Annotated in this window: 45 protein-coding genes; 25 read left to right on the forward strand and 20 right to left on the reverse strand. The window is 67.9% G+C overall.

Features of this window, described 5'->3' with window-relative positions; translation table 11 throughout:
* Positions 1-334: 334 nt before the first annotated feature.
* Together ACIA49_RS14545 and ACIA49_RS14550 are read right to left on the reverse strand one after the other, a co-directional pair.
* On the reverse strand, positions 335-2233 hold the full coding sequence (locus ACIA49_RS14545; RefSeq protein WP_396377631.1) for a right-handed parallel beta-helix repeat-containing protein: 1899 nt from the start codon (positions 2231-2233) through the stop codon (positions 335-337).
* Positions 2234-2421: 188 nt separating this feature from the next.
* Positions 2422-4122, reverse strand: a complete 1701-nt coding sequence (locus tag ACIA49_RS14550; protein ID WP_396377632.1) for a right-handed parallel beta-helix repeat-containing protein — start codon at positions 4120-4122, stop codon at positions 2422-2424.
* A gap of 88 nt (positions 4123-4210) precedes the next feature.
* Between ACIA49_RS14550 and ACIA49_RS14555 the strand changes: the two genes are divergently transcribed.
* The 6 genes from ACIA49_RS14555 (at position 4211) to nadA (ending at position 10313) form a co-directional block, all read left to right on the forward strand.
* Entirely contained in the window at positions 4211-5413 is a 1203-nt protein-coding gene (locus ACIA49_RS14555) for a glycosyltransferase family 4 protein (protein ID WP_396377846.1), read from the forward strand.
* Positions 5414-5495: 82 nt separating this feature from the next.
* Complete coding sequence (locus ACIA49_RS14560; protein ID WP_396377633.1) at positions 5496-5906, forward strand: adenylyltransferase/cytidyltransferase family protein; 411 nt, start codon at positions 5496-5498, stop codon at positions 5904-5906.
* Positions 5903-6637, forward strand: coding sequence for a CDP-alcohol phosphatidyltransferase family protein (locus ACIA49_RS14565; RefSeq protein WP_396377634.1), 735 nt, complete (start codon positions 5903-5905; stop codon positions 6635-6637). Before ACIA49_RS14560 ends, ACIA49_RS14565 begins: the two co-directional genes overlap by 4 nt.
* Entirely contained in the window at positions 6637-7053 is a 417-nt protein-coding gene (locus ACIA49_RS14570) for an adenylyltransferase/cytidyltransferase family protein (protein ID WP_391548264.1), read from the forward strand. Before ACIA49_RS14565 ends, ACIA49_RS14570 begins: the two co-directional genes overlap by 1 nt.
* Complete coding sequence (locus tag ACIA49_RS14575; RefSeq protein ID WP_396377635.1) at positions 7053-8240, forward strand: glycosyltransferase family 4 protein; 1188 nt, start codon at positions 7053-7055, stop codon at positions 8238-8240. Before ACIA49_RS14570 ends, ACIA49_RS14575 begins: the two co-directional genes overlap by 1 nt.
* A gap of 882 nt (positions 8241-9122) precedes the next feature.
* The gene (nadA, locus tag ACIA49_RS14580; protein WP_396377636.1) at positions 9123-10313 is read left to right on the forward strand and encodes a quinolinate synthase NadA; all 1191 of its coding nucleotides are present in this window, start codon (positions 9123-9125) and stop codon (positions 10311-10313) included.
* Here nadA and nfi read toward each other — a convergent pair.
* Positions 10310-10951 (reverse strand): deoxyribonuclease V, encoded by a 642-nt coding sequence (nfi, locus tag ACIA49_RS14585; protein WP_396377637.1) that lies wholly within the window; start codon positions 10949-10951, stop codon positions 10310-10312. The two genes, nadA and nfi, sit on opposite strands and share 4 nt — an antisense overlap.
* 978 nt (positions 10952-11929) lie before the next feature.
* Here nfi and ACIA49_RS14590 point away from each other — a divergent pair.
* From ACIA49_RS14590 to ACIA49_RS14615, 6 genes are all read left to right on the forward strand, one after another.
* On the forward strand, positions 11930-13024 hold the full coding sequence (locus tag ACIA49_RS14590) for a glycerate kinase (protein WP_396377638.1): 1095 nt from the start codon (positions 11930-11932) through the stop codon (positions 13022-13024).
* 107 nt (positions 13025-13131) lie between these two features.
* Complete coding sequence (locus ACIA49_RS14595; protein WP_344150476.1) at positions 13132-13488, forward strand: iron-sulfur cluster assembly accessory protein; 357 nt, start codon at positions 13132-13134, stop codon at positions 13486-13488.
* 113 nt (positions 13489-13601) lie between these two features.
* Complete coding sequence (locus tag ACIA49_RS14600) at positions 13602-14243, forward strand: ABC transporter permease (RefSeq protein ID WP_396377639.1); 642 nt, start codon at positions 13602-13604, stop codon at positions 14241-14243.
* On the forward strand, positions 14236-15441 hold the full coding sequence (locus ACIA49_RS14605; protein ID WP_396377640.1) for an ABC transporter ATP-binding protein: 1206 nt from the start codon (positions 14236-14238) through the stop codon (positions 15439-15441). The genes ACIA49_RS14600 and ACIA49_RS14605 overlap by 8 nt, the downstream gene beginning before the upstream one ends.
* Positions 15442-15475: 34 nt before the next feature.
* Complete coding sequence (locus ACIA49_RS14610) at positions 15476-16297, forward strand: ABC transporter permease (RefSeq protein ID WP_396377641.1); 822 nt, start codon at positions 15476-15478, stop codon at positions 16295-16297.
* The gene (locus ACIA49_RS14615; protein WP_396377642.1) at positions 16294-17259 is read left to right on the forward strand and encodes a glycine betaine ABC transporter substrate-binding protein; all 966 of its coding nucleotides are present in this window, start codon (positions 16294-16296) and stop codon (positions 17257-17259) included. Before ACIA49_RS14610 ends, ACIA49_RS14615 begins: the two co-directional genes overlap by 4 nt.
* Here the strand turns inward: ACIA49_RS14615 and ACIA49_RS14620 are convergent.
* Positions 17246-18685 carry an MFS transporter gene (locus ACIA49_RS14620; protein ID WP_396377643.1) on the reverse strand — a complete coding sequence of 480 codons (1440 nt, stop codon included), beginning with the start codon at positions 18683-18685 and terminating at the stop codon, positions 17246-17248. The genes ACIA49_RS14615 and ACIA49_RS14620 overlap by 14 nt on opposite strands.
* 85 nt (positions 18686-18770) lie before the next feature.
* Between ACIA49_RS14620 and ACIA49_RS14625 the strand changes: the two genes are divergently transcribed.
* Together ACIA49_RS14625 and ACIA49_RS14630 are read left to right on the forward strand one after the other, a co-directional pair.
* Positions 18771-19481, forward strand: coding sequence for a TetR/AcrR family transcriptional regulator (locus tag ACIA49_RS14625; RefSeq protein WP_396377644.1), 711 nt, complete (start codon positions 18771-18773; stop codon positions 19479-19481).
* A gap of 82 nt (positions 19482-19563) precedes the next feature.
* On the forward strand, positions 19564-20922 hold the full coding sequence (locus tag ACIA49_RS14630; RefSeq protein WP_396377645.1) for an MFS transporter: 1359 nt from the start codon (positions 19564-19566) through the stop codon (positions 20920-20922).
* On the opposite strand, the gene ACIA49_RS14635 is transcribed toward ACIA49_RS14630, so the two are convergent.
* From ACIA49_RS14635 to ACIA49_RS14650, 4 genes are all read right to left on the reverse strand, one after another.
* Positions 20919-22655: a PEP/pyruvate-binding domain-containing protein gene (locus tag ACIA49_RS14635; protein ID WP_396377646.1), complete on the reverse strand. Its 1737-nt coding sequence runs from the start codon at positions 22653-22655 to the stop codon at positions 20919-20921. The two genes, ACIA49_RS14630 and ACIA49_RS14635, sit on opposite strands and share 4 nt — an antisense overlap.
* A complete protein-coding gene (locus ACIA49_RS14640; protein ID WP_396377647.1) occupies positions 22648-23838 on the reverse strand; it encodes a M20 family metallopeptidase in 1191 nt (396 codons plus the stop codon). Before ACIA49_RS14640 ends, ACIA49_RS14635 begins: the two co-directional genes overlap by 8 nt.
* 15 nt (positions 23839-23853) lie before the next feature.
* The gene (locus ACIA49_RS14645; RefSeq protein ID WP_396377648.1) at positions 23854-24048 is read right to left on the reverse strand and encodes a hypothetical protein; all 195 of its coding nucleotides are present in this window, start codon (positions 24046-24048) and stop codon (positions 23854-23856) included.
* Between the two features lie 114 nt (positions 24049-24162).
* Complete coding sequence (locus ACIA49_RS14650) at positions 24163-25533, reverse strand: serine hydrolase domain-containing protein (protein WP_396377649.1); 1371 nt, start codon at positions 25531-25533, stop codon at positions 24163-24165.
* Between the two features lie 36 nt (positions 25534-25569).
* On the opposite strand from ACIA49_RS14650, the gene ACIA49_RS14655 reads away from it, so the two are divergent.
* Both ACIA49_RS14655 and ACIA49_RS14660 read left to right on the forward strand, forming a co-directional pair.
* Complete coding sequence (locus ACIA49_RS14655; protein ID WP_396377650.1) at positions 25570-26472, forward strand: diacylglycerol/lipid kinase family protein; 903 nt, start codon at positions 25570-25572, stop codon at positions 26470-26472.
* Between the two features lie 2 nt (positions 26473-26474).
* A complete protein-coding gene (locus tag ACIA49_RS14660) occupies positions 26475-27437 on the forward strand; it encodes a serine hydrolase domain-containing protein (RefSeq protein WP_396377651.1) in 963 nt (320 codons plus the stop codon).
* Here the strand turns inward: ACIA49_RS14660 and pulA are convergent, their stop codons facing one another.
* Complete coding sequence (gene pulA, locus ACIA49_RS14665; RefSeq protein WP_396377652.1) at positions 27438-33080, reverse strand: pullulanase-type alpha-1,6-glucosidase; 5643 nt, start codon at positions 33078-33080, stop codon at positions 27438-27440.
* 165 nt (positions 33081-33245) lie between these two features.
* Between pulA and ACIA49_RS14670 the strand changes: the two genes are divergently transcribed.
* Both ACIA49_RS14670 and ACIA49_RS14675 read left to right on the forward strand, forming a co-directional pair.
* Positions 33246-36797 carry a glycoside hydrolase domain-containing protein gene (locus ACIA49_RS14670; RefSeq protein WP_396377653.1) on the forward strand — a complete coding sequence of 1184 codons (3552 nt, stop codon included), beginning with the start codon at positions 33246-33248 and terminating at the stop codon, positions 36795-36797.
* A complete protein-coding gene (locus ACIA49_RS14675) occupies positions 36794-39538 on the forward strand; it encodes a beta-N-acetylglucosaminidase domain-containing protein (protein ID WP_396377654.1) in 2745 nt (914 codons plus the stop codon). Before ACIA49_RS14670 ends, ACIA49_RS14675 begins: the two co-directional genes overlap by 4 nt.
* On the opposite strand, the gene ACIA49_RS14680 is transcribed toward ACIA49_RS14675, so the two are convergent.
* The 4 genes from ACIA49_RS14680 to ACIA49_RS14695 are packed head-to-tail and all read right to left on the reverse strand — an operon-like array spanning position 39522 to position 42126.
* Entirely contained in the window at positions 39522-40238 is a 717-nt protein-coding gene (locus ACIA49_RS14680) for an SIR2 family NAD-dependent protein deacylase (protein WP_396377655.1), read from the reverse strand. The genes ACIA49_RS14675 and ACIA49_RS14680 overlap by 17 nt on opposite strands.
* Positions 40235-40789, reverse strand: a complete 555-nt coding sequence (locus ACIA49_RS14685) for a GNAT family N-acetyltransferase (protein WP_396377656.1) — start codon at positions 40787-40789, stop codon at positions 40235-40237. Before ACIA49_RS14685 ends, ACIA49_RS14680 begins: the two co-directional genes overlap by 4 nt.
* A gap of 12 nt (positions 40790-40801) precedes the next feature.
* A complete protein-coding gene (locus ACIA49_RS14690) occupies positions 40802-41014 on the reverse strand; it encodes a sulfurtransferase TusA family protein (RefSeq protein WP_396377657.1) in 213 nt (70 codons plus the stop codon).
* Positions 41011-42126, reverse strand: a complete 1116-nt coding sequence (locus tag ACIA49_RS14695) for a cysteine desulfurase family protein (protein WP_396377658.1) — start codon at positions 42124-42126, stop codon at positions 41011-41013. Before ACIA49_RS14695 ends, ACIA49_RS14690 begins: the two co-directional genes overlap by 4 nt.
* A gap of 94 nt (positions 42127-42220) precedes the next feature.
* Here ACIA49_RS14695 and coxB point away from each other — a divergent pair, with 94 nt between their 5' ends.
* The 4 genes from coxB (at position 42221) to ACIA49_RS14715 (ending at position 46656) form a co-directional block, all read left to right on the forward strand.
* A complete protein-coding gene (coxB, locus tag ACIA49_RS14700) occupies positions 42221-43114 on the forward strand; it encodes a cytochrome c oxidase subunit II (protein ID WP_396377659.1) in 894 nt (297 codons plus the stop codon).
* Positions 43111-44892, forward strand: coding sequence for a cytochrome c oxidase subunit I (gene ctaD, locus ACIA49_RS14705; protein ID WP_396377661.1), 1782 nt, complete (start codon positions 43111-43113; stop codon positions 44890-44892). Before coxB ends, ctaD begins: the two co-directional genes overlap by 4 nt.
* Complete coding sequence (locus ACIA49_RS14710; protein WP_396377662.1) at positions 44889-45284, forward strand: cytochrome c oxidase subunit 4; 396 nt, start codon at positions 44889-44891, stop codon at positions 45282-45284. The genes ctaD and ACIA49_RS14710 overlap by 4 nt, the downstream gene beginning before the upstream one ends.
* Positions 45285-45423: 139 nt before the next feature.
* Positions 45424-46656: an Ig-like domain-containing protein gene (locus ACIA49_RS14715; RefSeq protein WP_396377663.1), complete on the forward strand. Its 1233-nt coding sequence runs from the start codon at positions 45424-45426 to the stop codon at positions 46654-46656.
* Between the two features lie 18 nt (positions 46657-46674).
* Here ACIA49_RS14715 and ACIA49_RS14720 read toward each other — a convergent pair whose 3' ends face one another.
* The 6 genes from ACIA49_RS14720 to ACIA49_RS14745 form a co-directional block, all read right to left on the reverse strand.
* Positions 46675-47451 carry an FG-GAP repeat domain-containing protein gene (locus ACIA49_RS14720; protein WP_396377664.1) on the reverse strand — a complete coding sequence of 259 codons (777 nt, stop codon included), beginning with the start codon at positions 47449-47451 and terminating at the stop codon, positions 46675-46677.
* Entirely contained in the window at positions 47451-49877 is a 2427-nt protein-coding gene (locus ACIA49_RS14725) for a hypothetical protein (RefSeq protein ID WP_396377665.1), read from the reverse strand. The genes ACIA49_RS14720 and ACIA49_RS14725 overlap by 1 nt, the downstream gene beginning before the upstream one ends.
* Before the next feature lie 99 nt (positions 49878-49976).
* Complete coding sequence (locus ACIA49_RS14730; RefSeq protein ID WP_396377666.1) at positions 49977-51665, reverse strand: cytochrome bc complex cytochrome b subunit; 1689 nt, start codon at positions 51663-51665, stop codon at positions 49977-49979.
* Entirely contained in the window at positions 51662-52714 is a 1053-nt protein-coding gene (locus ACIA49_RS14735) for a Rieske 2Fe-2S domain-containing protein (protein WP_396377667.1), read from the reverse strand. Before ACIA49_RS14735 ends, ACIA49_RS14730 begins: the two co-directional genes overlap by 4 nt.
* Positions 52711-53607: a c-type cytochrome gene (locus tag ACIA49_RS14740; RefSeq protein ID WP_391548287.1), complete on the reverse strand. Its 897-nt coding sequence runs from the start codon at positions 53605-53607 to the stop codon at positions 52711-52713. The genes ACIA49_RS14735 and ACIA49_RS14740 overlap by 4 nt, the downstream gene beginning before the upstream one ends.
* A complete protein-coding gene (locus ACIA49_RS14745) occupies positions 53604-54266 on the reverse strand; it encodes a heme-copper oxidase subunit III (RefSeq protein WP_396377668.1) in 663 nt (220 codons plus the stop codon). Before ACIA49_RS14745 ends, ACIA49_RS14740 begins: the two co-directional genes overlap by 4 nt.
* Positions 54267-54346: 80 nt before the next feature.
* Here ACIA49_RS14745 and ACIA49_RS14750 point away from each other — a divergent pair, with 80 nt between their 5' ends.
* From ACIA49_RS14750 to trpD, 3 genes are read left to right on the forward strand one after another with little or no spacing between them, the layout of a single operon-like run.
* Positions 54347-55264, forward strand: coding sequence for a cytochrome c oxidase assembly protein (locus ACIA49_RS14750; RefSeq protein ID WP_391548289.1), 918 nt, complete (start codon positions 54347-54349; stop codon positions 55262-55264).
* 44 nt (positions 55265-55308) lie between these two features.
* Entirely contained in the window at positions 55309-55725 is a 417-nt protein-coding gene (locus ACIA49_RS14755) for a hypothetical protein (protein ID WP_396377669.1), read from the forward strand.
* Between the two features lie 8 nt (positions 55726-55733).
* On the forward strand, positions 55734-56777 hold the full coding sequence (gene trpD, locus ACIA49_RS14760) for an anthranilate phosphoribosyltransferase (protein WP_396377670.1): 1044 nt from the start codon (positions 55734-55736) through the stop codon (positions 56775-56777).
* A gap of 37 nt (positions 56778-56814) precedes the next feature.
* Here trpD and ACIA49_RS14765 read toward each other — a convergent pair whose 3' ends face one another.
* Positions 56815-57486: a hypothetical protein gene (locus ACIA49_RS14765; RefSeq protein ID WP_396377671.1), complete on the reverse strand. Its 672-nt coding sequence runs from the start codon at positions 57484-57486 to the stop codon at positions 56815-56817.
* Positions 57487-57671: the final 185 nt, after the last annotated feature.

The following is a 57671-nucleotide window of genomic DNA, read 5'->3' on the forward strand; positions in this document are numbered from 1 at the left end:
CGTGGTCGGCGTGCTTTCGGACGCTAAGGGTGCTGACCACGATCGGAACCCGGTTTGCGGTAGTTCGCTGCTGCCATTCGGCAGTACTCCGCTGATGCCCCGACATGCATGCCCCGGACTGCTCCGCCAACGTCCGAAGAACCGGAGGGCGCGTCTCCGATCGTTCGGACGTTAGGGCCGGACCGGCGTTAGCGTCCGAAGGAGCGGAGGGGGTGTGTGCGATCGTTCGGACGTTGGGGTGGGGCGGCGGTTTAGCGTCCGAAGGAGCGGAGGGGGTGTGTGCGGTTGTTCGGACGTTGGGCGGCTCGGTGGTGGTGGGGGACGCCGACGGTGGCTAGCCGGCCTTGCGGGGTGGGGGGAGGCGGTTTTGGGTGAAGGTGCTGGTGGTGTCTTGGCCTAGTTGCTGCCATTGGCGGGCGGTGTACCAGCGGCCGGTTTGCTGGAAGCGGGTGGAGGTGAGGCTGTCCAGGCGGTAGGTGTTCTTGTCGAGGGTCACCTCGCCGGTGGGGATGACGGCGCCGGAGTTCTGCACCATGCCGGTGGCGGTGGTGCCGCCGCGCATGGTGATCCGGTTGCCGGTGACGGTGATGTCGCGTAGCACGTTCACGCCCCAGGGGCCGGAGCCGCGGGTGCGGGACTGGATGGCGATGCCGTTGACGTTGTTCTCCACGATGTTGTCGCGGACGTCGACCTTCGACGACGTGTTCACGTTGATGCCGCCGCCGTCCCACAGCGAGCGGCCGGAACCGCGGCCGGTGCCGTAGCCGTTGCCGGTGATGAGGTTGTCCTCGATCACGCCGTTGCGGCCGATCTCGAACCGGATGCCGTCGGCGGCGTTGTCCACGATCGTGTTGTCGCTGAACGTCCGGCCGTCGTCGTACGCGTCGCTCCACAGGCCGACGCCGCGGTTCGCCTTGATCAGGTTGCCGCTGACGGTGCCGCCGTTCGACCAGGTGGTCTTGATGCCGCCGGCCTCCCAGTCGGCGATCCAGAAACCGTCGGTGTTGTTCGACTGAACGCTGTTACCGGTGATCGTGCCGTTGACGGTGCTGTACTGCCCGACGCCGAGTTGGCCGTTGTCGTGAATGCTGTTCTCGTCCAGGGTGGCGCCGTCCGCGTTCACCAGCATGACGCCGACCGCGTGGTTCCACCGGACCTCGTTGCCGGACGCTCGCCACTTCGGCCCGAGCACCAGTGCGCCGCCTTGTGGTGCGGTGGCGAAGTGTTCGATGGTCAGGTCCCGCACCGTCACGCCGACCGCATTGGAACCGATCGCGGTCGCGGTCTTCGACATCTCGACCGCGTGCTTGCGCGGGTCGTCGCCGAGATAGACCGCGTTCGCGGCGTAGTCGCCGAAGAAGGTGCCGGGGGCAACCTTGTCGCGGCTGGCGACGCGGGTCAGGTGTTTGCCATCCAGGAACACCTGCTCACGAAGGAAGCAGATGTTCGCCACGTTGTCCTCACACTGCCCGGTTTGCTCGTACGGCGTCGGCAGCACACCCGTGGTCACCCAGTCACCGTTGTTGGCCGTCCACCGCGTGAGGGGGACAGAGCCGGTCAGTACGGCGCCGGTCTCGCCGATCAGCACCTGGTTCGTCTTGGGCTGGATGGTCTCGCTGATCCGGTGCACACCCTTGGCGAAGCAGAACGTGGTCCCCGCCGGCGCTGCGGCAACGATCGCCGCCGCGTTCTGCTGCGGCGTGATCCGGGTGCCGGCACAGGCAGGCGCCGCGGGCGGGGTCGTCGGGTCCGGATCAGCCGGGGGAGTGGTCGGCACCGGCCCGGCGGTCGGCGTACTGGTGGGGTCGTCGGCCGGTCCGACGGTCAGCAAACCGTCACCAGGCTGAACATCTCCCGGCTCCTCACCGGTCTGGAATTCGCCCGCATCCTGGTCGGGCTCGAACTCCTGCTCGGACGGGAGGGAGGTGGGCTGGTCGTCTGGTGCGAGAGTCTGCGAGCCGTCGGCGGGCTGAACCTCGCCGCCGAGCTGGTCGTCCGGCGATCTCAGGCCGGGGCGGGCGCTGAGTTGGTCGTCCGGCGATTCCACGCCGGGGTGGGCGCTGAGTAGTTCCGCGGTGGGGCGCGAGTCCAGGGGAGCAGCGACGTCGGGAAGGCGGATGCCGACGGTGCTGTCCGGGGCGGAACCGGGGGCGCCCAGGGCCTGACTGGCCAGGGCGGTGGTGGCGACGATGCCGGTGGCAACGACTGCGAGAACTGCGAGCGGTGGTTTCACTGAGGAGCCTCCGGGGGGCAACGTAGTTCCTCGGCGCACCCCCCAAGGCGCGACTTCAAGTCAGCAGCGTACTACGTCGGGTAGTCATTGCAACCCTCATTCCGTTGCCAAATGCACCAAATGTGTTGACGTTGCATCAGGCATCGATCACACAGCGCGAATTCGGTCGCGAACAGTAATTGCCAGGCTCAGTTGGCGAGGAAGGTGCTGACGGCATCCAGTCCGGCGTCCTGCCAGCCGTCGGCGGTCAGCTTGGTACCGGCCTTGGCGAACCGCTTGGCGCCGAGCGCGTCCAGCACGTACCGGTTGCCCGAGAACACGACCTCGCCCGCCGGAACCGGTGACGCGGTGTTCTGCACGATTCCGGTCGCCTGGGTGCCACCCGTCATCGTCACGGTGTTCCCGGTGATCGCGATGTCGCGCAGCACGTAGGCGCCCCAGGGTCCCGCACCGCGGGTGCGCGACTGGACGGTGATCCCGTTGACGTTGCCGGACACGGAGTTGCCCCGGATCGTCACGCCGGTCGACGTGTTCACGTTGATCCCGCCGCCGTCCCACAGCGACGTACCGGAGCCGCGGCCGGTGCCGAAACCGTTGCCGGTGATCACGTTCTTCTCGATCACGCCGTTCCTGCTGATCTCGAACCGGATCCCGTCGGCCAGGTTCCCGGTGATCTTGTTGCCGCTGATCACCCGACCGTCGTCGGCGACGTCGGCCCACATCCCGACGCCGCGGTTGGCCTTGATCACGTTGTCGCTGACCGTGCCGGACGACCGGGTCGACTTGATGCCGCCGGACTCCCAGTCGGCCACCCAGAAGCCGTCGGTGTTGTTCTCGCTGACCACGTTGCGGGTGATGGTCGCGTCCGCCGAGCTGTACTGGCCGAGCCCGAGCTGGCCGTTGTGGTGGATCAGGTTCTTCGCGACCTGAGTCTTGTCCGCCTTGACCAGCATCACGCCGACAGCGTGGTTCCAGCGCACGTCGTTCGCGGTGACCTTCCACCCCGGTCCGGAGACCAGCGCACCGGCCTGCGGTGCCGAAGCGAAGTGCTCGATCGTCAACCCCCGTACGACGACTCCGGTCGCGCCGGACTCGATCGCGGTGGCCGTCTTGGACATCTCGACCGAGTGCCCGGCCGGGTTGCTCCCGACGTACAAGGCATCCGCGGCGTAGTCGGCGTAGAAGGTGCCCGGGGCAACCGAGGCCAGCTTCGACACCCGGGTCAGGTGCGCGCCATCGACGAAGAGCTGCTCACGCAGGTGGCAGATGTCCGCCACGTTGTCCTCACACTGCCCGGTCTTCCCGTACGCCGACGGCAGCGCGCCACGCACCACCCAGCGGTCACCGTCTCGCGTCCACCCGGTCAGCGGCACGGACCCAGTCAGTACGGCGCGATCCGCGCTGGCGAGGACCTGTCCGGCCTTCGGGCGAATCGTCGTACCGATGCGGTGTACGCCGGCCGCGAAGCAGAACGTCGTACCGGCTGCGGCCGCACTGACGACCTCGGCCGCGTCGTCACTCGGCTTGATCGAGACGCCGTGGCAGGGACCGGCGACTGTGGGGCCTGCGTCGCCCTGGTCGATCACGGGCACGGTTGGGACTGCCACTGGCGGGGCGGGGGTCGAGGGCTTGGCCGAAGGCGTCGCCGGGCCTTTCTTGGTGGTGCGCGCGGAGGGGGTGGCCTTCGCCGAAGGGCGACCAGCGCCGGGCTTGGTGGTGTGGTGCGTAGGCACCTTGCCGCGGGCCAGTGACGGGTCCGAAGTGATGCGTGACTTCACGGCACTTGTGGCGTTGTTCTCGTGTGCGATCACCGGGAGGGCGATCGTAACGACCGCGACGGCAGCAGCGATGAACGCTGCGAACCACGCCGTAGAGCGCTTACTGCTCAAGGAAACCCTCCGGGGATGCGGTTCGACACCGGCCTGGGAAACCAGGCGTAGCCACCGCGAGACTTAAGGTAGTGCCATGCGGGTCGCCATGTTGCACAACCGTTACCGGAGTGGTCAACCCAGTGGTGAGAACACCGTTGTCGCACAAACGGTTGATTTTCTGGGTAACTCAGGACATGAGGTCGACCTCTACGCCCGGAACAGCGACGATATCGCCGAGATGGGGCGAAAAGATCGCGCATTGTTACCGTTCCGCTCCGTATGGTCATTTTCGGCCGAACACGATTTAACGCAGCTATTGCAAGGAAATCGGCCCGATGTGGTGCATGTGCACAACACGTTCCCGCTCTTCAGCCCCTCGGTGCTGCGCGCGGCGTACCGGCTGGACCTGCCGGTGGTGGCGACGCTGCACAACTTCCGGCTGATGTGTGCGAACGCCGTACTGCAGCGTGACGGTGGTCCGTGTGACTCCTGCGTCGGCAAGCTTCCGTTGGCCGGCGTGCGGCACGGCTGCTACCGCGAGTCGCGCGTGCAGACGTTGCCGCTGGCGACGAGCATCGGTCTGCACAACACCTTGCACACCTGGCAGCGCTACGTCACCACGCTGATCGCGCCGTCGGAGTTCGTGAAGGAGCGGTACGTCGCTCATGGCTTCGACGCGGACCGCATCGTCGTGAAGCCGCATGCCGTCCCGCACGACGGTCAGATCCGGACTGGTCCAGGGGATGCGGTGGTGTTCCTCGGGCGACTGGTCGAGGACAAGGGTTTCGCGGATCTGTTGCGGGCTTGGGATTCCTCGCTCGGCCGGCTGATCGTGATCGGCGACGGGCCGTTGCGGGCCGAGGCAGAGCAGCGGGCCCGGGAAGACCTGTCGATTCAGGTGCTCGGTCAACTACCGTGGGCCGATTGCATGGAAGTGCTCCGGTCCGCGCGCGCCGTCGTCGTACCGGCGCGTTCGTATGAGACCTTCGGACTCGTGGTGGTGGAGGCGTTCGCACACGGCGTTCCGGTGGTCGCGACCCGGCTCGGCGCGCTGGCGGAGCTGGTGGACGACGGGGAGACCGGTGCACTGGCCGAGCCCGGCGATCCCGAAGGACTGCGCAAGGCGATCGGGCTGGTGACCGATCCGGCCACTTCGGTAGCCTTCGGCCAGCGGGCCCGGCAGGTCTACCTCGACCGTTTCACCCCGGAGCGCGACCTCGCGGCCACGGAGAGGATCTACACGGATGCGATCGCCGAGCACGGCCGCAGCCGGAGAGGACGCTGGGCACGTCGTGACGCAGGGGTATAGGGTCACCGCTGACGGTCAGGTCCCTCAACGGCCTGCCCGCGCAACAGAACGCTCCGTGGGGGAGCCGCAGGGGGAACACGTTTTGCCGCAGGATGGATTTCTCGCCGGGGTCTTCGACCTCTTTCATGTCGGGCACCTGGACGTGCTCGAGCGGGCACGCACGGCCTGTGACCGGCTCGTCGTCGGCGTGCTGACCGACGAGTGGGCGATGGACGCCTGGGGCGCGCGGCCGTTCGTGCCGCTGGTCGAGCGGGTCCAGATCCTCGAGCATCTGCGCGCGGTCGACGAAGTGGTCGTCATCGATGACGTCGACGCCGAGGTCCTGACCGGCAAGCTCGTGTTCGCCGCCGACCTCGACGGCATCCTCGGTGCGGACGACCTGACCGACGTACCGGCCGGATCGCTTCGGGTCCTTCCAGATGCCCGCCTGTCGCGCAGCACGATCCTGCGCGCGGCGATCGACCAGCGGCAGTCCCGCAGCTCGGTGGCATGACCGCCGGCTCCCTGGGCGAGGTCGTCGCCCGGCTCTCCCGGGCGCAGAAGCCGTCAGCCGGTACCCCGGCGTACTCGCGGTTCGTGAACCGGCGGATCGGGCGGGTCTTCGCGGCGACCGCGTTCCTGGCCGGCCGGACCCCGAACCAGGTCAGCATCACCAGCGGCCTGTGCTCGCTGGCCGGGATCGCCCTGATCGCGACCGTGCGGCCGTCGTTCGGGCTGGCGCTCGCGGTGACCGCGCTGCTCGTCCTCGGGTACGGTCTCGACTCGGCCGACGGGCAGCTGGCCCGGCTGCGCGGTGGCGGTTCGCCGCTCGGCGAGTGGCTCGACCACATGATCGACTCGGTCAAGATCGTGCTGCTGCACAGCGCCGTACTGGTCTCGTTCTTCCGCTTCGATGCCTTCAGCAACAAGTTGGTCCTGCTGATCCCGCTGGCCTACGTGTGTCTGTCGTCGGTGCTGTTCTTCGGGCTGATCCTGATCGACCAGCTGCGGCACCGGCACGGCGACGTCCAGAAGCCCAACCAGCGCGGCGATTCGGTGCTGAAGTCGTTGCTGATCGCACCGACCGACTACGGCGTCCTGTGCCTGGTCTTCCTTGCCTTCGGCAACCCGTCGCTGTTCGTCGTCCTGTACGGCGCTCTGCTCGCGATCAACCTGTTGTTCCTGGTCGCGGCCGTGGTCAAGTGGTACCGAGAGATGGCCGCACTGCAGCCGGTGCGCGGCTGATGGGTGTCGTCGGCTACGCGCCGGGTGTCTACGACATGTTCCACATCGGGCACCTGAACATCCTGCGCCGGGCCCGCGAGCACTGCGACCACCTGATCGCCGGCGTCGTCGAGGACGACGTGGTGACCCGGATCAAGGGCCGGCCGCCGGTGGTTCCGCACGACGAGCGGATGGAGGTCGTCCGGGCCCTCGGCCTGGTCGACGAGGTGGTCAGCGACTGGTCCAGCGACAAGTTCGAGATGTGGAAACAACTCCGGTACGACGTCCTGTTCAAGGGCGACGACTGGAAGGGCACCGAGAAGGGGACCCGGCTCGAGCGACTGCTCGGCGAGGTCGGGGCGCAGGTGCACTACTTCCCCTACACGGCGTCCACCTCGAGTACCGATCTGCGCCGCCTGCTGGAGGGATTGAACTGATGCCGAGCCGGCCCAAGGTCCTGATCAGCGCCTACGCCTGCCGGCCGCAGGGCGGGTCGGAGCCCGGCGCCGGCTGGGCCTGGAGCAAGGCCGCCGCGCGCGATCACGACGTCTGGCTCCTGACCCGGGGCAAGTTCGCGCACGAGATCGCCGAGGAGCTCGCGGCCCGGCCTGTCCCCGGACTGACCGTCGTACCGCTGGAGCTGCCGAAGTGGGTGCTGAAGCTGCGCCGGCGGCCCGCGGACGTGTACTGGTACTACCCGCTGTGGCAGCGGTTGGCCGCGCGGACCGCGGACCGGATGCACGCCGAACACTCCTTCGACGTCATCCACCACCTGACGTTCGCCGTCGACTGGATGGCGGCCGGGGTGGTCCAGCCCTCGTCGGCCAAGGTGATCTGGGGGCCGGTCGGCGGGTCGACGACCGCCCCGCTGTCGATGGCGCATTGGCTCGGCCCGCGTGGTGTGGTCGGTGAGCTGGTTCGCCGCGCCTACACCGGCGTCCGCCGCCGCCTGACCGGCCGCAAGGCGGCCCGGACCGCCGACCTGATGGTTGCCCAGAACAACGATGTCGCCGAGGTCTTCCGCCCGTACGCACGCGAGATCGTCGTCCAGCCGAACGTCGCGATCCGCCGCTTCACCGCCTCCGGCCCCTACGAGCCGTTCGGCGCGCCCGGCACCAAGACGGCCCTGTTCGTCGGCCGGCTGATTCCGTGGAAGGGCGTCCTGCTCGCGATCAGCGCGCTCGCCCGCCCCGAAGCCGCCGATTGGGAGCTCCGCATCATCGGCGACGGCCCCGACTGGGAACGCGCCGAACGGCTGGCGCTTCAACTGGACGTTCGCAACCGGGTCGAGTTCACCGGCCAACTACCGCGCGAGGCGGTCCTGGCCGCGATGTTCCGCGCCGACGCCGTCCTGGCACCGGCACTACGCGAAGCCGCCGGCTGGGCCGTCACCGAAGCCCTGGCTTCCGGCTGCCCGGTCGTCTGCCTCGACCGCGGCGGCCCCTCCGTGATCGTCGGCCCCGGCGAAGGCGTCGCCGTACCGTGGAGCGGCGACGTCGTAGGCGAGCTCGCCAAAGCCCTCGCCTCGCTCCAAGGCCGCATCACCCCAGTCGACCGCTGGGGCCCCGACCGCCTCCCAGACCTGCTAGGCACCTGGTACGCCGGAGCCCACGTCCCCCGGTGATTGCCCCCGCCCCTGTTCTTCCTGCTTAAGTCTATCCGCGCGCGCTGAGCTCCGGCTTGGGTTGTCCACAGGCGATGCTCGACGGGTGCGGGTGCGGGTGCGGGTGCGGGTGCAGGTGTAGGTGGTTGGGGCGGACCTGCGCCACTGTCTAACCCGCTCGTGGACTGTTCGCGCGGGGTGCGCTGAGCGTGAACCGGGTGGGCCGCGTGAGGTTAGACAGTGTTGGCGGTCCGCGATCTGGCTGATCCGTCGGCGCGGTGACGTCTGGACAGGAGGCGAGCGAGGTCATCTCGTGGTTCATGCGTGACGGGTGGTGTCCGGGGCGGTCAGTGACGTGGCACCTGCGGGTGTGGGTGGTTGGGGCGGATCTGCGCCACTGTCTAACCCGCTCGTGGACCGTCCGCGCGGGGTGCGCTGAGCGTGAACCGCGTGAACCGCGTGAGCCGCGTGAGGTTAGTAGGTGTTGGCGGTCCGCGATCTGGCTGATCCGTCGGCGCGGTGATGTCCGGACCGAAGGCGAGCGAGGTCATCTCGTGGTTCAAGCGTGACGGGTGGTGTCCGGGGCGGTCAGTGACGTGGCACCTGCGGGTGTGGGTGGTTGGGGCGGACCTGCGCCACTGTCTAACCCGCTCGTGGAACGTCCGCGCGGGGTGCGCTGAGCGCGAACCGGGTGGGCCGGGCGAGGTTAGACAGTGTTGGCGGTCCGCGATCTGGCTGATCCGTCGGCGCGGTGACGTCCGGACCGACGGCGAGCGAGGTCATCTCGTCGGCAACCCAAGCACGCGCCTCCTCGAACACCTCAGCGACTTCACGCGTGACGGGGTGTCCGGGAGGTGGGCAGTTACGTGGCGCGTGCGGGTGGGGAAGTGGGGACGTGGCACGATGATTGACGTGACGACGATCGCCGATGGGCCGAAGTCCCTGCCGCTGTTGTTCTTGGGTCAGAGCACCGATCCGCACTCGGAGCGAGGTGTCGAATGCCCGGGGGCGTTGCCGCCGGCATCCGATCCGGACCTGGTGGAGCGCGCGCTGAAGGCGAAGGCTGCGTTGGGTGACCAGGTGTTCGTGCTGGGTCACCACTACCAGCGCGACGAGGTGATCCAGTTCGCCGATGTCACCGGTGACTCGTTCAAGCTGGCGCGGGATGCGGCGAACCGGCCGGACGCGCCGTACATCGTGTTCTGTGGTGTGCACTTCATGGCCGAGTCCGCGGACATCCTGACCAACGAGAACCAGACGGTGATCCTGCCGGACCTGGCGGCGGGGTGCTCGATGGCCGACATGGCCCGGATCCAGCAGGTCGAGGCGGCCTGGGAGGCGCTTGCCGACGCGGGTGTCGCCGATGTGACCGTGCCGGTGACCTACATGAACTCCAGCGCCGACATCAAGGCGTTCTGCGGCCGCAACGGCGGCGCGGTCTGTACGTCGAGCAACGCGGACGTGGCGCTCGACTGGGCCTTCGCCCAGGGTGAGAAGGTGCTGTTCCTGCCGGACCAGCACCTCGGGCGGAACACCGCCGTACTGAAGATGGGCATCTCGCTCGACGAGTGCGTCGTCTACGACCCGCACAAGCCGGGTGGCGGGCTGACTCGTGAGCAGTTGGCTGCGGCCAAGATGATCCTGTGGCGCGGGCACTGCTCGGTACACGGCCGCTTCACGCCGGAGTCGGTCGACGACGTCCGCTCGCGGGTCCCCGGGGTCAATGTGATCGTGCACCCGGAGTGCCGGCACGAGGTCGTCACGAAGGCCGATCTGGTCGGGTCGACGGAGTACATCATCAACGTGCTGGACGAAGCCGAGCCCGGTACGTCGTGGGCTGTCGGGACCGAGCTCAACCTGGTGTCCCGGATGGCCAAGCAGCACACCGACAAGAACATCGTGTTCCTCGACAAGACGGTCTGCTACTGCGCCACGATGAACCGGATCGACCTCCCGCACCTCGTCTGGGCGCTGGAGAACCTGGTCGCCGGTCACGTGGTCAACCCGATCAAGGTCGACGCCGACACCGAGCACTACGCCAAGATCGCCCTCGACCGCATGCTCGCCCTCCCGGGCAAGACCGCCCGCGACTAGAGCGCGTCCCGACACAGCCTGTCGGCGGCGCGCGTCGTCTCCGGCAGGCGGTAGTGGGGGCTCAGGTGCAGGGTGTGGGCGATAGCGGTCGGCAGGCTCACCCGATGCCCGGCTGACACGTAGAGCGGCTTCACGCCGTCCTGCGTGCGGACGACGGCGCCCACCACCTCATCGTCGAGTACCAGCTCAGCCGTCGAACCACGCGGTGAGTCCGGTACGGCGTGCGTACCGACGAACGCCGTCTTGGCGACGCCGATAGACGGGATGCCCGTCAGCACGCCCAGATGCGAGGCGAGCCCGAACCGGCGCGGGTGAGCGACCCCCTGGCCGTCACACACCAGCAGGTCCGGTCTGACCGTCAGCTGCTCAAGTGCATCCAGCAGCGCAGGCACCTCCCGGAACGCGAACAGCCCAGGCACATACGGAAAGCTGGTCACCCCAGGCACCACAGCCCGGTCTACCTCAGCCAGCGTCTCCCACTCCAGTACGACGACCGCCGCGGCCAGCCGATCCCCGTCGTACTGGACGTCGAGCCCAGCCGCATACCGAGGCGCCCCACCAAGGTCAGTGTGGTCAACCTCCCCACGAAGCTCCTCCTGTACGGCGATCGCCTCGGCGGCAGTGGTGGGCCAGTTCACCCGGTGACTCTAGAACCCCAACGTTCGCCCGAGCTGCGCCCGGTCCGGCCGTCACCATTTGGTGAATGGACCCATCGGGTTGGGGGTTCCCCCACTGCAATGCGGTGGGTGAACCCCCAAGCTCGTGGGTGAACCCACCAAATGCGGGTGCGGCGCAAGATGGGTACCCGCAGTCGTTCGTACCAGCAGGGGCGGGTCCGCGCGCCGGCGGTTGAGCGGCACGAGGGACTGCAGGTGGTGCGGCGTCAGGGCCTGGGTGGTGGCCGGCGCGAGGTGGGGCGTCGGAGTGCGAGGAGTACCTGCAGTCGTTGCTGATGGGTGGGGACGAAGCTGGGCGATGGGATGGAGGGTCCTGCCATTTGGTGGGTGGACCTATCGGGTTGGGGGTTCCCGCACTGCAATGCGGTGGGTGAACCCCCAAGCTCGTGGGTGGACCCATCAAATGGGGGTGTGGCGCGGAAACGGGGTGCGGGGACGGGGAGTACGTGCCGTCGTTGCTGGTGGGTGGGGCGAGGCTGGGCGATGGGGTGGAGGGTCCTGCCATTTGGTGGGTGGACCTATCGGGTTGGGGGTTCCCGCACTGCAATGCGGCGGGTGAACCCCCAAGCTCGTGGGTGGACCCATCAAATGGGGGTGTGGCGCGGACACGGGGTGCGGGGAGTACGTGCCGTCGTTGCTGGTGAGTGGGGCGAAGCTGGGCGATGGGGTGGAGGGTCCTGCCATTTGGTGGGTGGACCCATCGGGTTGGGGGTGTACCCACTGCATGCGGTGGGGGAACCCACAAGCTCGTGGGTGGACCCATCAAATGGGGGTGTGGCGCGGACACGGGGTGCGGAGTGAGATGGGGTGCGGGGAAACGGGGGTGGGGCGAGATGGGGGGCTGGAGGAAACGGGGGTGCGGGGCGAGAGGGGGTGGGGTGGTGTCCGGGGGGTGGTGGTGGGGAGCGCTTTCCGGTGGGGGTGGGGGAGGATGTGGGCATGCGAGTGCTGATTGCGCCGGACAAGTTTGCTGGGACGTTGACTGCGGTGGAGGCGGCTGCGGCCATCGAGGAGGGGTGGCGGCGGCGGGATCCGGGGGCCGAGGTGCTGGTGGCGCCGATGGCTGATGGCGGGCCGGGGTTCATTGATGTGTTGTCCGCGGTGGTGGACGGGAAGCTGTTGGCGGTGACCGTGCGGGGGCCGTTGGGGGCGGAGACTCCGGCGACTGTGTTGGTGGCGGGGGAGACGGCGTACATCGAGACCGCGCAGGCGTGTGGACTGCACTTGGTGGAGCCGGGGGAGCGCCGGCCTGAGGACGGTACGACGTACGGGGTGGGGCAGCTGATCGCGGCAGCTGTGGATGCTGGGGCGAAGCGGGTCATTCTGGGGCTGGGTGGATCGGGCACGAACGACGCCGGCGCGGGGTTGCTGGCTGCGTTGGGCGCCACGGCGGTCGATGGTGACCTGGCGGCTGGGGCTGCTGGGCTGGCCGAGCTGACGGCGGTGGACCTGGAGCCCGCGTTGAGCAGGGTGGCTGGGATCGAGTTCGTGGCAGCCAGTGACGTGGAGAACCCGATGCTGGGGCTGCGCGGCGCGACGAACATTTTCGGCAGCCAGAAGGGGATTACCGACGACCGTAAGCCGGCGGTGGACGGGTACCTGACGAAGTTCGCGGAGCTGGCCGGGCGGAAGACCGCCGACCAGAAGGGCGCGGGCGCGGCGGGTGGGCTCGGGTACGCGTTGTTGCTGCTCGGGGCCGAGCGGGTGTCCGGGATCGATCTGGTGGCGGAGCTGACCGGGCTGAAGGAGAAAGCGGCCCGGGTCGACCTGGTGCTGAGCGGTGAGGGTGCGTTCGACTTCCAGTCCCGTGACGGCAAGGTGATCGCGGGCGTGGCCAAGGTCGCGAACGACGCGATGCGGCCGTGCGTCGTACTGGCCGGCAAGGTCCAGATCGGAGCGCGGGAAATGCGCACGATGGGAGTCGAGTCGGCGTACTCGCTGGTCGACGCGGTCGGCGAGGAGCAGGCCTTCGCGGACCCGCACGGATCGCTGGCGACGGTGGCCGAGCGGGTGGCCAAGACGTGGGCACGGTGACCGAGATTCTTGATCCTCAAAATAGGTGTGCGACCATGGGAATGTTCGCGGACCGGGTGAGGTTGACCGGTGTTGACAGGATTTTTGCGAGATGACTGGAGTCAGGAATGACTGAAGCGCAGACCGAGCAGTCCGTCGCGACGGGTGTGCTCCTCACCGACGGGGCCGCAGCCAAGGTGAAGGCGCTGCTCGACCAGGAAGGCCGCGACGACCTCGCGCTCCGGGTCGCCGTACAGCCGGGTGGCTGCTCCGGGCTCCGGTACCAGCTGTTCTTCGACGAGCGCAACCTCGACGGTGACGTGGTCGCCGACTTCGACGGTGTGAGCGTCGTCACGGACCGGATGAGCGCGCCGTACCTCAAGGGTGCGTCGATCGACTTCGTGGACACGATCGAGAAGCAGGGCTTCACGATCGACAACCCGAACGCGACCGGCTCCTGCGCGTGCGGCGACTCGTTCAACTGAGTCACCCCTGAAGTAGCTGCTGAAGCCCTCGTTCACCTCGGTGGACGGGGGCTTTGGCATGCCCGCGCCGGGCCGGCCGTGTGAAGCCAACGTTTGTTGGGTACGGGCCGCACATGTGGGACTACATCACTGAGCGGCACGCCCAACTGCTGTATCAGAGCTACCAGCATCTGAGCTTGGTGATCCAGTGCGTGCTGCTGGCGACCGTGCTCGCGGTGGGGCTGGCGGTTTTCGTGCACCGCAACCCCAAGATCGTCGCGCTCGCCGGAGGGGTCAGCGCGATCGGCTTGACGATTCCCTCGTTCGCGCTGCTCGGCCTGTTGATCCCGATCGCCGGCATCGGTACGGCGACCTCTGTGATCGCGGTCACCTTCTACGCGACCCTGCCCATCCTGCGGAACGCGGTCGTCGGTCTGGCCGGCGTGGACAACTCGTTGATCGAGTCCGCCCGCGGGATGGGGATGGGCGCGGTCCGGACGCTGCTGCGGGTCGAACTCCCGCTGGCCTGGCCGGTGATCCTGGCCGGGGTCCGGGTCTCGGCGCAGATGTCGATGGGCATCGCCGCGATCGCGGCGTACGTGCTCGGTCCCGGGCTCGGCAGTTTCATCTTCACCGGACTCACCCAGATCGGCGGCGCGAACGCGCTGAACTCGGCTCTGGTCGGCACCCTCGGCGTGGTGCTGCTCGCTCTTGTCCTGGACGCTCTGCTGCTGCTCGCCGGCCGCCTGACCACCTCAAGGGGTATCCGTGTCTGAAAACACCACCGAAGTCAGTGGCGTCGACATCGACCTGGTCGATGTCGTGAAGCGGTACCCGGGGCAGAAGCGGGCGGCCGTCGAGGGCCTCAGCCTGCACATCCCGGCCGGGGAGATCGTGATGTTCGTCGGCCCGTCCGGCTGCGGCAAGACGACCTCGCTGAAGATGATCAACCGGCTGATCCAGCCGACCTCGGGCACGATCAGCATCGGCGGTGAGGAGGTCGGCAAGCAGAACGACGACGACCTGCGGCGCCGGATCGGGTACGTGATCCAGGGCGGCAGCCTGTTCCCGCACATGACGGTGACCCAGAACATCGCGCTCGTGCCCGGCCTGCTCGGCTGGGACCGACGCCGTACGGCGGAACGGGTCGACGAACTGCTCGAGCTGGTCGGCCTCGACCCGGCCCGGTACCGCGGCCGCTACCCGCGCGAGCTGTCCGGCGGGCAGCAGCAGCGCGTCGGCGTGGCTCGCGGCCTGGCCGCGGACCCGCCGGTGATCCTGATGGACGAGCCGTTCGGTGCCGTCGACCCGATCACGCGGCAGCGGCTACAGGACGAGCTGCTGAGCATCCAGGAGGAGTTGCGCAAGACGATCGTCTGCGTCACCCACGACTTCGACGAGGCGGTCAAACTCGGCGACCGGATCCTGATCCTGACCGAGGGCGCGAACATCGCCCAGTACGACGTACCGGAGGCGATCCTGGCGAATCCCGCCGACCGCTTCGTCGCGGACTTCGTCGGGGCCGGTGCGGCGCTGAAGCAGCTCACCCTCAGCCGGGTGAGCGAGATCGACCTCGGTCGGCCGACGGTCGCCCAGATCGGCGATGCGGCCGCCGACGTACTGCGCTCTGCTCAGGCGGCCGGCGACGACTCGGTGGTGATCCTGGACAGCAAGCGCCGTCCGGTCGACTGGATGTGGACCCGTGACCTCCTCGACCTGGACCGCGTCCCCGCCCCGCACGACGACACCGACCTGGTCACCATCGACCGCCGGGCCACCCTGAACGATGCCCTCGACACCATGCTCGTCTCAAGCCACGGCAGTGCAGTAGTGACCGGTCGCCGAGATGAGTACCTGGGCGTAGTCGACTTCCAGGCGGTGCTCACACGGATCCAAGACACCCATGACGAACACCACCCAAGCGCGGACGCCGACGAGCGTGGGCCTGCCGCCGAGAGCGGGGTCGTCGCATGAGGGCGGTCGCGCGGGTGCTCGGTGGGAGGCGCCCATGACCACCGTTGATCGCGGGCCCGATACCAAACAGCAAGAGGGTCTGGCGGATGCGAAGGCGGCTGCAGCTGGGCTCGCATCCAGTCGGCGGCGGCGGCCGGGGTGGCGGCTCCTTCTCGGGCAGCCGTTGTTTGTGGCGGTGGTGCTGATTGCTTGGGCGGTGTGGCGGTCACAGGCGGAGTTGGACTCGATCGAACAGCGGCAGCTGGACTGGGCGCTGCTCGGCCGGCTCACCCTCGAGCACCTCGAACTGACGGTGGTGGCGACGGTCATCGTGCTGGCGATCGCCGTACCGCTAGGCATCGCGCTGACGAGGCCTCGGTTGCGGCGCGCCGCTCCGATCGTGGTGGCGTTCGCGAACGCCGGGCAGGCGGCGCCGGTGATCGGGCTGATCGTGCTGCTCGCGATCTGGCTCGGGTTCGGCTTCTGGACGGCGATCCTCGCGCTCTGCCTCTACGCGATCCTCCCCGTACTGCGGAACACGATCGTCGGCCTGCAAGGCGTCGACCGGACCCTGGTCGAGGCGGGCCGGGGGATGGGCATGTCGAACCGGTCGGTGCTCGGCCGGATCGAGTTGCCGCTCGCCGTACCGGTGATCATGGCCGGCATCCGCACCGCGCTCGTCCTCGTCGTCGGTACGGGGACCCTCGCCACCTTCATCGATGCGGGCGGCCTCGGCACTCTGATCACCACCGGCATCCGGCTGCTCAGATATCCGGTCCTGATCAGCGGCGCGATCCTGGTCGCCGCGCTGGCCCTGCTGATCGACTGGGCCGGCCGCGTCCTCGAAGAGGTCACCCGGCCGAGGGGGCTGCAGTGAAGAAGCTACTGGCCATCGCCATGACCCTCGTGCTGGCCGGGTGCGGCCTCGGCACCAGCGGCGGCTTCGTGCCGACCGGTTCCCTGAGCGGGCCGCTGAAGCCGACGCAACGGCTCGACGGGCTGGAGATCGGGATCGGCTCGAAGAACTTCCAGGAGCAACTGATCCTCGGCAAGATCGCGGCGATCCTGCTGCAGGCCGCCGGTGCCAAGGTGAAGGACCTCACCAACATGCCCGGCAGCGACACCTCGCGGCAGGCGATGCTGCAGGACCAGATCCAGTTCTCCTGGGAGTACACCGGCACCGCGTGGCTGTCGTACCTCGGTCACGACACCGGCATCCCGGACAAGCAGCAGCAGTACGACGCTGTCGCCAAGGAGGACCGGGAGAAGTACGGACTGATCTGGCTTAAGCCGGCACCGATGAACAACAGCTACGGTTTCGCCGTCACGCGGAAGACCGCCGACCGGCTGAAGATCAGCAAGCTCTCGCATGTCGGGTCGCTACCCGCGAAGGAACGCACCTTCTGCGTGGAGTCCGAGTTCGCGAACCGCAACGACGGGTTCGAGCCGATGCTCAAGCATTACGGCATCCCGCTCGGTTCCGGCGTGCCGCGGGACAACATCCGCACCCTCGACACCGGCGCCGTCTACGCCGCGACGAGCAAGGGCGACTGCCTGTTCGGCGAGATCTTCACCACCGACGGCCGGATCAAGTCGCTGGACCTCGTCGTACTGGAAGACGACAAGAAGTACTTCCCGGCCTACAACGTGGCCCCGGTCGTCAGCAAGAAGGTGCTGGACCAGTACCCGCAGCTGCCGAAGCTGTTCGAGCCGGTCTCGGACAAGCTGACCGACCAGGTGCTGATCGAGCTCAACGCCCAGGTCGACGTCGACGGACGCGAGCCCGCCGACGTCGCCATGGACTGGCTGGTGAAAGAAGGATTCATCAGCCGTGACTAGCGTTCTCCCGGGCACGCTTGGGGAGCAGCCAGGTGACGGCCAGGCTGAGGATGAACAGGCCGATCGCGACCAGCACGGTCGTCTTGGCGGCGCCGAGGAAGGCGTGTCCGGGGAGCAGCTGGAAGAACACCGTGCCCAGGACGGCGACGCCGATCGCGCCGCCGTACTGCTGCATGGCGGTCAGTACGCCGGAGGCCGAGCCGGCGGCCTCGTCGTCGATCGAGGCGAGGATGATGTCGAACAGGGGCGCGAAGACCATGCCGGAACCGATGCCGCAGGCAAGCATCGCCGGGACGAGGTTCCAGACCGTGGTGGCTGCGCCGTAGTGGTGCAGGGTCAGCCAGACGCCGCCCATCGCCAGGGTCATCACGGCGACGCCGAGCTGGAGCGCCGTACGACCGAGCTTCGGTGCGAGCAGTCCACCGGACAGCGGCGCGCCGATCGCGATCCCGAGCGAGAACGGCACCATCGAGAGGCCGGCCTTGAGTGGGCTGTAGTGCAGTCCGAGCTGGGTGAACAGGTTGAGCACGAGCGTGAACCCGGACATGGCGAGGAAGAACGTGGTGATGACGGCGAGGCCCGCGACGTACCCACGGTTGCGGAGCAGTGAGGGGTCGATGACCGGGTTGCCCGAGCGGCGTTCGCGCCGGACGAAGAGGGCGAAGACCGGGATCGAGGCGATCATCATCGCGATCGACCAGGCCGGCCAGCCGAGCTCGCGGCCCTGGACCAGCGGGTAGATCAGCAGTCCGGAGGCGAGGCTGACCAGGAAGACGGCGGCCGCGTCGAGTCGCCGGGCACCGGCGGTCTTCAGTTCGGGCATGAACCGCAGCGCGCCGAAGACCGCGAGCAGGCCGATCGGGACGTTGATGAAGAATATCCACCGCCAGCCCTGACCGAACCAGTCGGCGCTGATCAGGACGCCGGCGAGGATCGGGCCGGCGACCGCGGACAGGCCCATCACCGGGCCGAACAGCGAGAAGGCCTTGCCGATCTCGTGCGGCGGGAAGACGGACTTCAGGATCGCGAAGCCCTGCGGGATCATCACCGCGCCGAGCAGGCCCTGCGCGACCCGGCTGCCGATCAGCAGTTCGGGGGAGGTGGCCAGCCCGCAGAGGGCGGAGGCGAGGGTGAAGCCGGCGGCGCCGATCAGGAAGAGCCGGCGGCGGCCGACCAGGTCGCCGAGCCGGCCGAAGGTGATCAGGCCGATCGCGAAGGCGAGCGTGTAGCCGGCCAGCATCCACTGCATCGCGGACTCGGACCCGCCGAGCTCGGCCCGGACCGAAGGCGCGGCGATGTTGACGATGGTGGCGTCGACCAGGTCCATGATCTCGGCGACCAGCACGGTGGCCAGGACGATCCAGCGCCACCGGTACGCCGTAGTGGTGGTCGCCCCGGGCTCCGGGGCGAGGGTTGAGGTGCTCATCGATGGCTCCAAAGAAATCGAACGGTGTTCGTCTACGATCACTGTTCTACGTGCGAACGCCGTTCGTGTCAAGTACAGTGTTCGCATGAGCCAATCCCCGTGGCAGCCGATCAGTCCGCCCAAGCCTCCGCGTCCGGCCAAGGAGCCGTTGACCCGGGAGCGCATCGTGGACGCCGCGATGCGGCTGATCGTCGAGCACGGGTACGACGCGGTCTCGATGCGCAAGATCGCCCAGGAGTTGGGCACCGGCCCGGCGTCTCTCTACGCGCACGTGGCGAACAAGGGTGAGCTGGACCAGTTGCTGGTCGATCGCGCGGCGCAGCAGATGCGGCTCGGCGACGCGCCCGACCCGGCGCGCTGGCAGGAGCAACTGAAGGACTACCTGCGCGAGATGCTGCGGGTGATGCGGGCCAACCCCGGCGTCGCCCGGGCCGCGATCGGTCAGGTGCCGCTCGGTGAGCACGCGATGCTCAGCACCGAGAAGCTGCTCGGAATCCTCAAGGCCGGCAAGCTGCCCGACCAGGCCGTCGCCTGGGCCGCCGACCTGCTCCCGCTCTACGTCACCGCGGTCTCGTTCGAGGAGACCGTGCAGAACGCCACCAACTGGACCCCCGCCGACGTCGAGCGGTTCGTCGGTGAGATGCGGGTGTTCTTCACCAAGCTGCCCGCCGACCGGTTCCCGATCACTGTCGCCCTCGCCACCGCGCTGACCGCGGGCGCGGCCGGCGACGAGCGGTTCGAGTTCGGCATCTCCGTCATCACCGCAGGTCTGGCTGCCTTGGCCGTCAAGGACTGAATCTCCTTCGTTGCGTGTGGCAACTGTGTCAAGTGGGCACCTGGTCTAGGCCAAAGCTGCCGCAGCACACTGGAGGAGACCCGTGGAAGCCCAGGCCAAGACGCCGCCTGACGTGCTGCGGAAGGCGATCGCGGCCTCCGCGATCGGCAACGCGACCGAGTGGTTCGACTACGGGATCTACGCCTACGGAGTGACCTACATCTCCGCGGCGATCTTTCCCGGTGACGCCGAACGGGCCACACTGCTGGCGCTGATGACGTTCGCGGTCTCGTTCCTGGTCCGGCCGCTCGGCGGTCTGGTCTGGGGCCCGCTCGGTGACCGGATCGGGCGCAAGCGGGTGCTCGCGATCACGATCATCCTGATGTCCGGCGCGACCCTGTGCGCCGGGCTCGTGCCGTCGTACCACTCGATCGGGCTGTGGGCGCCGATCCTGCTGGTGCTGCTGCGGATGATCCAGGGCTTCTCGACCGGCGGTGAGTACGGCGGCGCCGCCACCTTCATGGCCGAGTACGCGCCGAGCCGCCGCCGCGGTTTCCTCGGCAGCTTCCTCGAGTTCGGCACGCTGTCCGGCTTCTCGGCCGGTGCCTTGCTGATGCTCGGGTGCTCGCTGGTGCTCGGCGACGACGCGATGCACGCCTGGGGCTGGCGGCTGCCGTTCCTGGTGGCGGCCCCGCTCGGCCTGATCGGCGTCTACCTGCGGTCGCGCCTCGAGGACACCCCGGTGTTCCGCGAACTGGAGGCGCAGGGCGAGGCGCTCGAGGAGACCAGCACCCAGTTCAAGGACCTGATCGCCGGCTACTGGCGGCCGATCCTGCGGCTCGGCGGCATGGTGGTCGCGCTGAACGTCGTCAACTACACCCTGCTCACCTACATGCCGACATACCTGGAACACGAGATCGGGCTGAGCTCCGACCAGTCGCTGATCGTGCCGATCATCGGGATGCTCGCGATGATGGTGATCGTGCCGTTCGCCGGCCGGATCTCCGACCGGGTGGGTCGCAAGCCGTTGTGGTGGTTCTCGCTGGCCGGGCTGTTCGTGTTCGGCGTACCGATGTTCCTGCTGATGGGGACGGGGGTGGCCGGCGCTGCCGTCGGGTTCGCGGTGCTCGGCCTGCTCTACCTGCCGCAGCTGGCGACGATCTCGGCCACCTTCCCGGCGATGTTCCCGACCCAGGTCCGGTACGCCGGGTTCGCGATCGCCTACAACGTGTCCACCTCGCTCTTCGGCGGCACCGCACCGGCTGTCAACGACTGGCTGACCGCGAAGACCGGCAACGCGTTGATGCCGGCGTTCTACATGATGGCCGCGTGCGTGGTCGGTGCGATCGCGCTGATCAAGGTCCCGGAGACCACTCGCTGCCCGTTGAACGGCACCGAGACCCCCGGTACGGCGGACGCTCCGCCGCCCGTCGCTCTGGAGGCGGAGCCTGCGAAGGCCTAGTGCTCGACGCCGTCCGACTGGATCAGCCGCGGCACCCGGGGCCGTCGTACCTCTTGCTCGTAGTCGGCGCGATGCGTGGCGACGATCGCGCGGAGGTCGGCCGGCGAGCGGAGGTCGCGCAGGTCGAGGAAGAACACGTCGGTGGGGGAGTCGAGGCGGCCGGCCGCGACCAGTTCCGCGCCGACCTGGCGGAGCTCGCGGCGCGCCGCAGCGAGGACGCGCACCAGCAGGTGCTTCGGCAGCTCGCGCAGGCCGGCGAGTTCGCGGGTACGACGCAGGGCGAATCGGACGATCCGCGCGCGCAACGGACTGACCCGACGTACCAGCTCGGCGATCTTGGCCTCGGCCGCCGCCGTACCGGCCTTGTGCTGGAGATCGGGTGCGAGCGCCGGGTCGGTCTGCTGGAGGTAGTTGGTCAGGACGCCGACGAGGTGGGTCGGATCCTCTGACCAGCGCGGCAGGCCGAGGTCGATCTCGGCGACCGCGCGATGCCCGTGCTCGCCGAGGAAGTCCGAGAGCCCGTTCTGCGCGACCCGGGGCAGGGCGCCCGATCGGTAGCGCTCGGCAACGATCTCGGCCGGTTCCGCGAACGCTTCGACCGACGCCTCGTCGGCGCGGATCCGCTGCGCGAGAGACCACAGCGCGAGGTCCATCTCGGTGGTCACGTTGTGCGGCAGGCCGCGCAGAACGGTCTGCAGCTCACCCGGTTGGGCGGTCTTGCCAAGCACCTTGCGCGCGACCGCCAGCATCAGGAAACCGGCGGCAGGTGCGGGAACCAGGCGCGGCAGCAGCGGGAGGGCTTTGGTACGCAGCAGGTGTTCGACGAAATCCAGTCGGGCGGTCGCCGACCGCGATGCCGCTGCCAGCAACATGTCCAGTCGCCGGGAGGTCCGCCGTACCTGGAAGTGGGCGAGGGCCGGCGAGGCGATGGCGGCCAGCAGACGGATGGGCGCACCGCTGCGGAGCAGGACGCGGGCGACCCGGCCGCCGACGTCGCGACGCGACGAGGTCAGTACGGCGAAGTGGGGGTCCTCGGAGACCTCTCGCAGTACGGCGGCCGACCGGGCGTCCATCACGTCGAACACGCGCGGCACGATCGCGCGCCCGGTGGTGCTGCGGATCGCCGGGGTGAGGTCGACGAAGGGTCGCTGCGCGGCCTCGGTGTACGCCGGTGAGCCGTCGCGCGGATCGTTCACCGGGCTCCCGAGCAGCTCGGCGGCCGACGTACTGAGGAGCCGGAACGCGGCCAGCCCCATCGGGGTGATCGGTTGCGTCAGACCTTGCGCGAGACTCAGGCAGAGATAGATCCGCGGACTTGACCCGTCCATCCGTTGCGGCGGAACCGGGTAGAGCGTGGTGACCGGCCGCACCTGCGTCAGCCAAAGCTTGCCCTCGGCATCGAGTGCCCACTCGATGGCCTGCGGCGCACCATAGTGATCCTCGACCTGTCCACCGAGCGTCGCGAGCGCACGCACCTGCTCGTCGGTCAGGCAGTCGTGGACGAGCGTCCGATCGCGGATCGCGCCGCTGGCCGTGTCGACGACGAACTGGTCCGGGTCCACCGCACCCGAGACGAGTCCAGGCGTCGCGTCGATGACGGCCTCGTGGCGGCGGCCGGTGACCGGGTTCGCGGTGAAGAGCACGCCTGCGGCCTTGGCGTCGACCGCCCGCTGGACCGGGAACCCCGCGCTCCCGAGGGCGACGCCTTCCGGGCCGATCGCCCAGTCAGTCATCTGCGCCCCTTCCGAGCAGCCGGACGGCGGCCAGCACATAAGCCCGGGCGGCGATCGCGAGCTCGGCGATCGGCACGGACTCGTCGGCGCGGTGCGCCTGATGGGCGACCGATCCCGGCCCGAGTACGACGACCGGGATGCCGAGGTCGCGATCGACGTACCCGCCGTCACAGGCCGCGCCCCAACCACCCAGCGGGACATCCGGACCACCGGCTTCGCGGCGAGCGGCCTCGGTGATGCTGACCAGCTCCGCATCGGCGGGAGTCTCGAACGGCGGCATCTCCATCGGCATCTCGAGATCGACCGTCAGGCCGCGCTTCTCCAGGTGCAGGGCGGCGACGCGATCACGCAGGTCCTCGAGAACGGCGGCCGGGGACTCACCAGGCAGCAGCCGACGGTCGGCGACCACGACGCATTCGGCCGGCACGATCGAACCACCCGTACCGCCGTTGATCTGACCCACGCTCCACGTGGCCGGGCCGATCAGCGGGTGCGGGTTCGCGGCCAGCTCCGCGTGCAGGCGCTCGATCTCGGTGATGATCGCGGTCGCGCCGTAGATCGCGTTGGCGCCGTCCTGCGCGTTGCCGGCGTGGACAGCGCGCCCGTGCACCGCGACCCGCAGATAGGAATCGCCGCGCGCCGCGATGATCGTCTGCAGATCAGTGGGCTCAGCGGTGATGCAGCCCAGATAGGACCGAGCGCTGTCGCGGACGAAGGCTCGGATGCCCTTCCCGGTCTCCTCCTCGTCGACGACGGCCGCGAGCTCGACCGGCCCGCTCAGCTCGATATCCCGCAACACGGCGAGGGCCGCCACCGCGGCAGCGAGCCCGCCCTTCATATCGGAGGCGCCCCGCCCATACAGCCGGCCGTCGCGGACCTCGGCGCCGTACGGGTCGGTTGTCCACCCTTCACCCACCGGTACGACGTCTGTGTGGCCGAGCAGGAGCAGTCCCGGCCCGGTGCCGTTGCCGACGGTCAGACTGATGTTGTCCCGTCCCGGCTCGACCGTCGTGGTGGTCACGGTGAGACCGAGCTCGCGGCCGACCGCCGCGAGCACGGCGACGGTCGCGGCCTCCTCGCCGGGCGGGTTCTGGCCGGTCGCCCGGACCAACGCCGTACAGACCCTGAGCAGCAGGTCCTCGTCGATCCGGGCGAGCAGACGCTGTTCGTTGGCGGTCGTCATACCGCCAACCCTAAGTCAGCGAACCGGCGAGTAGTCGTCCCAGACGACGCTGTTCCCGGCGATGTAGGCGCGGAAGCTGAAGGTGGCGGCCGAGGACCACGGGACGAACTTGTTGATCGCCGGGCGGTAGTTGCCGGCCGCGGTGGTCAGCGTGTAGGTGCCGCGCGACTTGCTGACGGTCAGGTCGACGGCGGAGACGTACTTGTTCATCCGGTTGAACGTGGCCAGCTTCGCGACCGTGTTCCCGTCCTTGTCCTCGCCCGAGCCGTCGTCGGTGTCCCCGGTGAAGGTGACGACGCCGACCGGCGAGATCTCCGCACCCGTTCACTCCGAGACGATCGTGACCTCCGACGGCGCGAAGGACACATTGACTTGACCGGCCACAGTCATCTGACCGTCGGCGACCTGGCAGGTGAAGTCGACCGCGTGCGGTCCGTCGAGCCAGCGAACGGAGACCACCACAGCTTCGCCGTCTCCGTGGGCGCTGGTGACGATTCGCCCGGTTGCCGTCGCGGTCTCACGCCACTCACCCGGTGTGGGGCCGAAGCTGACCGGCTCACTGCTCTCCGGACCGTACGTGTGGAAGGTCAGCGACCCGGTGCCGTCGGCATCCCAGCGCACGGACTGGAGGAACCCCGGGTTCTCGCCGAAGCTGTACGTCTGCCCGTCACCGGCCTGCGGAACGGAACCGGTCGGGGCCGGCAGCTCCAGCCGCTCGGGCCGCGCCACGAGCGGGACCTCCTTGCCTTCGAGCGCCGGCAGCAGGTGGTCCCAGAACACGACCTGCGCCGCCTGCATGTCGGAGGAAGCACTCGTCACGGCGAGGACAGCGTCGTACTCGGGGATGACGATGATGAACTGGCCGAAGGCACCGTCGGCCCGGTAGGTGTTGTGCCGCCCGCGCCAGAACTGGAAGCCGTAGCCCTGTTGCGCATCCGGGTTGCCCTCATGGGCATTCGACACCTGCTTGGCGGTCGCGGCCTCGACCCACTCGGCCGGGACCAGCTGCTTGCCCTCCCAGACGCCGTGTTGCAGGAGCAGTTGGCCGAACTTCGCCATCGACTCGGTGCTCAGGCTCAACCCCCAGCCGCCGAACGTGATGCCCTCCTTCGAGGATCCCCAGGTCGCCTCGGTGATCCCCAGCGGCTCGAACAGCCGCGACTGCAGATACTCCAACAGCGTCTCGCCGCTGACCTTCTGCAGAATCGCGGACAGCATGTACGTCGCGCCGCTGTTGTAGACGAACGGCGCACCGGGCTCGTGCTCGACGTCGAGACTGAGGAACCCCCGCACCATCCGATCGTCCCGCTGCAGCTTCTGAACGGTGTCCTCGGCATGGCCGGTGCTCATCGTCAGCAGGTGCCGCAGCGACATCGCGGCCAGGTTGTCACTGATCGTCGCCGGCAGATCCTCCGGCCCGAAGAACGACACCACCTTGTCGTCGATCGAGAACAGCCCGGCGTCGACGGCCAGCCCGATCGCGGTCGAGGTGAAACTTTTCGAGACCGAATACAGCAGGTGCCGATCGGTCAGCCGGTACGGCGCCCACTCCGCCTCCAGCACGATCACACCGTGCCGCACCAGCGTCACGGTATGGAACTCCTGATCGGATTCGTCGAGCGCGGCGACGAACGCGTCGAGCGACGCGGCGGATAGACCCTGGCTGTCCGGGGTATTGCGTGGAAGGCTGCTCACCTCACTCACGCTATCTCCCCGGACGGACAAAATCAGTTGAGTTCTCTGCACGCGGCCGTGATCGTCAACCCGATCAAGCAGGCCGACGTCGACGCATTCCGTCACACAGTCGGGGAGGCCTTGACCGCGCACGGGGTCGGCGCCGTCTCCTGGTTCGAAACCACGGCGGACGACGCCGGGGTCGCGATGGCCCAGGAGGCGATCGCCGCGGCCGTCGACCTGGTCGTGGTGGCCGGCGGTGACGGCACGGTCCGCGTGGTCTGCGCCGAGCTCGCCGGGACCGGGATCGCGGTCGCCGTGCTGCCGGCCGGTACCGGCAACCTGCTGGCCCGCAACCTCGGTATCTCGCTGGAGATGGAGACCGCGCTCGACGAGGTCCTCGGCGGCACCGAACGCGAGATCGACAGCGTGCGGATCTCCGGCGACGACCTGCCGGACGACCGGTTCGTGGTGATGGCCGGGCTCGGGCTCGACGCCGCGATCATCGACGACGCCCCGGACGACCTGAAGAAGCGGGTCGGCTGGGCGGCGTACGTGATCTCGACGATCAAGAACCTGAACCACCCGGCGTTCCGGCTCGAGCTGACCGTCGACGACCAGCCGCCGATCCGCCGGCGCGCCCGCACCGTGGTGATCGGCAACGTCGGCACCCTGCAGGCGAACATCCCGCTGCTCCCCGACGCGCAGGCCGACGACGGCCTGATCGACGTCGTCATCCTGGCGCCCAAACGGATCAGCCACTGGCCGCGGCTGGTCCTCAGCCTGGTCGTCAAACGCTGGCGGGAGCGTGACATCGAACGCTTCACCGGCAAGCGCATCCAGGTCCGCAGCGACCGGACCACCCGCCGTCAGCTGGACGGCGACATGATCGACCCCGGCCGCATCCTCACCGCCGAGGTGGACCCGTCGTCCCTCCTCGTCCGAGTCCCGAAGGGCTAGCGATGCAGTCCGTCCTCGACAAGCTCGTGCCGCAGGGTGCAGCAGGCGTCCTCCTGCACCTTCGCACGCCCGACGTGACGTGGACCGGCTCCAGCGGAGTCGGCGAGCTGGGCACGGATCGCCCCGTCGATCCCGACGGCTGGTTCCGGGCCGGCAGTATCACCAAGACCTTCACTGCGGTCGTCGTCCTGCAATTGGTCGGCGCCGGCCGTCTCCAGCTGGACAAGCCGATCACGGAGTGGGTGCCGGACGTCCCCACCGACATCACTCTGCGCCAGTTGCTCAACCACACGAGCGGACTGCACAACTACACCGACGACCTGCCAGACCTTCCCGGGATGGTGCGCGACCGCTTCCTCCCTGTCGACCCGTTCGCGTCGCTAGCCACGGCTGTCGCCAAACCGCGCCTGTTCGAGGCAGGCAGCTCCTGGTCGTACTCCAACACGAACTACATCGCACTGGGCCTGCTGATCGAGGCTGTCACCGGCAACTTGTACGCCGACGAGGTCCGCGACCGCATCATCCAGCCAGCGGGTCTGAGTCGCACTCTGCTACCAGGTGACGATGTGGAACTCCCGGATCCGCACGCTCATGCCTACTTCCAGCTGGATGACGGACCGGTCGACATGACGCAGGTCAACGTCTCACAGGCCTGGGCGGCGGGCGCCATCGTGTCAACGGCCGCCGACCTGAACACCTTCTACGCCAAGCTGCTGGCGGGCGACCTGCTCCGGACCGCGGAGCTGGCCGAGATGCAGACCGTGGTCGACGTAGCCGACGGCTACGGGCTCGGCATCGAACGTCGCGTCGTCGGTGACCATGTCCTCTGGGGACACGGTGGGGGCATCTTCGGCTACCGGACGCTGAGCTACCACTCGAGCGACGTCGACCTGACGTTGTCGTACACCACGATGACCGAGGAAGGGTTGGAGACCGACCAGGTCCTGGCCGGTCTCCTCACCTGACTACTTCTGCACCAGTACGGCGACTGTCCGCGCCGGCACCTGGACCGTGCCGGACGAAGCGGTCCAGGTGGTCTGCTTGACCACCGGGTCGCTGCCGTTGGCCTGGACCGGGGAGAGCGTGAGCGTCTGACCGGCCAGCCCTGGCACGGTCTGCGTGACAGCGGAGCCCGTGGTGTTGAAGACGACCAGCACGCCCTTGAGCGCTGGGTCGACGTTCGGACCGACGGTGTCGTCAATGCGCATCGTGACGACGCCAGGGGTCGAGCCACTCGCCGGATAGCTGAGCTTGGTGTTGATGAGGTCGGCCGAACCGAGCCGGAACAGCGGTGTGGAGAAGCGGAGCTTGAGCAGGTCGGCAGCGGCCGCTGAGGCGGTCTGTACCTCGGCCGCACTGGGCTTCAGCGCCGGATTGCCGAGCAGCGGCTTGATGTAGGGCCACTTCGCTTCGTTGTCCGGCTTCGGCGGCAGACCGTGACCGAAGCCGTTGTCGGCGCCGGTCCAGTCCAGCGTGTTGAACCAGTCGCCGGAGTCGTAGGAGTTCCGGTCCAGTGACTTGCTGCGCAGCATGTCGGCACCTGCGTGCCAGAACGACGGCGTCTGCGCGAGTGCGGTCGTTGCCAGCGACAAGGTGTTCATCCGGATCCGGTCCGGCATCGGCATGGTCGTCGGCAGCTTGTACGTCAGCGTGTCCCACAGCGTCTCGTTGTCGTGCGCGTCGACGTACGTGACCACCTCGTCCGGCTGATCGGCGTACCCGGCGGGGGAGCCGTTGTAGTCGACCCCGTCACCGCGCACCGTCGTACCGGTCTCTGCGGAGCGGAAGCTGAACGACCGCAGGTTGCCGGCCAGGCCTAGTTGGACCAGATCGGTGTCGTGGGCGAGGCGTTTGGCCCGGTCAGCGGCTGAGCCGTTGATCGGGTCGCCGTTCGGGTCAGTGGCTGCTCCGGAGCCGAAGCCCTGCACCCGCGGGTTGTCGTCGAACGGGCCGCCGCCACGGACCGCGTCCCGGAGCCGGTCCGAGAAGGTACCGATCCCGGTCCCGCCGAGGTTGCCCTGGCGCGCCTGCACGAACAGGGCGTTGTCGGCGACCTCACCGAAGTTCCAGCCCTCGCCGTACAGGTAGATGTGCTTGCCGTCGACGCCGTCCTTGGCCAGCGTCAGCTTGTCGAGCGCGGCCCGCACCTTGAGCAGGTTCGCCTTGGTGTGGTGACCCATCAGGTCGTAGCGGAAGCCGTCGACGTGGTAGTTGCGGGCCCAGCTCACGGTGCCGTCCACCATGATCTTCTCGGCCATGGCGTGCTCGGTGGCGATGTTGCTGCAGCAGGTCGAGTTCTCCACGCCGCCGGTCGCGTTCAGCCGCTGGTAGTACCCGGGCACGATCTTGTCGAGCACCGACGTCGGTGCCTGCCCGGCTGCCGGTGTGTGGTTGAAGACCTGGTCCAGTACGACGCGCAGTCCGGACTTGTGCAGTCCGCCGACCATGGTGCGGAATTCGGCGACCCGCGCGAGACCGTCCTTCTGCGTCGCGTAGGAACCCTCAGGCGCCAGCCAGTGGAAGGGGTCGTAGCCCCAGTTGAAACCGTCCTTCGCCGCCACTGCACTCACACAGGCCTGCTGCTGATCGGAGTCCGCCGGTAACGCCTTCAGATCGCAGGCCGGCGTCTGCTGCCCGGTCTCCGGGATCGACGCGATGTCGAACGTCGGCAGCAGGTGCACTGTGTTGAGTCCGGCGTCCGCGAGCTGCTTGAGGTGCTTGGTGCCGTTGCCGTTGTCCGCGAAGGCCAGGTAGGTCCCACGGTGTGCGGCCGGCACCGTCGGGTCGCTGATGGAGAAGTCCCGGACATGCAGCTCGTAGATGGTCGAGTCGACGGACTGCGCGAGCTTCGGCGCCGCTGTGCTCGACCACAGTGCCGGCTTCCCCGCTGGGTCGTTCAGGTCCACTGCGACCGAGTACGCCGAGTCAGTGGTCAGCGCGGTGGAGTAGGGATCCGTGACGACGTTCGTTTCCACCTTTTTGGTGCTCGGCGAATAGACCTTCACTTCGTACCGGTACGAAGTGTTCTTGAACGACCTCGGACCACGCACGCTCCACGAGCCGTCGTCGTTCGCGCGCATCGCCAGCCGCTGCGATCCAACGAGCAGTGCGACGCTCTGCGCGGTGGGAGCCCACACCGTGAAGGTAGGTGAGCCCCCGCTCCACGTGACGCCGTACGAGCGCTTGGTGGCCGCACTGTAGACGTCGTCGAGCACACCAGGGATCTGTACGCCGGTCGCATCCAGCAGCCGACCTGTGTCGTCGTACTGAGCCAGCCCGAGCTGTCCGGTCAGAATCTTCCGAACGTCCGCATGGTCGAGCCGCAGCGTCGTATAGCCGGGTTTGACCTCGCGCGGGTCGTACCGCAGCCCCACCGACGTACCGCCGATGTCGTCCGCGTCGATCTTCAGCCCGCCGGTCGTCGACCAGTGCAGCCGCCAGCGGGACTGCTCCGGGTGGGCAACAGCCGGTACGGCGAGGGTGTCGCGCGAGAGCCAGTAGGCCTTGGCCTGACCGAGGTCCGGCTGTGCACCGGGCTTGGCGGTCGTCACTGTGAGCGTGTGGGTCGCGAGCACGTACGTGAACGTGGTGACCAGCCCGTCACCGGGCACGGTGATCGGAACATTCTGGGCCGGATAGCTCTCGTCCCACGACAGGTTGTGCGCGACCTTGGCCTCATAGCTGCCCGCTCCGATCTCACTCGTCGACCAGGTGTAGGTGCCGTCACCGTCGGCGTCCGTCAGCCAGGGTCGCATGCAGGACGGGTCCCAGTCGGCCGGACAGCCCAGCTCGGACTGGAACGAGCCAGGCACCGTGATGATCGGCCCCTCCGCACTGGAGGTGACGAAGTGCCGGCCCTGCTCGTAGTAGAACGTCACCGGGCCGGCCGGAGCCGTGTAGGAGATGTTGCCGCCGTTCAGGTTGCCCCCGGCCCCGTAGTTCACGTCCCAGTTCTTGTTGAGCGCCGCCTTGTACGCGTGCTCACCGGCCGGGATCGTGTAGGTGCCCTTCCACACCTTGTCCTTCGGGTCGAGCGTCAGCTGCGCCTGGTCGCAGTCCGGCGACCAGTCCGCCGCACACCCCATCTCACTGTTGTGGTCGCCCGGCACGCTGACGTTGGTCGGCTGGACGACCGGTCCGGTGTCACCGCCGCCACCTGGCTTCGGGGCGTCGCCCACGACGCCGTACGAGCCAGAGATCGAGTAGTGCCCCGCCGAGTCCCGCAACACCGCGCGGTACTCGAGCAGCGTCCCCTTCGGCAGCCCGCTGACGTCCTGGAAGACCCGGTACGGCGCGGCGTCGTCCGAGCCGAGTCGCTTCCAGGCCGTCGTACCCACTGGGCGATAGCCGAAGGTCACCGTGACCGGAGTGTTGGCCGGAACCGCCGCACTGATCTCAGCACGACCACCGACGACACCACCCGGCTCAGGCGCACTCAGGTAGACCGCAGGTGCCTTGGACGGCGCGGGCACCTTCTTCAAGGCTTGGTAGACCGTCACTGACAGAGGCGGCTGGCTGAGCAGTACCCGACCCTCACGGTCCGTCTGGATCGACCGCGAGCCGCCATAGACCGGCTTCAGCCACGTGTTCGACCCGTACGTCGGAATCGTCGCGGACTTGGCCGTGGTCGCGTTGTTGGCGACCACCAGGTACTCCACGTTGTCCGCACCGATCCGGCTGAACGCGTAGAGGCCACCGGAGTTGGATGAGTATCGGTGCACCTGACGTCCGTCGGCCAGCGCCGGGTACTGCGAACGCAGCTTCGCCAGCGCCGCGATGTGCTTGTACATAGGCGAGCTGACGTCGTACCGGTCCTTGCTACCGATCGTCGTCGTACCGGTGCCGTCTACGACCTCGTCATCGGCGTAGTCCGCGGTCTTGGTCGCGAACATGTCCTGCCGGGCGTCCTTGTCACCGCCCGGCCCGGTGAAGCCCTGCTCGTCGCCGTAGTACACGACCGGCTGTCCGCGGGTGAGGTACATCAGTGAGTGCGCCAGCTTGTCGCGGGCGAGCAGTTCCGGCCCGTTGGCGCCGCCCTGCTTGAGGAACGTGCCCACGCGGCCCATGTCGTGGTTCCCGAGGAACGTCGGCAGCTGGTAGGCGTTGGAGTCCGGATCGGTGTAGTAATCGTCGTTCGCGTAGAGGTCGCGCAGCTTGGTCGCGGGGTCGCCCTTGGCGAACGTCACCGCGTTCTGCTGGAACCCGAAGTCGAGCGTCGCCTGCAGCGCACCGGCGGTGGTGTAGGTCGACATGAACTTCGGATCCGCGTCGTACACCTCGCCGAACATGAAGAACTTCTTCGACCCGGCGGCCTTCGCCGCCGCCAGGACCGACGGGGAGAACTTCTGCCAGAACTCGAGGTTGACGTGCTTGACGGTGTCGATCCGGAAGCCGTCGATGCCGAGCTCGGCCCAGGTCTTGTAGACGTCGATCATCCCGTCCCGCACCCGTGGCTGCTCGGTGAACAGGTCGTCCAGCCCGACGAAGTCGCCGTACTCGGCCGATTCGCCGGCGAAGGTCGAGTCACCGCGGTTGTGGTAGAGCGTCGGGTCGTTCAGCCAGGCCGGGACCTTCACGGTCTCGTCGGCCGGCGTCCTGAAGACCGGCACGTTCGGGAACGACGTGTTCCGGTCCAGCGGCGGGAACGTGTCCCCACCGGCATAGGTTTTGTCGTCGAAGACGTTCCCGGCCGCGTCCTTGTACGGCGATGCCGACTTCGGGATGTAGCCGTACCGACCGGACTGGTAGGAGATCACGTCGGCGGTGTGGTTGGTGATGATGTCGAAGAAGACCTTCATGCCCTTGCGGTGCGCCTGGTCGATCAGCCGCTTCATGTCCGCGTTGGTGCCCAGGTGCGGATCGATCTGGGTGAAGTCGGTGATCCAGTAGCCGTGGTAGCCCGCACTGACGTCAGCACCCGTGCCCTGTACCGGCCGGTTCTTGAACGACGGCGTGAGCCAGATGGACGTCGTACCGAGGTTCTTGATGTAGTCGAGCTTCTGGATGACCCCACTGAGGTCACCACCGTGGTAGAAGCCCTTGTCGGTCGGGTCCAGCCCGGTCTGCAGGCGGTCGCCGGTCAGGCCGCCGGAGTCGTTGCTCTTGTCACCGTTGGCGAACCGGTCCGCCATCAGGAAGTAGAACCGCTCCTTGGTGAGGTCCTGCCGCAGACTCGGTGACGCCAGTGCCTTGTCAGCAGCCGTTACCTGTGAGGCCGCCAGGTCCACCGGCTTCACCGACACCACATGGGTCTTGTCGTCGTAGCTGAACGACAGCTTGGCCGGGCCCTCGACCCGCAGCGGGATGTTGGCCCCGTTCAGCACTCCACCGGCGCCGTAGTTCTCGTCCCAGCCGCCGTTGACGGTCACCTTGTACTCGTACGAGCCGGCCGGCACGTCGAACACCTTCGTGTACGGCGCCGCCGCGCCGAGACTGGTCGCCGTACAGGCGGGGTCCCAGTCACCCGGACAGCCCAGCTCACTCTGCAGTGAGCCGGCCACCGTGATCACCCGCTCGGCCGTCACCTGAGCCTGTGCGGGAGCCCCCAGCCCGAGCACCACCATCGCCGCCGCAGCGACCCCCGCAACCCAACGCCTGACACCACTCATCGCTGTCCCCTCCAGAGCCGGTCTGCCGGGGACGCTAGCCCGCGGCCCAGAGGTGGGGAAGGCTTCGAACGTCACAAAACGACAGTCCTGATCGAAAGGTTTGCGGGGAGGTCTATACCGGTATTTCCTGGTCGCATCCCCGCCCGCCTGAAAGGGATGTCCCTCATGAAACTGCCCTGGATGCTGGTCGCCGCGCTCGGTGCCGCTCTCCTCACCACCCCCGCCCACGCAGCGCGCCCGGCCGTCGGTGGCCTGTCGGTCTGGACCGAGTCCGCCTACACCTCGGTCTTCCGTGACAGCCAGCCGTCCGACGAGGCCGGCCAGGACCTGCTGCTGGACACCGCCCGCAACGACTACGAAGGCGCCCAGATCGTGCTGCGCCGGTCGCAGGCGTACACCATCACGGGTGTCGACTTCACGCCGCTGAGCGGTACCGCGGGCTCGATCGCCGCGTCGAACCTGAGCTACAACTTCGTCGACTACGTGAGTCTGAACTACAACTCGCCGATCACTCCGAACATCCGCAACGCGCCTGGTCAGTTCCCGGACCGGTTGCGGAACGACCCCACGATCGCGGTCGACGCCGGCAACGCCCAGTCCATCTGGATCCGCGCCTACGTCCCGTCCGCGGCGGCGGGCGGCGTGTACAGCGGCACCGTCACGGTCCACACGACCGTCGGAGACATTCCAGTGCCGCTGACGGCGAACGTGCGCGACGTCCTGATCCCACCGACCAAGGACAGCGACTTCACGAACGCCATGTGGCACAACATGCTCGGCTACTCGTCGTGGGACCACGGCAAGGGCGACACCGTCGAGCTGTTCTACCCCGGCGTCAAGCGGTACGACGACCGCTGGTGGCAGATCGTCGACAACTACGCCGCCATGCAGGCGAAGTACCGCGGCAACAGCCTGCAGCTACCGGTCATCCACCTGCTCCGCGAGGGCGGCAGCACGGTCGACGCGGCCGGGAACTACCACTTCGACTGGACCCGGTTCGACCAGGTGGTCGAGCGGATCATGCGCGCCGGTCACATCAAGCGACTCGAGGGCTTCACGATGTCCGGGCCCCACGACGACCCCAGGTCGCCCTGGTACAGCCCCACCCGGCCGAAGGGCAAGTTCCTGACCGAGGTGCTCGGCAAGACCGACCCGGGCACCGGGCAGGCCTCGTTCAGCTGGGTCGACTGGGACGCCGCGCCGGCCACGAAGTGGAACGACCAGTTCTTCCCGGCACTGCGCGACCACCTGATCGGCAAGGGCTGGGACAAGATGTGGTGGCACCACGTCTCCGACGAGTCGTACAGCCAGACGTGGTTCACCATCGAGCAGAAGATCCGCTCGCTGTGGCCCGGGGTGAAGATCGGCGACGCCATGCTCGGCAACGGGGTGAACCAGTCCAAAGAGGCCGACATCATGATCCCGATCCTGGACGAGTACGACCGCAACGCGGCGGCGTACGACAAGGAGCGGGACGACCACGGGAAGCAGCTCTGGCTCTACAACTGCATCGGCCCGGCCGGCAACTTCCTGAACAGGTTCATCGATCAGCCGCAATGGCACCAGCGGATGACCATGTGGTACGCCTACTCGCGCGGTGCCACCGGCTACCTGCACTGGGCCTGGATGAACTGGCAGTACGCGATGAACGACCAGGGCGGCAAGGGCGACGGGTACATCGTCCACCCGGACCCGGCCCGGCTGACCTTCGAGTCCTCGCCTCGCTACGAGTCGCTGCGTGACGGCATCGAGGACTGGGAGGTCCTCAACATCCTGGGCAAGCGCAACGCCGGGCTGGCCAAGGCCCTGGCCACGAGCATGGCGCAGCGCGGTGACAAGTACGTCATGGACACCACGTTCCAGCAGCAGGTCCGGCGGATGGCGCTGGACGCCGCAGCCGGCCTCCCGGTGATTGCCCAGGACCACGCACTCGCCAAGGCCACGACCAGTTCGAGCGCGTCGGCCGGTTTCGAAGCGAGCAAGGCGGTCGACGGAAACGACACCACGGGCTGGCGCCCAGCCACCGGGACCCAGTGGATCCAGGTGGACCTGCGGAACCAGAGCCGGCTCGACGGTGTCCACCTGAAGTGGTCCGCCGCCGCAGCCAACAAGTACCGCGTGCTGACCTCGTACGACGGCACCAACTGGGTGGAGGCCTATTCCACCTCGTCGGGTGACGGGGGAGACGACTTCATCGGATTCGTCGGCAAGGCGCGCTATGTGCGGCTTGAGGTGACCGGTGGCAGCTCGGTGTTCCAGCTGAACTCCTTGGAGGTCTCCGGGCACCGGCTGGCGCAGGCCAATCTGGCGGCCGGCAGGACGTACCAGCTGGTGCCGGCCCCGGACGACCAGCCGGACGAGGGCGGCCGTCAGCTCACCGACGGTCAGATCGGCGACGACTGGTCGGACCTGCGCGGCGTGGGGTGGAAGACGATCAAGGACCGCGACCGCTACACCGACATGACCATCGACCTCGGCTCGGTGCAGCGGGTGGCCGAGGCGAAGGTGCACGCGTACGAGGAGTACCAGTACTACCGCCCGGATGACCTGACCGTGCAGACCAGCACGGACGGGTCCACCTGGACGGCGCGCAAGACGGTTGGCGGAGTCCCCGAGGGACACTCGAAGGTCTGGTACGACCTGGCGTTCCCGGCCGTCCAGGCGCGGTGGGTCCGGATCTCGTTCAAGCACAAGGGCACCAACGAGGGCACGGTGACCCTGATGGACGAGCTGGAGGTGTACGGCGTCGGCACGGCCGTCGGACCGGAGGAGCCGCCAGGCTCAGCAGCGTTCGCGTGGAAGACCCAGAACCACATGTTCGCGCCATCGAGCACGGGAAGTCTCCAGCACTGGTGGTCGACTCCGGGGATCGGTGTCGAGCGCGACGTGTGGCCCGACGCACCGATGGAGGGCAAGCCGGTCGGCATGGCCTTCGACAACCAGCAGCACGTCTTCGCGCGCAGCAAGACCAACACTTTGCTCAACTGGTCCTGGACGGAAGGGCAGACCGCGGTCCAGTCGACCGACCTGGGTGGTGCGGCGTACTCCGACCCGGCTCCGGTGGTCTGGGGCAACCAGCGTCACGTGTTCGCTCGGTCGGCCGACGGTGGGCTGACGCACTGGTCGTGGGACGCGGTGAGCGGCCAGCAGATCAACAGCTGGCCCAAGGCGCCCGTACCGATTGCGGGTAAGCCATCCGCCTTCGCCGCCGGCGACGAGCTGCACGTAGTGGCTCGGGGCACCGACAACCGCTTGTATCACTGGTGGTGGAAGGCCGATGCGCCGGAGCCACAGGTCGAGGCCTGGGGTGGTGAGGCGTACTCCGACCCAACCACCTTCACCTACGACGGGCAGCTGCATGCGTTCGCCAAGGCGGCCGACGGCCAGCTGTTCCACTGGTTCGTCGACCCCGGAGACGGACTCCACACCGACAAGTGGACCGGCGCACCGGCAGGCTTCAAAGGCACTCCCATCGGCTACCGGTACGGCACCCAGCAGCATGTCGTTGCCCGCGGTGCCGACGACACCCTCTACCACTGGTGGTGGGACCAGCCGACCGACAAGATCACCTTCGCGAACTGGGGCGGTCAGGTCCTCTCCGACCCAGCGGCCTCGGTCTACAACAACCAGCAGCACATCTTCGCTCAGTCGGCGACCAGCGCCCTCAACCACTGGCAGTGGGACCCGACCGGCGGACTGAAGCTGGACCAGTGGTGAAGCTCCGCTGGCTCCTGGTCGCCGCGCTAACTCTCGGCGTCCTCACGACACCTGCTCCAGCCACCGCAGCGAGCGACCTGCCCGCCATCACTCCGACACCACAGTCGATCCGGCGACTCGGAGCCGACGTACCGGCAGCAGGGCTCGCCGTACTGAAAGAGACCGGTACGGCGAGCGCTCGCGCGGCAGGTGCACTGTCTGCCTGGGCCCTGCCGTCCGCTGCCGGTCTGAAACCCGGCGGCTATGTCCTGGGTGTTGGCACCTACCAGGGCGAGAACCTGGCGGTCCTGGTCGGCCATGACCCGGCCGGCACCTTCTATGGCGAGCAAACGCTCGCGCAGCTGACCGCATCCTCCTCCGTGCCTGGTGTTGCGGTCGTAGACGAGCCTGCGTTCGCACTGCGTGGTGGGATGGAGTCGTTCTACGGTCAGCCGTGGCAGCAGGCCGATCTGCTGCGGCACCTCGATTTCATGGGACGTCATCGGCTGAATGCTTTCCAGTACACGGTCAGCGGCGACCCCCACACCGCCGGTGAGGCTTGGCGACAGCCGTACACGGGTGCGGACGTGGACCGGATCCGGGAAGCGATCCAACGGGCCAAGGCGAATCACGTGGAGTTCATCTACCGGGTGAACCCGGAGGCGAACGTCAAGGAGGCCTATGGGATCTGTCACGTGCGGCAGGCCGACAAGGACGCCCTGATCGCGCGCTACCAGCAGCTGTGGGATCTCGGCGAGCGAATCTTCTCGGTCGGCTGGGACGACGTCGGCGGGCAGTTCCGTTGCCTCGAGGACGCGCGCGCGTTCGCCGCAGAGGCGAGCCCGCTGGCAGCGGCGCAGGCACATGTCGTCAACGATGTGTACAACCGCTTCATCAAGACGCATCCCGGTGCCCGCCTCGTCACGGTGCCGACCGACTACTGGGGTAACGCCTCCCAGCGACCGCCGTACCGGGCCCGCTTCGCTGAGCTGATCCCGACCGACGTGGACATCTTCTGGACCGGGTCCGAGGTGGTCGCACCGACGATCACCACCGAGGATGCGGCCACGGCGTCGGCCTCGTTCGGTGGCCGGAAGCTTCTGATCTTCGACAACTACCCGGTGAACGACTATGCCCCGATGACTCAGCACCTCGGTCCGCTGGTCGGCAGGGACGCCGGACTGACGCAGTACGCGACCGGACTGTTGATCAACGAGATGCAGGAGGCAGAGCCGTCGCTGATCGCTCTCGGCACGGCGGCCGAGTACGCCTGGAACCCCACTGCCTATGACCCGCAGGCAGCGTGGAGCCGAATGCTCACCGAGCTCGGCGGACCGGTGTCAGACGCCCTGCGCCGGTACGCGGAGGTGAACACCGGCTCCGCACTGACCAGCGATCCCTCCGCACGACTCAGTCCGCTGGTCCGAGCGTTCATCGAGGCTTACCGGGCCGGCCGCGACCTGACTGCGTCGGCCGCCCCGCTGACGGTGTACCTGGACCGTTTGGCAGCTGCACCGGCGGAGCTGCGCGCCGGGCTCGGCAATGCGTCGTTCCTGTCCGACTCTGAGCCGTGGCTTGCCCGGACCGCACGCAGGAGCCGGGCTGGTGTCGCGGCAGTGCGAGCGCTCGAGGCCAAGGCAGCCGGTAACCTCCCTGGCTACCGGACCCGGCGCGAGGAGATGCAGTCGGCCCTGAACGACGCGAACAGCTCGTTCCGACTAGCGGTCCTGGGCAGTCTGGATGACCTGTTCGATCTGGCTGGAGTGATCCGGGGGAGTGACGTCGTCCGGCACGACAACGGCGCTCTGTCGGTCTTCGAGCGCGCCGGCAACGGTCTGATCCGGAGCGCCTCACAGCGGACCGCCGGCGGCAAGTGGGATCCGCTGACCAACCTGTGGCCGATCGACGCCGCAGGAAAGCCAGAGATCGTTGTACGGCGGGATGGCGGGCTCACCGCGTTCGTGCGAGGGGCCGACGGCCGGATCCGTACCAGCCGGCAGACTGCACCGGGCGGCGACTGGGGTGCCTGGGAGGTCGTGGTCGACCTCGTGGTCGGCGGAGACCCGGCTGCGGTGGTTGCCGACGACGGCCTGATCAGTCTGTTCGTCCGCGGCACCGACGGAGTGCCACTGACCATCTGGCAGCGCGACGGCGGTTGGCTGACCGAGCGGATCAGTGGGATCACGATGGTCGGCAAACCGGCGGTGGACGTCAACCTGGACGGCCTGCTGGTCATGGTGGTGCGAGACACCAACAACAAGCTGCAGAACAGTTGGCAGTGGAGCGTCGGCAGCAACTGGCGACCGTGGGTCGAGCTCCCGGGCTCGATCGACTCGGACCCGGATCTGGTGATGAGCTACAACGGCTCCTTCAGCGTCGTCTACCGCGGCCCCGACAACGCCGTCTACACGAGCTGGCAGCCCACCCGCGGCGCAGCGTTCACCGGTCCGACCCGGTTGGGCGAGATCACGGCGAAGGGCAACCCACAGGCGCACCTGGACAACACTGGTGGCCTGACGCTCACGGTACGCGGCTCGGACGACCGCGGCTGGACCATGTGGCAGACGACTCCGGGTGGCGTCTGGAAGAACGCGTGGCTGAACGACCAGGTGCGCGCCTACTCCGACGTACGGATCATCGACGGTGTGACCGGCGCCGGGACGGCCTTCACGACCGATGCCGAGGGCAAGCTTCACACGTCACACCAGTCCGCGTTCGGGACCGCCTGGACCGGCTGGGACGACCTCACCCGAACAGACTAGGCAGCGTCGACTCGATCGGCGTACGCAGCACAGTGGTCGCCTCCTCGTCGTACGGCGTCTCCTGCGCGTTCACGATGATCAGTGGTTTGCCCGCCCGCAGGGCGATGTCGCACAGACCTGCGGCCGGGTAGACCTGTAGTGAGGTACCGATCGCGACAAACACGTCCGCAGCCTCAGCGGCGGCGACTGCTGCGTCGAGGACGGCCACATCGAGTGACTGGCCGAAGGAGACCGTGGCGGACTTCAGAATGCCGCCACACACTTCACACGCCGGGTCCTCGTCACCAGCGTCCAGCCGGGGGAGTACGTCGGCCATCGGGATCCGCCGCTCGCACTGCAGGCAGTCGACGAACCAGACCGTGCCGTGCAGCTCGTGAACGAGTTCTGGTGCGGACCCGGCCTTCTGGTGCAGTCCGTCGATGTTCTGCGTGACCAGACCGGTCAGCCGACCTTGACGTTCCAGCTCGACCAGTGCGAGGTGGCCGGCGTTCGGCTCAGCCGTCCACGCCGGTGCGGCCAGGCGGAACTTCCACGCCTCCACGCGGACCGCTCGGCTGGCGACGTACTCGTCGATGTCGAACATCGCCTGGGCGGCCGGGTTCTTCGTCCACAGCCCCTGTGGCCCGCGGAAGTCCGGGATGCCGGAGGCGGTCGAGATACCTGCTCCGGTCAGTACGGCGATGCGGTCAGCGTCGATCACGCACCGGACTGTATCCAGTCCGTCGCCAGTACCGACATCACGACCTCGTCAACCCACTGGCCGTCCCACAGCAGCGCATCCCGCAAGACGCCCTCGACAACGAACCCGGCCTTCTCGTACGCCCGCTGCGCCCGCGGATTGAACGCGTACACCCCGAGGCTGATGCGGTGCAGGCCGAGCTCCTCGATGCCGTAGCCGACGATCAGCTGGGTCGCCTCCGTCCCCAGTCCGCGGCCCTGACCGGCCGGCCCGATCAGGATCCGGAAGTTGCAGCACTGGTTGTCCGGGTCCCACTCGTTGAGCACCGCCTCGCCGACGACCTCTCCGGAGGCCTTGTCCACGATCGCGAGGTCCAGCCGGTCGGTCTGGTCCTGCCGGGTCCGGTACCACTCCCGCGCCTTCTCTTCGCCGATCTCCCCATGACTCCCGGTCAGCCGGCCGACATCGGGATCGGCCATCGCGACGGCGAGCGCGGGGTAGTCGTCCTCGGTCACCGGACGCAGTACGACGAGCTCACCGGTCAGGGTCGGCTTGCGGGTGAAGTCGGTCACCCGGGGAGTGTGTCAGCTCACTCTCCGGACCACATACGTATTTTCGACCGCGGACACCAGCTCCTGCGACCGCATGCGGCACCAGGCCGGGATGTCGGTCGCCGCTGCCGGATCGTCGGCCAGCACGGTGACGGTGTCCCCGACGGCGACAGTCGGTAGCGCCTTGGCCAGCTTGATCACCGGGAGTGGGCAGAGCAGACCCCGGCAGTCCAGCTCGAGGTTCACATCCCCACCTCCGCCCGGATCCGCTGCACGACCCCCGGCAACACGCTGCAGAACCGGTCGATCTCGCCGTACGTCGTCGTCCGGGCCAGCGAGACCCGCACGTTGCCATGCGTCAGCACACCCATCGCGGCCAGGACATGTGACGGCCGCAACGTACTCGACGTACAGGCGGAGCCGCTGGAGACGGAAAAGCCCTCAGCGTCCAGTGCGGTCACCAGAGCCTCACCGTCCACATAGAGACAGGAGAACGTGAGCACGTGCGGCAGCCGGTCGTCCGGATCACCCACCACCTCGACATCCGGTACGTCGGCCGCCACCCGCGCCCGGATCTCGGTGATCCACGCCCGGTGCTGCCGGTCGAGCTCATCAGCCTCAGCCAGCCGTGCCTGCAGAGCGGCCGCGGCCGCCAGCAGGTTGGGTACGTCAGGGAACCCGGGGGAGAGGCCGTCCTCCCGCTCGTCCATCGGCCAGGCCGGAGCGATCCGAGTGCCCTTCCGAACCGCCAGCAGCCCCACACCGGCCGGCCCACCCCACTTGTGAGCGCTTGCCGTGAGCACCGACCAACCACCCGGCACCACGTCATGCCCTAGTGACGCCGCGGCATCCACGACCAGCGGCACGTCACCGCACGCCTCGGCAGCCGCCGCAACCGGCTGCCGCGTCCCCACCTCGTGGTTGGCCGACTGCAACACCGCCACCGCCACACCCGGCTCCTGCACCGCCGCGGCGAACGCGTCCAGATCCACCCGCCCCAGCATGTCCACGCCGACCTCCACACCGGCCTCACCTGCCGTGTGCAGTACGGCGCTGTGCTCCACCGCACTGTGGACCACCGCGGTCCCCGCCCGTCGCCGAGCAGCCAGTACGGCACTCAGTCCGGCGTGAATGGCCGCCGTACCGGAGGTGGTCAGGTAGAGCTCGTCCGGGCGCACTCCGACGCCCTGGGCAAGCACCGCCCGGGCGTTGTCCAGCAGCAGCCGGGCGGTCCTTCCCTCGTGGTGCAGACGCACCGGATCGGCCCACCCGGAATCCACTGCCGAGAGCAACATTTCCCGCGCGGCCGGATGCAGAGGCTCCGCCGATGCGGCGTCGAGGTACGCACGCTCATTCACAGGGGAAACGCTAAGGGCTACCTGTGCGCAAACAGGCGAATGCTGTCCAGTAGTGTTTGGTCGTCAGTCTCACTTGGGAAGGGAAAGGCGCCCCGTGGGTTCGAACGGCACGTCCGGAGTGGAGGAGCGCATGGCAGACACTGCCCGCGCCACACGTCCGGCGAAACGACGGCTACTGGCCGCGGCCGCAACGGTGCTCGGCGCCGTTGCGCTGACCGGTTGCTCGTCGGAGACCACTGAGCAGTGGAAGCGACTCGGTCTTCCTGAGGGCGCGTCAGACCGGACCGAGGCTGTCCGCAGCCTCTGGATCGGTGCGTGGATCGCAGCGCTGATCGTCGGCGTCGCGGTCTGGGCCCTGATCCTGTACGTCGTGGTGCGGTACCGCAAGCGCGGTGACGAGCCCGTCAAGCAGGTCCGGTACAACCTGCCGCTCGAGGTGCTGTACACGCTGGCCCCGTTCGCGATCATCGGGGTGCTCTTCTTCTACACCGTCGAGCACGGCAACCAGATCACGAAGATGTCGGCCACGCCGCAGCACACCGTGAACGTGGTCGGGCAGCAGTGGCAGTGGACCTTCAACTACAAGGACCAGGTCAACGGGCAGCAGGGCGTCTGGGAGACCGGCACGCTCGACAAGCCCGCGGAGCTGTGGCTGCCGGTGGACGAGTCGGTGCACTTCGACCTGACCTCGCCGGACGTCATCCACTCGTTCTGGGTGCCGAGCTTCTACTTCAAGCTCGACGTCATCCCGGGCCGGACCAACAAGTTCGAGGTCACGCCGACCAAGACCGGGACGTTCGCCGGCAAGTGCGCGGAGCTCTGCGGGCTCTACCACAGCCGGATGATCTTCACCGTCAAGGTCGTCACCCGCGCGGAGTACGACCAGCACCTCAAGGAGCTGGCCGACCGCGGTCAGACCGGTGCCGCCGTCGGCGGCCAGGACGCCACCACGATCCCCGGTCACGGTGAGCAGGAGGGCGAGAAATGAGCGGCTACGCCGAGCGCAGTGGCGCCGTCGGGAGCACGGCGCTGCCGCGGCGACGCAGCAAGGGCCAGCTCGCGGTCAAGTGGCTGACCACGACCGATCACAAGCTGATCGGCCACATGTACCTGATCACGTCGTTCATCTTCTTCCTGATCGGCGGCGTGATGGCGCTGCTGATCCGGGCCGAGCTGGCCAAGCCCGGTCTGCAGATCGTGAACGAAGAGGTCTATAACCAGCTCTTCACGATGCACGGCACGATCATGCTGCTGCTGTTCGCGACGCCGCTGTTCGTCGGCTTCGCGAACGTGATCATGCCGGTCCAGATCGGCGCCCCCGACGTCGCGTTCCCGCGGCTCAACATGTTCAGCTACTGGCTGTTCCTGTTCGGCGGCACGATCACGATCAGCGGGTTCTTCACCCCGGGCGGCGCGGCCGACTTCGGCTGGTTCGCCTACGCGCCGCTGTCGAATGCGGTCCGTTCGCCGGGCGTCGGCGGTGACCTGTGGATCATGGGTCTGTACCTGGCCGGTCTGGGCACGATCCTCGGTGCGGTCAACTTCGTCACCACGATCATCACCATGCGGGCCCCCGGGATGACGATGTTCCGGATGCCGATGTTCACCTGGAACATCCTGGTGACGTCGATCCTGGTCCTGATCGCGTTCCCGATCCTGGCCGGCGCGCTGCTGATGCTGGAGGCGGACCGAAGTCTCGGGGCCCATGTCTTCGACGCCGCGAACGGTGGTCCACTGCTGTGGCAGCACCTGTTCTGGTTCTTCGGGCACCCCGAGGTCTACATCATCGCGCTGCCGTTCTTCGGCATCATCACCGAGATCCTCCCGGTCTTCAGCCGCAAGCCGCTGTTCGGCTACATCGGCCTGGTCTCCGCGACGCTCGGTATCGCCGTCTTGTCGGTGGCGGTGTGGGCGCACCACATGTTCGTCACCGGTGCGGTGAACCTGCCGTTCTTCTCCTTCATGACGTTCCTGATCGCGGTCCCGACCGGCGTGAAGTTCTTCAACTGGATCGGCACGATCTGGGGCGGCTCGGTCTCGTTCGAGACCCCGATGCTCTGGTCGGTCGGCTTCCTGACGACCTTCCTGTTCGGCGGCCTGACCGGCATCATCCTGGCCTCGCCGGCGCTGGACTACCAACTGTCGGATTCGTACTTCGTGGTCGCGCACTTCCACTACGTGGTCTTCGGCACCGTCGTGTTCGCGATGTTCGCCGGGTTCTACTTCTGGTGGCCGAAGATGACCGGCCGGATGCTCGACGAGAAGCTCGGCAAGCTGCACTTCTGGCTGCTGTTCATCGGCTTCCACACGACGTTCCTGGTGCAGCACTGGCTGGGTGTCGAGGGCATGCCGCGGCGCTACGCGTCGTACGGGGCGAACGAGGGCTTCACCACGCTGAACGAGGTCTCCAGCGTCGGTGCCTTCGTGCTCGGCCTGTCGATGCTGCCGTTCTTCTACAACGTCTACAAGTCCCGCAAGGCGCCGAAGGTCAACGTCGACGACCCGTGGGGCTGGGGCCGGTCGCTGGAGTGGGCGACCAGTTCGCCCCCGCCGCGGCACAACTTCGACAAGCTGCCGCGGATCCGGTCCGAGAGCCCGGCGTTCGACCTGCACCACCCGGAGCTGGCCCTGGCCGAGTACCCGGCCAACCGGGCCGGCGCGGACAACCTGCTGGACGCCGGTGAGGACGAGGGCCGGGTCGCCCTGCTCGAGGAGAACGTCGCCAAGTCCGGTGACACGGTGAACGAGGGGAAGGACGAGGCGTGAAGGTCGAAGCCTGGGTCTTCGGGATCCTGAGCCTGTTTGTGCTGGTCGTCACGCCGATCTACTGGCTGATGGCGGGGGACCCGACCGGGACCACCGCACTGGTGATGACGTTCTTCCTGTCGCTGCTGATCGCGTTCTACCTGAGCATCACCGCGCGCCGGATGGACGCCCGTCCGGAGGACCGCAAGGACGCCGACATCGTGGAGGGCGCCGGCGAGCTCGGCTTCTTCCCGCCGCACTCGTGGTGGCCGCTGTGGACCGCCGCGACGATGGCGATCGTGGCGCTCGGGATCGTCTTCGGCTGGTGGCTGTTCATCGCCGGCTGCGGGATCGGGATCGTCACGCTGTCGGGGTTCATCTTCGAGTACTACCGCGGTGACCACGCACACTGAGCACAGTTGGTGACCATCGGTCACTGGTTGAACGCGAAAACAAGCGCCGTCCGGTCCCAACCGGGCGGCGCTTTCGTGCGTCTGATGAACGACGGGTTACTCTGGGCGGCGGTCGATGGATACAGGGGAGAACTGGGGAATGGTGAGCAGGAAACACGGTCTGGCCGTGGTGGGTATCGCGGTGCTGCTGCTGGCCGGTACGGCGTGCAGCGACTCCGAGGCGGGCGGCAAACCCGCTCCTGGTGCCGCACAGAGCAGCAACACGCCGGGCGGATCGACCTCGTCCGGTCCTTCGACGGAGCCGTCGGACAACCCGGCCGCGGCCACCATCTCGGTGGTTCCGGCCAAGGGAGCCAAGGCGGTCGCACCCGACAAGCCGGTGACCGTGACCACCTCGGTGGGCACGATCAAGTCGGTCACGCTCAAGGACGACGACGGTGACACCGTCGACGGCACCCTGAACGCCGACAAGACGGTCTGGACCGCCGGCCCGGGCGTCAAGCCGGGCGCGACGTACACGGTGAGCGGCACGGCCGAGGGCACCGACGGCGCCAGCGTGCCGATCTCCTCGACCTTCAGCACGCTGAAGGCGTCCAAGAACCTGAAGGCCTCGGTCGTCCCGCTGAACGGTGAGACTGTCGGTGTCGCGCTCCCGATCCAGATCTACTGGAACAACCCGGTCACCGACCGCGCGGCGGTCGAGAAGCGGCTCAAGGTCACCACGTCGGTGCCGGTCGAAGGCACCTGGCACTGGCTGAACAGCAAGCAGGTCAACTACCGCCCGAAGGTCTACTGGCCGGCCGGTACCAAGGTGACGGTGAACATCGACACCGCCGGGGTCAACGCGGGCAACGGCACCTGGGGTTCGGCCAGCCGCGAGATCAAGTTCGCGATCGGCAAGTCGGTCGTGAGCAAGGTCGACGTCAAGAAGCACACGATGACGGTCACGATCAACGGCAAGCTCGCCCGCACCATCCCGATCACCGCCGGCAAGGATGGCTTCACCACCCGCAGCGGGGTGAAGGTGATCATGGAGAAGTTCACCACCAAGCGGATGGACGCGGCGACGATCGGCCTCAAGCCGGGCGACCCGAACTACTACAACATCAGCGACGTGAAGTGGGCCCAGCGGGTGACGAGCTCGGGTGAGTTCGTCCACGGCGCCCCCTGGTCGAACGGTGCGCAGGGCAGCGCCAACGTCAGCCACGGCTGCGTCGGCATGAGCCTGGCCAACGCGCAGTGGTTCTACAACCAGACCCTGCGTGGCGACCCCATCGTCGTGACCGGAACCACGAAGTACATGACCGAGGGCAACGGCTGGGCCGACTGGAACTTCCCCTACGCCAAGTACAAGCAGGGCTCCGCACTCTAAGGGCACTCTGAGGACGCTCTAAAGGGCCATCAGACTCGCGTCCTGCCAGCCGCCGCCGGCGGAGTAGCGAGTCTGGGTCCACGGATTGCCGCTGGTGGCGCCGTTGTGGGGATACACCCACGCGGCGCCACTGCTGTCTCGGACGGTGATGTCCAGCCGCCCGTCCCCGGTCACGTCCTGCAGCAGCATCACCTGAGCAAGCCCCCAACCGCTCCCTGCGCCGATCTGAGCGCCTGTAGCGGTCACATGCACGGTGAGGTTCCCTGAGCCGTCCCGGGCCACCAGATCGGCGCGTCCGTCCCCGGTCACATCGCCCACGAGCAGTGCGGTGGCAGAGTTCCAGTTCACCCCGACACTGAACGGCCCGGTCCAGTTGGCCGCCGTACCGGATTTGCCGTTGTGCGGGTAGGTCCACATGCTGCCGTCGCGGAAGCGTGCCACCAGGTCCGGCTTGCCGTCGCCGGTCAGGTCACCGATCCCGATCCAGTCCGCGATGTCCCAGCCGGTCAGTCCGGTCGCGTACGGCGCCTTCCAGCCGGCCGCGGTCCCGCTCAGACCGTTGTGCGGGTAGACGTGGAGCGTCTGGTCGTTGCGAATCGTCACCAGGTCGGCCTTGCCGGTGCCGGTCGCGTCGGCCAGGAACATCACCCGTACGACGTCCCACCCGGTCGTGTTGGTGTCGTAGAAGGTCGTCCACGGGTTACTCGAGGCCGACCCGTTGTGCGGGTACACGTAGAGCCGTCCGCCGCGGCGCACCACCATGTCGGCCCGGCCGTCACCAGTCACGTCGATCATCACTTGACCTCCGTCCCGTTCACGACGAGCCGTTCCAGACCCGGCACGGGTGGACGGTGGACCGTGATCTTGGCCGGGTTCTGCGCCCAGCTGGTCGAGTGGGTGACGTCGAGGGTCTTGCCGTCCGTCGACAGCCGGAACCGGAGCGACATCGGCCCGAACAGCGTGGGCATCTTGTCGAACACCGTCTCGGAGTCCTTCGAGATCCAGGCGAGTGGGCAGAGCCGGAGCAGGTTCAGCTCGCCGGCCGTCAGCGAGTCGTCGATCACCGCGTGCCGCGCGGCCCAGGTGATCAGCGGCTGGACGAAGAGCGTCCCGTACATCCCGTGCCGGTGCTCACCGGAGATGTACGTGTCCGGGGAGATCGCGCCGGTCAGCAGGCCGTACAGGCCCTCGAGGAAGTGCGCCCGGTCGCCACGCTGCCAGCTGTGGAAGAGGTTCCAGCTGTAGCAGGGCTCGGCGCTGCTCTGCTCATGATCCAGTACGACGCGATCGAGCGCGGTGTGGTGAGCCGGGTCGAAGTTCGCCACGTTCGGCCCGACTCGATAGAACTCCAGGTACGACGTCATCAACGGATCGTCGGCCGGGAGCAGCCCGCCGAACACCGACATCAGCGCGCCACCGTCGAACGCCTCCAGATCCGGCCAGTCGCTCGGCTCGCCGTAGAACGAGCTCGGCAGGATGGGCTGCTTCGCCCCGCTCGGATCGGTCCAGGTCGGCGCGGCAGCGGCCGCCTGCCGCAGCGCGTTGACGTAGGCAGTCCGGAACGCGTCGGCCACGCCGGCGAACTCCGCGGCCCGCGGATGCGAGAGCCGCTGCAGCAGCTGTACGGCGCTACTGAGGCCGCGATGGGTCCACGCCTGGATGGAGACCGACTGCTGGTACCGCCCGGTGTCGTTCGCCTTCGCCGGCGGCATCAGCCCCTTGATGCCGGCCTGGTCCTGGAAGGTGGTCGCCCGCTTGATGAAGTCGCAGGCCTTCAGGATCGGACTCAGCCAACGATTGATGAACGCCTGATCGCGAGTCAGCAGGGCGTGCCGGCAGACCGCCTCCAGGATCGCACCGTGGTCACTGAGCCAGTGGAACGGCTGAAGCTGTGGAGGTGTCGAGAAGAAGCCGTCATGGGAGAACTTCTCGTAGTCGTCTCCGGGCGGCGCCACGGTGCCCTGGACGGTCAGGTACAGGTCCAGGTGGGAGGCCACGACGTCGTGGTAACCCAGGAGGTCCAGGAACATGTGGCTGACCATCGAGGTCGGCGTACTCCACAGCATGTCGTAGCCGTAGGAGCCGGACAGGAAGGTGTGCTTCCCGGTGTCCGGACTCTTCTCACCGATGATCTCGGCCAGCTGGACGCTGCGACGGAAGAACTGGTCGACATAGGGCTCGGGCGTGCTGATGGCCGATGCGGTAGCCGGCTTCTTGGCCCAATACGTCTCGGCCTGCGCGAGAGCGCCGTCGTACCCGAGGGCTAGTTCCGCGTCGATCTCCGCCTTGGGCTGGGGAAGCATCGGGACCAGTACGTCGACGTACGCACCCTTGCGCGCCTGGATGACCACCTTGAGGTCGTAGACCCCGTTGGCGCCGGTCAGGGTGGTCGCACCGGGCACACTGACCGCCATCCGGACCAGTCCGGCGCCGTCGAAGACCCGGGCGGGGACAGGCTCTGGGCCGGGGTTGAAGACCTGTTCGATCCGCAGGGTGGTGTCCAGCGCCGCAGTCGCCGGGAGAACCTCCATGGTGACGAAGGCGTCCTGCTGCTGCGGGGGATTGATGTGGTGCTTGATGTAGACCTTGCTGAGCCGCAGTACGAAGGTGAACGACGCAGGGGGCCGCACCTCACTCACCTGCTCGACAGAGAACCGCGTCCAGGAGTAGATCGGCTCCAGCGCCGTCTGGACATCAGGAGCGCCGCGGAGATGCGCGAACACCGACTGACGCAGTACGACGCCCTCCTGGCGCCGGTGCTCGGTCCAGAGCACCGGAGTGTTCTTGTCCGCGCGCCAGCCCTGGATACCGACGCCGAAGTCACCCTTGTAGAGGTAGTACGAGCCGGTGGGCATCGGCGGGATCGGGCCGCGGTCCGGCATCACCGGAGTGACCTGGAAGTCCTTGCCCTTGTACGCATCCAGCCACGGCTTCACCGGCCCGACCGGTACGGCGACCGCGGGCTGGCACACCATGGTGCCGTTGTAGAACATGTCGAACCGGAACAGGTGCGACTTCCACCCCACCGGCGTCCACACCTGCCGCTGCGGCGCCCACCAGCGCAGCGCCTCCTGCACATCCACCTCGCCGGTCAACCCCTCCTGGGCAACAGCCTGTACGACGGCGGCAGCGGCCGGTGGGGGAGCGTTTGAGGTCAGACCGGCGGCAGTGGCTGCACCGGCCAATTGGAGGGCGCGGCGACGGGACATGTGGGGCGGCATGGAAAAAGACTTCGACATACCGAAGATCGCGGCAACCAGTTAGACCACAACGAAAACGCCCCCAGCCGGAAGCTGGGGGCGTTCTCGGTGCTCAGTGCGTCAGTACCGGTCCGGCGTGACCTCGCGGAAGGACTCGGTCTCGCTCAGTTCGTGCACGTCGTCGTCGTGACCGTGCGAGTGCGCGTCCTCGATCTCCGCGGTGGTCGGCTTCTGCACCGCGTCCGCGTAGTAGAAGGCGCTCAGCTTGGCGCGGACCTTGTTCAGCGCCCGGCGCGGTGCGCGGACCCCGTTGTCGTCGGTCTCCGGGCCCACCTCGTACGGAACGAGCCGGTCGTGCGCGGTGAGCTCGTAGGCCTCGTGCACGGAGATCGGCGTGTGCCGCTCGGAGTAGGCGCCGTCGGGGGAGCGGACGATGATGCCCGACTCCAGTCCGTGCAGCAGCCGCTCCTGGTCGGCCCGCTGCAGCGAGATCGCGATCCGCCGGGTCACCCAGAAGGCGAAGACCGGACCGAGGAACACCGCGAACCGCAGGAACCAGGTCACCTCGTTCAGCGAGAGGCCGAAGTGCGTGGCCACCAGGTCGTTACCGCCACCGATCCACAGCAGGCCGTAGAAGGTGATGAACGCGGCACCGATACCGGTCCGGGTCGGCACGTTGCGCGGCCGGTCCAGCAGGTGGTGCTCCCGCTTGTCGCCGGTGATCCAGCCCTCGATGAACGGATACAGCGCGACCAGCGTCACGAAGGCCGGTGGGATGATCAGCGCCGGTATCAGCAGGTTCCAGCTGAGGGTGACGCCCCAGAAATGACTCTCGAAGCCTGGCATCAGGCGCACGGAGCCCTCCAGCCAGCCCATGTACCAGTCAGGCTGGGAGCCCGCCGTGACCTCTGCCGGGTTGTAGGGCCCGTAGAGCCATACCGGGTTGATCTGCAGCAGTGCGCCCATCAGGGCGGTGACGCCGAAGACGACGAAGAAGAAGCCGCCGGCCTTGGCCATGTAGACCGGCATCAGCGGGTAGCCGACCACGTTCTTCTCGGTCCGGCCAGGCCCCGCGAACTGGGTGTGCTTGTGGTACACGACCAGGAACAGGTGGGCCGTGACGAGGGCCAGGATCAGCCCCGGGATCAGCAGCACGTGGACGGTGAAGAACCGGGACACGAAGTCGTCGCCCGGGAACTCGCCGCCGAAGATGAAGAACGTCAGGTAGGTGCCGATGATCGGTGAGGCCTGGACCATGCCCTGGGTGATCCGCAGGCCGGTACCGGACAGCAGGTCGTCGGGGAGGCCGTAGCCGATGAAGCCCTCGATGATGCCGAGGAACAGCATCCCGAAGCCGATCACCCAGTTGAGCTCACGCGGCTTGCGGAACGCGCCGGTGAAGAAGATCCGGAGCAGGTGCACCATCATCGCGGCGATGAACAGCACGGCCGCCCAGTGGTGGATCTGCCGCATCAGCAGACCGCCACGGATGTCGAACGAGATGTCCAGCGTCGAGGCGTACGCCTCGGACATGTGCAGACCCTTGAGCAGGCTGTACGAGCCCTGGTACTCGACCTCGGCCATCGACGGCTTGAACCACAGCGTCAGGAAGATGCCGGTCAGGATCAGGATGATGAAGCTGTAGAGCGCGATCTCGCCGAGCATGAACGACCAGTGGTCCGGGAAGACCTTGCGCAGGTTCTTCCGGCCCAGCTTGCCGATCCCGAGCCGGTCGTCGACCCACTTGACCGGCGGCGGGAACTCCGCCGTCGCGGCTGGCTTTTCCTTGGTGTCAGACACTGGTGTCACCCTCGTTCCCAGAAGCTCGGACCGACAGGCTCCGTGAACGCGCTCTGCGCGATCAGGTAGCCCTCGGAGTCCACTGCCAACGGTAGCTGCGGCAGCGGCCGGGCGGCAGGCCCAAACACCACCTTGGCGCCGTCGGCCAGGTCGAACGTGGACTGGTGGCACGGGCAGAGCACGTGGTGCGTGGTCTGCTCGTACAGCGAGATCGGGCAACCCACGTGGGTGCAGATCTTGGAGTAGCACAGGATGCCGTCGATGCCCCAGTTCTCGCGACCGGCCGGCGTCCGGATCTCGCTGGGCTTGATCCGGACCACGATCACCGCGGCCTTGGCCTTGGCGTTCTGGTACGCGACCGCGCTCTCCTCCTGCAGCGGAGTGAGGTTCGCGGGCTGGGCGTTGACCAGCTGGCCGACGATCAGGTCGGACGGCTTGATCGGGCGGTCGGTGACGTCGTTGACGACCCGGATGCCCTTGGCCCAGATGGTGTTGTAGAGGCTGCGGCCCGGCAGCGGACCGAGGTCACGCAGCAGCACGACGGCCGGCAGACCGAGCAGGCCCATCGCACCGAGCAGCGAGCGGCGGATCAGCTTGCGCCGGCCGAAGCCGGACTCGGCCGCGCCCTCGGAGAAGCCGGCCATGATGTCGGCCTTCTGCTCCGGGGTCGAGTTGGCGTCGTGCCGGAGCTCGACGATCTCGGTGTCGACCATCAGCTGCTTGGCCCACTGGATGGCCCCGGCGCCGATCAGGAACAGCGCCAGGCCCAGGCACAGGCCGATGACCATGTTGTTCGCGTTACCCGACAGCGGGCCGAACACCAGGGTGGCGTCACGCGGGATGGCGAAGTACGCGACGCACGCGCCGAGGGCCAGCAGGCCGGCCAGCGTGAACATGGTCGCGACCTGGCGCTCCGCGCGGTCGGCGGCCTTCGGGTCGACGTCGGTGATCCGGTACTCGTGCGGCTCCAGACCCGGATCCGCGATCGGCTCGGCCACCTCGACCGCGCCGTGGTGCTCGTCGGCTGCCTTCACCGGCAGGTTCTTGTCGTCGCTCATTCGGCCTTCGCTCCCTCGGCCTTGGCTCCGTGTGCGCCGGCGCCCTTGACCTTGACTCCCTTGGCGCCGATCCAGACGGCGACCACGACCAGCAGGCCGATTCCGACCAGCCAGCCCCACAGGCCCTCCGAGACCGGGCCGAGCCGGCCGAGGCCGAAGCCACCCGGGTCCTTCTGCTCCTGCAGCGCGTGCAGGTAGGCGATGATGTCGCGCTTGTCCTCAGGCTGCATGACCTGGTCGGAGAAGACCGGCATCTGCTGCGGACCGGTGAGCATCGCCTCGTAGATGTGCTTGGGGTCGACGTTCATCAGCGACGGCGCGTACTTGCCCTTGGGCAGCGCCCCACCGCGGCCGGCGAAGTTGTGGCACGCCGTGCAGTTGGTCCGGAAGAGCTCGCCACCACGGGTGACCTGCTCGTCGGTCGCCTTGCTGATGTCGTACGAGTCCTGCGCCGGGACCGCCGGGCCGGGCGCGAGCGAGGCGACGTACGCGGCCAGGGCCTCGATCTCCTCCGGCGTGTAGGCGGGCGTCTTGCGCGGGATCTGGGCACCCGGCTGCATCGCGGGCATCCGGCCGGTGCCGACCTGGAAGTCGACGGCGGCCGCGCCGACCCCGATCAGCGAGGGGCCGGCCATCTTGCCCTCACCGTTGCCGCTGCCCTCGGCGTTCAGGCCGTGGCAGCTGGAGCAGCCGACCGCGAAGAGCTTCTTGCCCTCTTCGATCTGCTGGGTCTTGGCCGAGTTGTCGGCCACCGCGCTGCCAGGGGCAAACGCGGCGTACGCCGAGCCCACTGCCAGGAGGCCGAACAGGAGCACGACGAGGCCGGCGGACCGGTGCCGTCGTCGCGCGGAGAGAAAGCGCGCCGGTGACAAGGAGGTTCTCTTCTCACTCATTTGAGCAGGTAGATGGTCGCGAACAGGGCGATCCAGACCACATCGACGAAGTGCCAGTAGTACGACACGACGATCGCCGAGACGGCCTGTTCGTGGGTGAACTTGCGGGCCATGTAGGTCCTGGCCAGGACGAACACGAAGGCGATCAGGCCGCCGGTCACGTGCAGGCCGTGGAAGCCGGTGGTCAGGTAGAACACCGACCCGTACGGCGAGGACGAGATCGTGATGCCCTCGTGGATCAGCGTGGCGTACTCGGTGACCTGGCCGGCGACGAAGACCGCGCCCATCAGGTACGTGAGGATGAACCACTCACGCATACCCCACTTGAGGAAGTTCACCGCCGATCCGACCCGGCCGACCCGTCCGTGCTCGGCCGCGAACACGCCGAACTGACACGTCACGGAGGACAGCACCAGGACGAGCGTGTTGGTGAGCGCGAACGGGACGTTCAGCCGCTCCGTCGACGCCTCCCAGAGCGTTTGCATGCCCGGGACAGCGGTGGCGGTCGTCACCGACCGGATCGTGAAGTACGCCGCGAACAGGGCGGCGAAGAACATCAGTTCGCTCGCGAGCCAGACGATCGTGCCGACACTGACCATGCTGGGACGGTCGTGGTGTCCGTGTTCTCGAGACGCTGGGAGCGCAGTTGCAGTGGCCACGCCGTCATTATGTCGGTCCCCGGACGAAGCGCCACGACCACCCCCGTTTCTGGCGCAGCATGTCGCACTACTGTTGAACGGTGCTTCCCCTTCACGCTGGGCCCGGTGACCAGATCGCGCCGTTCACGCCGCTCCGGTTGCTGACCGCCTGGACCTTCGAACCGGTGTTACTCGCCGTGATCGTTGCCGTCGGCGCGCTCTACCTGTACGGCGTCCGCAAGCTCCACAAACGCGGTGACAAATGGCCGCCGGGCCGGACCGTCGCGTTCGTCGGACTGGGCCTGGGCAGCGCGGTGATCGCCACCCAATCCGCTCTGGGCACCTACGACACGGTGCTTCTGAGCGTGCACATGGCCCAGCACATGATCCTGTCGATGCTGACGCCGCTGATGCTGGCGCTCGGCGCGCCGGTCACGCTGGCGCTGCGGACGCTGCCCAAGCGGCCCCGGAAATGGTTGCTCTCCGTATTGCATTCGCGGGTCGCGAAGGTGCTCTGCTTCCCGCTGATCGGCTTCACGCTGTTCGTCCTGAGCCCCTGGGTGCTCTATTTCAGCGGCATCTACGACGCCACGCTGCGCTCGACCGGGCTGCACGACCTGCTGCATTTCCACTTCGTCCTGGTCGGATCGCTGTTCTTCTGGCCGCTGCTGGGCCTCGATCCGGTGCCGGGGCGGGTGATCTACCCGTTCCGGTTGATCATGACGTTCCTCACGTTGCCGTTCCACGCGTTCCTCGGGATCACGATCATGTCCGCGAACCGGCTGATCGCCGAGGACTGGTACACGAGCTTCGAACGCTCCTGGCCGCCCTCACCGATCCACGACCAGTACATCGCCGGCGGCCTGTTGTGGGGGTCCGGCGACATCGTCGGCCTGGTCTTCTTCGGCGTCCTGTTCGTCCAGTGGGTGCGGGACTCGCAGCGTGAAGCCCGCCGTGAGGACCGTCGCCTGGACCGGTTGGAGGAGCAGGCGCGCAGGGCCGAGCAGGCACCCCGGTAGCATTCGGTTGTCCAGTCGTCTTTTTCACAGCTTGGGATGAATCGATGAGCTCAGAGCGTCCGCTGAAGGTTCTCGTCTACAGCGACGACCGTACGACGCGGGAGTCCGTCCGGCTGGCGCTGGGCAAGCGCCCGGCCGCTGATCTGCCCGCGCTCGAGTACGTCGAGTGTGCGACCGAGCCGGCCGTGATCAAGGCCATGGACAAGGGCGGCATCGACCTGGCCGTCCTGGACGGCGAGGCCGTGCCGGCCGGTGGCCTGGGGATCGCCCGGCAGCTGAAGGACGAGATCTTCAACTGCCCGCCGATCCTGGTGCTCACCGGCCGTCCGCAGGACGCCTGGCTGGCCACCTGGTCGCGCGCCGAGGCCGCGGTCTCGCACCCGATCGACCCGGTCCGGCTCGCCGAGGTGACCGCGGGCCTGCTCCGCGCCGTGGTCGCCAAGCTGCCCGCCACCACCTGATCCCGGCGATGCCCGCCTACACCTGGCCGCACGTCCTCAACCCGCTGCTGCGGGGCGAGGACCTGGAGGCCACCGCCACCGCGTGGGCGATGGAACAGATCCTGTCCGGGGCCGCGTCCCCGGCACAGCTCGCCGGCTTCGTGATCGCACTGCGTGCCAAGGGCGAGACGGTGGTCGAGGTCGAGGGCCTGGTCGCGACCATGCGCGACTTCGCCACCCGGATCACCGTGCCCGGCCGCACCCTGGACGTCGTCGGTACCGGCGGCGACCAGGCGCACACCGTCAACATCAGCACGATGTCCGCGATCGTTGCCGCGGGCGCCGGTGCCAAGGTGGTCAAACACGGCAACCGCGCGGCCTCCTCGGCCTGCGGATCGGCCGACGTACTGGCTGAGCTGGGGATTCCGCTCGACCTCACCGCGGCCCAGGTCGCCGAGGTCGGTGAGCGCGCCGGGATCACCTTCTGCTTCGCTCCGGCATTCCATCCGGCGCTGCGACACGCCGCCGTACCGAGGCGTGAGCTCGGCGTACCGACGACCTTCAACTTCCTCGGTCCACTGGCGAACCCGGGTGATCCGTCGGCTCAGGCTGTTGGCGTCGGCGATGCCCGCATCGCCGGGCTGATGGCCGGCGTACTGGCGCGGCGTGGGATCGACGCGCTGGTGTTCCACGGCGACGACGGTCTGGACGAGTTGACCACCCGTACGACGTCGCAGGTGTGGAACGTCGGTGGGGGAGAGGTCTCCGGGCCGTTCACTCTCGATCCGCGTGATCTCGGGATCGAGCCGGTCGCTGCCGAGGCGCTCCGGGGTGCGGACGCGCCGTACAACGCGAAGGTCGTGCGCTCGTTGCTCGAGGGGGAGGCCGGAGCGGTGCGCGACGTCGTACTGCTGAACGCCGGTGCCGCGCTGGCGGCGTACACCCCGGTCGAGGGACCGATCACCGCGCGGATCCGGACCGGCATGGACCTCGCGGCCGAGGCGATCGACTCAGGTGCGGCCAAGGACGCCCTCGACCGCTGGATCGCCGCCTGCGCTGTCGTCCGCGGCTAGCTCGGCTAGCGAGGTGGGCCGACCGTTTCGGTCGGCCTCAGCGGTTGATCTTGATCTGGCTGACCTTGGTGCGCCAGACCTGGATCCACGTCGGCGTCGAACCGGCGATGTCACCGATCGACACCGCCGCCGTACCGTCACCGCGGTCGACCACCGCGATCAGCACGGTGGAGAACGTCTCCGTCAGCTTCGGTGCGCTGACCGCGACCCGCGTCGTGATCTCGTGGCCAGGATGCCCGTCCACGGTGATCGCCTTGTGCGTCGTCGCCGAGATCTTCGCGCCCTCGCCGTACAGCCCGATGATCGCGCGCGAACCCGCCTGCGTCGCAGCGCTCTTGAGCCCGGCCGGCGTACTGGTCACCTTCACCGTCGGCGTCAGCTGCCCGAACGCGACCACGTTGCCCCAGTCCGCGTCGCCGTTGTAGTTCTCGTGCACGGTGAGCCAGACCGCCGCCCCGCCGTACAACCCGATCCGGCTGGCCCCGGTCTCACTCCAGGCCGACCCCATGATCGGCATCGAGTCCTTGTTCGCGGCAACAAGCTGCGTCCCAAGCACCTTGCCTTGTGGGGGTGGTGTCGGCGTCGGCTTCACCGAAGGACTGACCGTCCGCAACCCCGGATTCCCCGAAGGCAGGGCGGTCGGCGACACCGCATCGGCCCGAGTCCAGATCCACCCGATGCACAAAGCAGTAGCCGTCAAAGCCGCCACCACCAACACCAAAGCCCCAGTGAGCCGAGCCCGCCCACCGGAATCACCACTCTGCCGCAAAACCACCCCATACCCCTCAGCCTCAGGCACTACCCCCCGAACACCCCGCCCACCCTGCCCGCCCACCGGGTCACCCGCTCCCTGCGAACCGCCGCCCCCAGCCGAAGCAGCCAACGGCTGCCCGC

The sequence above is a fragment of the Kribbella sp. NPDC051587 genome (assembly GCF_044453945.1).
Taxonomy (GTDB): domain Bacteria; phylum Actinomycetota; class Actinomycetes; order Propionibacteriales; family Kribbellaceae; genus Kribbella.

What these genes read in the sequence shown, in the direction of transcription:
- ACIA49_RS14570 (WP_391548264.1), top strand. Translation starts at nt 6,637, where the DNA reads ATGGGTGTCGTCGGCTACGCGCCGGGTGTCTACGACATGTTCCACATC.
- ACIA49_RS14670 (WP_396377653.1), top strand. Translation starts at nt 33,246, where the DNA reads ATGAAACTGCCCTGGATGCTGGTCGCCGCGCTCGGTGCCGCTCTCCTC.
- ACIA49_RS14575 (WP_396377635.1), top strand. Translation starts at nt 7,053, where the DNA reads ATGCCGAGCCGGCCCAAGGTCCTGATCAGCGCCTACGCCTGCCGGCCG.
- ctaD (WP_396377661.1), top strand. Translation starts at nt 43,111, where the DNA reads ATGAGCGGCTACGCCGAGCGCAGTGGCGCCGTCGGGAGCACGGCGCTG.
- ACIA49_RS14600 (WP_396377639.1), top strand. Translation starts at nt 13,602, where the DNA reads ATGTGGGACTACATCACTGAGCGGCACGCCCAACTGCTGTATCAGAGC.
- ACIA49_RS14610 (WP_396377641.1), top strand. Translation starts at nt 15,476, where the DNA reads ATGACCACCGTTGATCGCGGGCCCGATACCAAACAGCAAGAGGGTCTG.
- ACIA49_RS14660 (WP_396377651.1), top strand. Translation starts at nt 26,475, where the DNA reads ATGCAGTCCGTCCTCGACAAGCTCGTGCCGCAGGGTGCAGCAGGCGTC.
- ACIA49_RS14735 (WP_396377667.1), bottom strand. Translation starts at nt 52,714, where the DNA reads ATGAGCGACGACAAGAACCTGCCGGTGAAGGCAGCCGACGAGCACCAC.
- ACIA49_RS14565 (WP_396377634.1), top strand. Translation starts at nt 5,903, where the DNA reads ATGACCGCCGGCTCCCTGGGCGAGGTCGTCGCCCGGCTCTCCCGGGCG.
- ACIA49_RS14625 (WP_396377644.1), top strand. Translation starts at nt 18,771, where the DNA reads ATGAGCCAATCCCCGTGGCAGCCGATCAGTCCGCCCAAGCCTCCGCGT.
- ACIA49_RS14555 (WP_396377846.1), top strand. Translation starts at nt 4,211, where the DNA reads ATGTTGCACAACCGTTACCGGAGTGGTCAACCCAGTGGTGAGAACACC.
- ACIA49_RS14740 (WP_391548287.1), bottom strand. Translation starts at nt 53,607, where the DNA reads ATGAGTGAGAAGAGAACCTCCTTGTCACCGGCGCGCTTTCTCTCCGCG.
- ACIA49_RS14755 (WP_396377669.1), top strand. Translation starts at nt 55,309, where the DNA reads ATGAGCTCAGAGCGTCCGCTGAAGGTTCTCGTCTACAGCGACGACCGT.
- ACIA49_RS14640 (WP_396377647.1), bottom strand. Translation starts at nt 23,838, where the DNA reads ATGACGACCGCCAACGAACAGCGTCTGCTCGCCCGGATCGACGAGGAC.
- ACIA49_RS14620 (WP_396377643.1), bottom strand. Translation starts at nt 18,685, where the DNA reads ATGAGCACCTCAACCCTCGCCCCGGAGCCCGGGGCGACCACCACTACG.
- ACIA49_RS14635 (WP_396377646.1), bottom strand. Translation starts at nt 22,655, where the DNA reads ATGACTGACTGGGCGATCGGCCCGGAAGGCGTCGCCCTCGGGAGCGCG.
- ACIA49_RS14645 (WP_396377648.1), bottom strand. Translation starts at nt 24,048, where the DNA reads ATGAACAAGTACGTCTCCGCCGTCGACCTGACCGTCAGCAAGTCGCGC.
- ACIA49_RS14595 (WP_344150476.1), top strand. Translation starts at nt 13,132, where the DNA reads ATGACTGAAGCGCAGACCGAGCAGTCCGTCGCGACGGGTGTGCTCCTC.
- ACIA49_RS14590 (WP_396377638.1), top strand. Translation starts at nt 11,930, where the DNA reads ATGCGAGTGCTGATTGCGCCGGACAAGTTTGCTGGGACGTTGACTGCG.
- ACIA49_RS14715 (WP_396377663.1), top strand. Translation starts at nt 45,424, where the DNA reads ATGGTGAGCAGGAAACACGGTCTGGCCGTGGTGGGTATCGCGGTGCTG.
- ACIA49_RS14720 (WP_396377664.1), bottom strand. Translation starts at nt 47,451, where the DNA reads ATGATCGACGTGACTGGTGACGGCCGGGCCGACATGGTGGTGCGCCGC.
- trpD (WP_396377670.1), top strand. Translation starts at nt 55,734, where the DNA reads ATGCCCGCCTACACCTGGCCGCACGTCCTCAACCCGCTGCTGCGGGGC.
- ACIA49_RS14725 (WP_396377665.1), bottom strand. Translation starts at nt 49,877, where the DNA reads ATGCCGCCCCACATGTCCCGTCGCCGCGCCCTCCAATTGGCCGGTGCA.
- nadA (WP_396377636.1), top strand. Translation starts at nt 9,123, where the DNA reads ATGATTGACGTGACGACGATCGCCGATGGGCCGAAGTCCCTGCCGCTG.
- pulA (WP_396377652.1), bottom strand. Translation starts at nt 33,080, where the DNA reads ATGAGTGGTGTCAGGCGTTGGGTTGCGGGGGTCGCTGCGGCGGCGATG.